The organism is Caulobacter sp. LjRoot300 (assembly GCF_964253875.1).
Taxonomy (GTDB): domain Bacteria; phylum Pseudomonadota; class Alphaproteobacteria; order Caulobacterales; family Caulobacteraceae; genus Caulobacter.
This window is the reverse complement of sequence record NZ_CAXUSA020000002.1, coordinates 950,098-1,004,446: the sequence shown is the minus strand read 5'-3', so window position 1 is coordinate 1,004,446 and position 54,349 is coordinate 950,098. Positions and strand designations below refer to the sequence as shown.

The 54,349-nt window shown below is 69.2% G+C and carries 56 protein-coding genes, 1 tRNA gene and 1 pseudogene (1 of these 58 cut by a window edge); 35 read left to right on the top strand and 23 right to left on the bottom strand.

Going from position 1 to position 54,349, the window contains the following annotated elements:
* Nucleotides 1–199: 199 nt before the first annotated feature.
* Together ACSQ2G_RS09990 and ACSQ2G_RS09985 are read left to right on the top strand one after the other, a co-directional pair.
* On the top strand, nt 200–646 hold the full coding sequence (locus ACSQ2G_RS09990) for a biopolymer transporter ExbD (protein WP_436030424.1): 447 nt from the start codon (nt 200–202) through the stop codon (nt 644–646).
* A gap of 157 nt (nt 647–803) precedes the next feature.
* Nucleotides 804–1,244 carry an ExbD/TolR family protein gene (locus tag ACSQ2G_RS09985; protein ID WP_436030422.1) on the top strand — a complete coding sequence of 147 codons (441 nt, stop codon included), beginning with the start codon at nt 804–806 and terminating at the stop codon, nt 1,242–1,244.
* A 149-nt stretch (nt 1,245–1,393) separates the two neighbouring features.
* Here the strand turns inward: ACSQ2G_RS09985 and ACSQ2G_RS09980 are convergent, their stop codons facing one another.
* The gene (locus ACSQ2G_RS09980) at nt 1,394–2,479 is read right to left on the bottom strand and encodes a CobW family GTP-binding protein (RefSeq protein ID WP_436030420.1); all 1,086 of its coding nucleotides are present in this window, start codon (nt 2,477–2,479) and stop codon (nt 1,394–1,396) included.
* A 52-nt stretch (nt 2,480–2,531) separates the two neighbouring features.
* Nucleotides 2,532–3,158, bottom strand: coding sequence for a hypothetical protein (locus tag ACSQ2G_RS09975; protein ID WP_436030418.1), 627 nt, complete (start codon nt 3,156–3,158; stop codon nt 2,532–2,534).
* A 186-nt stretch (nt 3,159–3,344) separates the two neighbouring features.
* Between ACSQ2G_RS09975 and rplU the strand changes: the two genes are divergently transcribed.
* From rplU to ACSQ2G_RS09960, 3 genes are all read left to right on the top strand, one after another.
* On the top strand, nt 3,345–3,857 hold the full coding sequence (gene rplU / locus ACSQ2G_RS09970; protein WP_436030416.1) for a 50S ribosomal protein L21: 513 nt from the start codon (nt 3,345–3,347) through the stop codon (nt 3,855–3,857).
* 81 nt (nt 3,858–3,938) lie between these two features.
* Complete coding sequence (gene rpmA / locus ACSQ2G_RS09965) at nt 3,939–4,208, top strand: 50S ribosomal protein L27 (RefSeq protein WP_028038841.1); 270 nt, start codon at nt 3,939–3,941, stop codon at nt 4,206–4,208.
* 202 nt (nt 4,209–4,410) lie between these two features.
* The gene (locus ACSQ2G_RS09960) at nt 4,411–4,944 is read left to right on the top strand and encodes a GNAT family N-acetyltransferase (RefSeq protein ID WP_436030413.1); all 534 of its coding nucleotides are present in this window, start codon (nt 4,411–4,413) and stop codon (nt 4,942–4,944) included.
* A gap of 9 nt (nt 4,945–4,953) precedes the next feature.
* Here the strand turns inward: ACSQ2G_RS09960 and ACSQ2G_RS09955 are convergent, their stop codons facing one another.
* Nucleotides 4,954–5,907 carry a hypothetical protein gene (locus ACSQ2G_RS09955; RefSeq protein ID WP_436030411.1) on the bottom strand — a complete coding sequence of 318 codons (954 nt, stop codon included), beginning with the start codon at nt 5,905–5,907 and terminating at the stop codon, nt 4,954–4,956.
* Between the two features lie 211 nt (nt 5,908–6,118).
* Between ACSQ2G_RS09955 and obgE the strand changes: the two genes are divergently transcribed.
* The 4 genes from obgE to ACSQ2G_RS09935 all read left to right on the top strand — a co-directional run bounded on the left by obgE (nt 6,119) and on the right by ACSQ2G_RS09935 (nt 9,796).
* The gene (gene obgE, locus ACSQ2G_RS09950) at nt 6,119–7,183 is read left to right on the top strand and encodes a GTPase ObgE (protein WP_436030409.1); all 1,065 of its coding nucleotides are present in this window, start codon (nt 6,119–6,121) and stop codon (nt 7,181–7,183) included.
* On the top strand, nt 7,184–8,317 hold the full coding sequence (gene proB, locus ACSQ2G_RS09945) for a glutamate 5-kinase (protein ID WP_310085884.1): 1,134 nt from the start codon (nt 7,184–7,186) through the stop codon (nt 8,315–8,317).
* Nucleotides 8,318–8,728 carry a DUF3574 domain-containing protein gene (locus ACSQ2G_RS09940; protein WP_436030407.1) on the top strand — a complete coding sequence of 137 codons (411 nt, stop codon included), beginning with the start codon at nt 8,318–8,320 and terminating at the stop codon, nt 8,726–8,728.
* Nucleotides 8,729–8,821: 93 nt separating this feature from the next.
* A complete protein-coding gene (locus tag ACSQ2G_RS09935; RefSeq protein ID WP_436030405.1) occupies nt 8,822–9,796 on the top strand; it encodes a DUF6624 domain-containing protein in 975 nt (324 codons plus the stop codon).
* Nucleotides 9,797–9,803: 7 nt separating this feature from the next.
* Here ACSQ2G_RS09935 and ACSQ2G_RS09930 read toward each other — a convergent pair whose 3' ends face one another.
* Entirely contained in the window at nt 9,804–12,152 is a 2,349-nt protein-coding gene (locus ACSQ2G_RS09930; RefSeq protein ID WP_436030403.1) for a GH92 family glycosyl hydrolase, read from the bottom strand.
* 1,168 nt (nt 12,153–13,320) lie between these two features.
* On the opposite strand from ACSQ2G_RS09930, the gene ACSQ2G_RS09925 reads away from it, so the two are divergent.
* The 15 genes and pseudogenes from ACSQ2G_RS09925 to mdoH all read left to right on the top strand — a co-directional run.
* Nucleotides 13,321–13,878 carry a hypothetical protein gene (locus ACSQ2G_RS09925; protein ID WP_436030401.1) on the top strand — a complete coding sequence of 186 codons (558 nt, stop codon included), beginning with the start codon at nt 13,321–13,323 and terminating at the stop codon, nt 13,876–13,878.
* Between the two features lie 152 nt (nt 13,879–14,030).
* Entirely contained in the window at nt 14,031–14,789 is a 759-nt protein-coding gene (locus tag ACSQ2G_RS09920) for a hypothetical protein (RefSeq protein ID WP_436030399.1), read from the top strand.
* Between the two features lie 119 nt (nt 14,790–14,908).
* Nucleotides 14,909–16,183 carry a glutamate-5-semialdehyde dehydrogenase gene (locus ACSQ2G_RS09915; RefSeq protein ID WP_436030564.1) on the top strand — a complete coding sequence of 425 codons (1,275 nt, stop codon included), beginning with the start codon at nt 14,909–14,911 and terminating at the stop codon, nt 16,181–16,183.
* A complete protein-coding gene (locus tag ACSQ2G_RS09910; protein WP_436030397.1) occupies nt 16,149–16,802 on the top strand; it encodes a nicotinate-nucleotide adenylyltransferase in 654 nt (217 codons plus the stop codon). Before ACSQ2G_RS09915 ends, ACSQ2G_RS09910 begins: the two co-directional genes overlap by 35 nt.
* Nucleotides 16,803–16,873: 71 nt before the next feature.
* Entirely contained in the window at nt 16,874–17,374 is a 501-nt protein-coding gene (locus ACSQ2G_RS09905) for a Panacea domain-containing protein (protein WP_436030395.1), read from the top strand.
* Complete coding sequence (locus ACSQ2G_RS09900) at nt 17,346–17,795, top strand: hypothetical protein (RefSeq protein ID WP_436030393.1); 450 nt, start codon at nt 17,346–17,348, stop codon at nt 17,793–17,795. Before ACSQ2G_RS09905 ends, ACSQ2G_RS09900 begins: the two co-directional genes overlap by 29 nt.
* 93 nt (nt 17,796–17,888) lie before the next feature.
* On the top strand, nt 17,889–18,317 hold the full coding sequence (rsfS, locus tag ACSQ2G_RS09895; RefSeq protein WP_310086008.1) for a ribosome silencing factor: 429 nt from the start codon (nt 17,889–17,891) through the stop codon (nt 18,315–18,317).
* 158 nt (nt 18,318–18,475) lie between these two features.
* Nucleotides 18,476–18,940 carry a 23S rRNA (pseudouridine(1915)-N(3))-methyltransferase RlmH gene (gene rlmH / locus ACSQ2G_RS09890; RefSeq protein WP_436030391.1) on the top strand — a complete coding sequence of 155 codons (465 nt, stop codon included), beginning with the start codon at nt 18,476–18,478 and terminating at the stop codon, nt 18,938–18,940.
* Between the two features lie 15 nt (nt 18,941–18,955).
* Nucleotides 18,956–20,011 (top strand): murein hydrolase activator EnvC family protein, encoded by a 1,056-nt coding sequence (locus ACSQ2G_RS09885; RefSeq protein ID WP_436030389.1) that lies wholly within the window; start codon nt 18,956–18,958, stop codon nt 20,009–20,011.
* Nucleotides 20,012–20,124: 113 nt separating this feature from the next.
* A complete protein-coding gene (locus ACSQ2G_RS09880; RefSeq protein ID WP_436030387.1) occupies nt 20,125–21,519 on the top strand; it encodes a S41 family peptidase in 1,395 nt (464 codons plus the stop codon).
* A gap of 198 nt (nt 21,520–21,717) precedes the next feature.
* Entirely contained in the window at nt 21,718–22,899 is a 1,182-nt protein-coding gene (locus ACSQ2G_RS09875; protein WP_436030385.1) for a divergent polysaccharide deacetylase family protein, read from the top strand.
* Nucleotides 22,896–23,393: an RNA pyrophosphohydrolase gene (locus ACSQ2G_RS09870; protein WP_436030384.1), complete on the top strand. Its 498-nt coding sequence runs from the start codon at nt 22,896–22,898 to the stop codon at nt 23,391–23,393. The genes ACSQ2G_RS09875 and ACSQ2G_RS09870 overlap by 4 nt, the downstream gene beginning before the upstream one ends.
* A 26-nt stretch (nt 23,394–23,419) precedes the next feature.
* The gene (locus ACSQ2G_RS09865) at nt 23,420–25,006 is read left to right on the top strand and encodes an alpha/beta hydrolase (RefSeq protein ID WP_436030382.1); all 1,587 of its coding nucleotides are present in this window, start codon (nt 23,420–23,422) and stop codon (nt 25,004–25,006) included.
* Between the two features lie 43 nt (nt 25,007–25,049).
* Nucleotides 25,050–25,799, top strand: a complete 750-nt coding sequence (locus ACSQ2G_RS09860; RefSeq protein WP_436030380.1) for an alpha/beta fold hydrolase — start codon at nt 25,050–25,052, stop codon at nt 25,797–25,799.
* Between the two features lie 220 nt (nt 25,800–26,019).
* Nucleotides 26,020–27,825: pseudogene (gene mdoH / locus ACSQ2G_RS09855) on the top strand (glucans biosynthesis glucosyltransferase MdoH); the annotation flags it as partial.
* Nucleotides 27,826–27,857: 32 nt separating this feature from the next.
* Here mdoH and sugE read toward each other — a convergent pair.
* The 14 genes from sugE to ACSQ2G_RS09785 form a co-directional block, all read right to left on the bottom strand.
* Nucleotides 27,858–28,181, bottom strand: a complete 324-nt coding sequence (gene sugE, locus ACSQ2G_RS09850; RefSeq protein WP_436030379.1) for a quaternary ammonium compound efflux SMR transporter SugE — start codon at nt 28,179–28,181, stop codon at nt 27,858–27,860.
* A 123-nt stretch (nt 28,182–28,304) separates the two neighbouring features.
* The gene (locus tag ACSQ2G_RS09845) at nt 28,305–29,009 is read right to left on the bottom strand and encodes a hypothetical protein (protein ID WP_436030377.1); all 705 of its coding nucleotides are present in this window, start codon (nt 29,007–29,009) and stop codon (nt 28,305–28,307) included.
* Between the two features lie 169 nt (nt 29,010–29,178).
* The gene (locus ACSQ2G_RS09840; protein WP_436030376.1) at nt 29,179–29,703 is read right to left on the bottom strand and encodes an NMCC_0638 family (lipo)protein; all 525 of its coding nucleotides are present in this window, start codon (nt 29,701–29,703) and stop codon (nt 29,179–29,181) included.
* Nucleotides 29,704–29,775: 72 nt separating this feature from the next.
* Nucleotides 29,776–30,729: a metallophosphoesterase gene (locus ACSQ2G_RS09835; RefSeq protein ID WP_436030374.1), complete on the bottom strand. Its 954-nt coding sequence runs from the start codon at nt 30,727–30,729 to the stop codon at nt 29,776–29,778.
* An 8-nt stretch (nt 30,730–30,737) separates the two neighbouring features.
* A complete protein-coding gene (locus ACSQ2G_RS09830) occupies nt 30,738–30,998 on the bottom strand; it encodes an ATP synthase F1 subunit epsilon (RefSeq protein WP_028038864.1) in 261 nt (86 codons plus the stop codon).
* Nucleotides 30,998–31,246 (bottom strand): hypothetical protein, encoded by a 249-nt coding sequence (locus ACSQ2G_RS09825; protein ID WP_029910885.1) that lies wholly within the window; start codon nt 31,244–31,246, stop codon nt 30,998–31,000. The genes ACSQ2G_RS09830 and ACSQ2G_RS09825 overlap by 1 nt, the downstream gene beginning before the upstream one ends.
* Entirely contained in the window at nt 31,246–32,883 is a 1,638-nt protein-coding gene (gene atpD, locus ACSQ2G_RS09820; RefSeq protein WP_436030372.1) for a F0F1 ATP synthase subunit beta, read from the bottom strand. Before atpD ends, ACSQ2G_RS09825 begins: the two co-directional genes overlap by 1 nt.
* A 57-nt stretch (nt 32,884–32,940) precedes the next feature.
* Complete coding sequence (locus ACSQ2G_RS09815; protein WP_436030370.1) at nt 32,941–33,816, bottom strand: F0F1 ATP synthase subunit gamma; 876 nt, start codon at nt 33,814–33,816, stop codon at nt 32,941–32,943.
* A 34-nt stretch (nt 33,817–33,850) separates the two neighbouring features.
* Nucleotides 33,851–35,383, bottom strand: a complete 1,533-nt coding sequence (gene atpA / locus ACSQ2G_RS09810) for a F0F1 ATP synthase subunit alpha (RefSeq protein WP_436030368.1) — start codon at nt 35,381–35,383, stop codon at nt 33,851–33,853.
* 50 nt (nt 35,384–35,433) lie between these two features.
* Entirely contained in the window at nt 35,434–35,988 is a 555-nt protein-coding gene (locus tag ACSQ2G_RS09805; RefSeq protein ID WP_310085944.1) for a F0F1 ATP synthase subunit delta, read from the bottom strand.
* Nucleotides 35,989–36,268: 280 nt separating this feature from the next.
* A complete protein-coding gene (locus ACSQ2G_RS09800; RefSeq protein WP_436030366.1) occupies nt 36,269–36,514 on the bottom strand; it encodes a hypothetical protein in 246 nt (81 codons plus the stop codon).
* A gap of 137 nt (nt 36,515–36,651) precedes the next feature.
* Nucleotides 36,652–36,987 carry a CC_3452 family protein gene (locus ACSQ2G_RS09795; RefSeq protein ID WP_310085948.1) on the bottom strand — a complete coding sequence of 112 codons (336 nt, stop codon included), beginning with the start codon at nt 36,985–36,987 and terminating at the stop codon, nt 36,652–36,654.
* A 216-nt stretch (nt 36,988–37,203) separates the two neighbouring features.
* Nucleotides 37,204–38,418 (bottom strand): NAD(P)/FAD-dependent oxidoreductase, encoded by a 1,215-nt coding sequence (locus tag ACSQ2G_RS09790; protein WP_436030365.1) that lies wholly within the window; start codon nt 38,416–38,418, stop codon nt 37,204–37,206.
* Nucleotides 38,419–38,535: 117 nt separating this feature from the next.
* On the bottom strand, nt 38,536–38,961 hold the full coding sequence (locus ACSQ2G_RS09785; RefSeq protein WP_436030364.1) for a hypothetical protein: 426 nt from the start codon (nt 38,959–38,961) through the stop codon (nt 38,536–38,538).
* Nucleotides 38,962–39,242: 281 nt separating this feature from the next.
* Here ACSQ2G_RS09785 and ACSQ2G_RS09780 point away from each other — a divergent pair, with 281 nt between their 5' ends.
* From ACSQ2G_RS09780 to ACSQ2G_RS09765, 4 genes are all read left to right on the top strand, one after another.
* Entirely contained in the window at nt 39,243–39,887 is a 645-nt protein-coding gene (locus tag ACSQ2G_RS09780) for a LemA family protein (protein ID WP_436030362.1), read from the top strand.
* 150 nt (nt 39,888–40,037) lie between these two features.
* Entirely contained in the window at nt 40,038–40,826 is a 789-nt protein-coding gene (locus ACSQ2G_RS09775; protein WP_436030361.1) for a TPM domain-containing protein, read from the top strand.
* 13 nt (nt 40,827–40,839) lie between these two features.
* Nucleotides 40,840–41,535 carry a TPM domain-containing protein gene (locus ACSQ2G_RS09770; protein ID WP_436030359.1) on the top strand — a complete coding sequence of 232 codons (696 nt, stop codon included), beginning with the start codon at nt 40,840–40,842 and terminating at the stop codon, nt 41,533–41,535.
* A 77-nt stretch (nt 41,536–41,612) separates the two neighbouring features.
* Nucleotides 41,613–42,035, top strand: a complete 423-nt coding sequence (locus ACSQ2G_RS09765) for a YybH family protein (RefSeq protein ID WP_436030357.1) — start codon at nt 41,613–41,615, stop codon at nt 42,033–42,035.
* 45 nt (nt 42,036–42,080) lie between these two features.
* Here ACSQ2G_RS09765 and ACSQ2G_RS09760 read toward each other — a convergent pair whose 3' ends face one another.
* Nucleotides 42,081–44,456, bottom strand: a complete 2,376-nt coding sequence (locus ACSQ2G_RS09760) for a TonB-dependent receptor (protein WP_436030355.1) — start codon at nt 44,454–44,456, stop codon at nt 42,081–42,083.
* A 333-nt stretch (nt 44,457–44,789) separates the two neighbouring features.
* Here ACSQ2G_RS09760 and ACSQ2G_RS09755 point away from each other — a divergent pair, with 333 nt between their 5' ends.
* Nucleotides 44,790–45,977, top strand: coding sequence for an acetyl-CoA C-acyltransferase (locus ACSQ2G_RS09755; protein WP_436030354.1), 1,188 nt, complete (start codon nt 44,790–44,792; stop codon nt 45,975–45,977).
* A 129-nt stretch (nt 45,978–46,106) separates the two neighbouring features.
* Nucleotides 46,107–46,247, top strand: a complete 141-nt coding sequence (locus tag ACSQ2G_RS09750; RefSeq protein WP_436030352.1) for a hypothetical protein — start codon at nt 46,107–46,109, stop codon at nt 46,245–46,247.
* A gap of 185 nt (nt 46,248–46,432) precedes the next feature.
* Here ACSQ2G_RS09750 and ACSQ2G_RS09745 read toward each other — a convergent pair whose 3' ends face one another.
* Entirely contained in the window at nt 46,433–46,870 is a 438-nt protein-coding gene (locus tag ACSQ2G_RS09745; RefSeq protein ID WP_436030350.1) for a hypothetical protein, read from the bottom strand.
* A 46-nt stretch (nt 46,871–46,916) separates the two neighbouring features.
* Here ACSQ2G_RS09745 and ACSQ2G_RS09740 point away from each other — a divergent pair, with 46 nt between their 5' ends.
* The 3 genes from ACSQ2G_RS09740 to ACSQ2G_RS09730 all read left to right on the top strand — a co-directional run bounded on the left by ACSQ2G_RS09740 (nt 46,917) and on the right by ACSQ2G_RS09730 (nt 49,627).
* Nucleotides 46,917–48,059, top strand: coding sequence for a DNA cytosine methyltransferase (locus ACSQ2G_RS09740; protein ID WP_436030348.1), 1,143 nt, complete (start codon nt 46,917–46,919; stop codon nt 48,057–48,059).
* 78 nt (nt 48,060–48,137) lie between these two features.
* Nucleotides 48,138–49,124 (top strand): cysteine synthase A, encoded by a 987-nt coding sequence (cysK, locus tag ACSQ2G_RS09735; protein ID WP_436030346.1) that lies wholly within the window; start codon nt 48,138–48,140, stop codon nt 49,122–49,124.
* Between the two features lie 32 nt (nt 49,125–49,156).
* The gene (locus tag ACSQ2G_RS09730; RefSeq protein ID WP_436030344.1) at nt 49,157–49,627 is read left to right on the top strand and encodes a very short patch repair endonuclease; all 471 of its coding nucleotides are present in this window, start codon (nt 49,157–49,159) and stop codon (nt 49,625–49,627) included.
* A gap of 54 nt (nt 49,628–49,681) precedes the next feature.
* Here ACSQ2G_RS09730 and ACSQ2G_RS09725 read toward each other — a convergent pair whose 3' ends face one another.
* From ACSQ2G_RS09725 to ACSQ2G_RS09715, 3 genes are all read right to left on the bottom strand, one after another.
* On the bottom strand, nt 49,682–51,385 hold the full coding sequence (locus ACSQ2G_RS09725; protein ID WP_436030343.1) for an ATP-binding protein: 1,704 nt from the start codon (nt 51,383–51,385) through the stop codon (nt 49,682–49,684).
* A 239-nt stretch (nt 51,386–51,624) separates the two neighbouring features.
* Nucleotides 51,625–51,927 carry a DUF167 family protein gene (locus ACSQ2G_RS09720; protein ID WP_436030341.1) on the bottom strand — a complete coding sequence of 101 codons (303 nt, stop codon included), beginning with the start codon at nt 51,925–51,927 and terminating at the stop codon, nt 51,625–51,627.
* 7 nt (nt 51,928–51,934) lie between these two features.
* Nucleotides 51,935–52,261, bottom strand: coding sequence for a YggT family protein (locus ACSQ2G_RS09715; RefSeq protein ID WP_436030339.1), 327 nt, complete (start codon nt 52,259–52,261; stop codon nt 51,935–51,937).
* A gap of 124 nt (nt 52,262–52,385) precedes the next feature.
* On the opposite strand from ACSQ2G_RS09715, the gene ACSQ2G_RS09710 reads away from it, so the two are divergent.
* Both ACSQ2G_RS09710 and ACSQ2G_RS09705 read left to right on the top strand, forming a co-directional pair.
* A tRNA-Ala gene (locus ACSQ2G_RS09710) sits at nt 52,386–52,461 on the top strand.
* Nucleotides 52,462–52,602: 141 nt separating this feature from the next.
* Nucleotides 52,603–54,349, top strand: the 5' portion of a protein-coding gene (locus ACSQ2G_RS09705) for a penicillin acylase family protein (RefSeq protein WP_436030337.1). The gene runs 464 nt beyond the window's last position; the window shows 1,747 of its 2,211 coding nt (coding positions 1–1,747); it begins with the start codon at nt 52,603–52,605; its stop codon lies beyond the right edge, outside the window.

Genomic DNA, 54,349 nt, shown 5'->3' with positions numbered 1-54,349 from the left:
TCGCGCGTCAATGCGCGTGGGGCGCGAGCAGGGTGCGGAGAACCCGCCATTTGAACGCCGTTCCGCCAAAAAGACTCACAAAAGGGGTTGCCATCGCGCCGCGTCGTCGGGCTTTACTTCCGCGCCCGTCTGCGCCAGACGTGGCGATCTAACATTTTCGGGACCGCGACAGACGCGGCCCTTGGGAGACAGTCAGGCTATGGCGGCTAAACTTGCTGGCGGTGGGGGCGGTCGTTATTCGCTCGGCCAGAACTCCGAAATCAACGTCACGCCCTTCGTCGACATCCTGCTGGTGCTGCTGATCATCTTCATGGTCGCCGTGCCGATGGCGACCGTGGCGATCAAGGTGGACCTGCCGCCGGCGACCCCGCCGCCTCCTGGCTTCAAGCCCAAGGAACCGGTGTTCATCTCGATCCAGAAGTCGGGCGCGCTGTACGTCGCTGAAAAGCAGACCAGCCTGGACAACCTGCAGTTCGACCTGGACGCCAAGTTCAACGCGACCGGCCAGGCCGGCCCGAAGGACGACCAGCGCGTCATGGTCCGCGCCGACGCCGACGTGACCTATGCCGACTTCATGGGCGTGCTGAACGCCCTGCAGACCGCCGGCTGGTACAAGGTCGGCCTGATCAACGAAGACATCCACTAGGTCTTCGCCGGTTGGCGAAAAATCAGGGGCCGGACGCCAAGCGTCCGGCCCCTTTTTCATGCCTGTCGCGCAGGCGCTTTACAAACGTAAGAAAGAAGAGAAACTACACCCGTAACTTCAATCGACCCGCAAACCGGGCAAGGGAAGGAAACAGGTCATGGCGACGAAACTCGCGGGCGGCGGCGGCGGGGCCTATACGATCCGGCAGAACGCGGACATCAACGTCACGCCGTTCGTCGACATCCTGCTGGTGCTGCTGATCATCTTCATGGTCGCCGTGCCGATGGCGACGACCTCGATCAAGCTGGACATGCCGCCGGCCAAGGACGCCGCCGTCCCGCCCAAGCCGCCAGTGCTGATCGCCATCCAGAATTCGGGCGCCCTCTATCTGGCGGGGCGGCCCACCAGCCTGGGGACCCTGTCCCAGGACCTGAGCGCCAGCTTCGCCGCCAATGGCCCGCAGGGTCCGCGCAAGGACCAGCGCCTGATGGTCAGCGCCCAGGCCGACGTGCCCTATGAAGCGCTGATGGGGGTGATCGACCGCGTCCACACCGAAGGCTGGACGCAGATCGGGATCATCAACGAGGATCTGCATTAAGACGTTTTGGATCCTCCCCCTGTGGGGGAGGTGTCGGCGAAGCCGACGGAGGGGGGCGTGATCGGCGGGCAAGATCTTGCGGGATCTCCCTGAAACTCCCCCCACCGATCGCTGCGCGATCGCCTCCCCCACAGGGGGAGGGCTCCTCTTTAAGCCGCCGTCGCCTCGAAACCCGCCTTCAGTTCGGCCTCGTCCAGGTCGCGGCCGATGAACACCATGCGGCTGTAGCGCTTGTCCTTGTCGGTCCACGGGCGCTGGAAGTCGCCTTCCAGGATCATGTGCACGGCCTGGAACACCAGGCGGCGCTCCTCGCCCCGGACGTCGATGATGCCCTTGGCGCGCAGGATGTCCGGGCCGCGGCGGGCCAGCAGCTCGTTGAGCCAGACGGTGATCTTCTGGCCGTCGACGGGCTTGTCCAGCGTCAGGGAGATCCCTTTCACCCCGTCGTCGTGGATGTCGCTCTTGGCGTCGTGGTGATGGTGGTCGTGACCATGATGATGATGGTCATGGTCGTGATGATGATGGTCGTGGCCGCAGTGCTCGTCGTGCACGTGGCCGTCCTCGCCGTGGGCCGGGTTCAGGAACGTCGGCTCCAGCTCGGTGATCCGCCCCAGGTCGAAGCTGTGCTTGCCGATGATGGCCTCCAGCGGCACGTTCGAGCGCTGGGCGCGGTGGATCGGGGCCAGCGGGTTGATCCGCTTGATGCGGGCCTCGACGTGGCGCAGGTCGTCTTCCGAAACCAGGTCGGTCTTGTTGAGCACGATCTGATCGGCGAAGGCGATCTGCTCGACGGCTTCCTTGGAGTCGCCAAGGCGCAGCAGGATATGCTTGGCGTCGACCACGGCGGTGACCGAGTCCAGATAGGTGCGGGCCTTGACGTCGTCGTCGACGAAGAAGGTCTGGGCCACCGGGCCCGGATCGGCCAGGCCCGTGGTCTCGACCACGATGGCGTCGAAGCCGCCTTTCCGCTTCATCAGGCCTTGCAGCACCCGGATCAGGTCGCCGCGCACCGTGCAGCAGACGCAGCCGTTGTTCATCTCGAACACTTCCTCGTCGGCCCCGACCACCAGGTCGTTGTCGATGCCGACCTCGCCGAACTCATTGACGATCACGGCGTAGCGCTTGCCGTGCTCCTCGGTGAGGATGCGGTTGAGCAGGGTGGTCTTGCCGGCGCCGAGATAGCCGGTCAGCACGGTGACGGGGATCTTGCCGGAGGTCGCGGTGTCTTGGGTCATGCGCGCTATTTAGGGGTGATGCGCGGCTTGCGAAAGCACCCCCTGAACGGCGTCAGGTCTTGAGGAACGCCACGGCCGCGCCGATCACGATCAAGGCGACGCCGAGGATGATCTCCTCGTACTGCTCCAGCCGCTCCAAGCCCAGGCGGTTGAAGCCCGCCAGGCTGAGGCCGGTGAACACCAGCATGCCCGCCGCCGTGGCGGCCATTAGCACCGCGCTCAGGATGACGAAGCCGATCACGCCGTGCTCCATCCCCGCCAGATAATAAGGCAGGAAGGCCTCGCACGGCGACAGGGTCAGCAGCACCACCAGGGCGGTGATCGCCGCCTTGTCCGAGGCGAACTTGCGGGCCCCGTCCATCGTCGCGTGCTTGTGGCGGCCCCGCACCAGGTAGAAGACGCCGATCGCCGCCATCAGGCCGCCGACGATCCAGTGGAAATAGCCGCCGACATGCGGCTGGGCCACCAGGCCGGCGGCCACCACCGCCAGGCCCAGCACGATCGTCAGCCCCACATGGCCCAGGCCCGCCAGCAGCGTGACGCCCAGGGTGCGGCCCGTGGTCCACTTCTGGGCGCGGCCCACCAGCACGAACGGCAGCCAATGCGTGGGCAGGGCCGCATGCAGGAAGGCCACGGCGAAACCGGTGGCGGCGACGGAGGCGAAGAAGGTCGTATTCACGCCCCGACCTTTAGTATGTTACATTGTAACATACCAGCCCTGATATGACTCGCGAAGGTTGCCGGAAAGCCGCATCCGGCCGTTGACTCACCGGGCTTGGCCTGTATAAGTCCGCCCCCTCGCCCGCTGGGTTTCCTCGCGGGCGTTCCCTATTTTGCGAACGCACGTTTCTTAAGGCGCTAACCTATGTACGCGGTGATCAAAACCGGCGGCAAGCAGTACCGGGTCCAAGCCGGCGACCTGCTGGTTGTCGAAAAGCTCGACGGTGAACCGGGCGCGGAAGTCGCTTTCGGCGAAGTCCTGATGCTTGGCGAAGGCGAGGCCGTGACGGTCGGCGCCCCTCTCGTGGACGGCGCTGTCGTCTCCGGAACCCTGCTCGAAACCCGCAAGGGCGAGAAGGTGAAGATCTTCAAGAAGATCCGCCGCCAGGGCTATCGCCGCACCCGCGGTCACCGCCAGACCGAGTCGGTCATCCGCGTGACCTCGGTCGCCGGCGGCGGCAAGGAAACCAAGTGGGAAGGCGTCATCGACCTGACCCCGAAGGTGATCCTGAACGCCCGCGCCCGCGGCCTGGGTGACGCCGCCGTCCCGGCGACGATCCCGACCGCTCCGGTGAAGGCCGAAGCCGCCGCTGCTCCGAAGAAGAAGGCCGCGCCGAAGAAGGCCGCCGCCGAGACCGCTCCGGAAGCCGAAGCCTGAGACCCTCGCGGGGCTCATTGAACGATTAGCTTGATCCAGGTCTCTAAAGAGAAACCGGACCAAAGGAACTAGGAGGCCGCTATGGCTCACAAGAAATCTGGTGGTTCGTCCAGCAACGGCCGCGACTCGGCTGGCCGTCGTCTTGGCGTGAAGAAGTTCGGTGGCCAGAAGGTCGCCGCCGGCAACATCATCATCCGTCAACGCGGCACCAAGTTCTATCCGGGCGCCAATGTCGGCATGGGCAAGGACCATACCCTCTTCGCCCTTATCGAGGGCGCGGTGGGCTTTGTCACCAAGCGCAACAACCGTACCTACGTGAACGTAGCTGCTCCGGCCCAGGCCGCCGAATAGCGCGAACCGCGTAGAAACCGGGTCGCGCTTTCCAAAAGAAAGACGATCCGGACAGACGAAACCCAAGCGGGGAGTCCGGACGCCGGGCTCCCCGCTTTTGTTTTGTCCGCGCTTGAAATTTCTTGGCCGCAAAAGGACCTCAGGCCTGAAATCCGAGCGTCACGGTCCCCACCTAGAAGGACCGAGAACGGGAGGCGCGCCTATGTGCGTGATCGACAAGGCTCCGATCATCGAGACGCGGCGGCTGACGCTGCGGGCTCCCCGGATCGACGATGCGTCGCGGATCGCGGCGCTGTGCGGCGACTACGCGATCGCCAAGATGACCACCCGCATGCCCTGGCCCTACAGCCAGAGCGACGCCGACGGCTTCGTGGCCCGCTGCCAAGTCCAAGATCGGCGCAAGGACGCCACCTTCGTGATCGACCTCGAGGACGAGGGCGTGGTCGGGGTGCTGGGCTTCTTCACCCCGCAGGTCGGCCACCTGGAGGTCGGCTACTGGATCGGCCGCCCCTACTGGGGTCGCGGCCTGGCGACCGAAGCGGCCCAGGGCGCCCTGGTCTGGGCGCGCAACGACTGGCGCAGGAAGGTGGTCGTCGCCGGCCACTTCGCCGACAACCCGGCCTCGGGCCAGGTGCTGGTCAAGGCGGGGTTCCTGTATACGGGCGTCGTCGAGCACAAGCCGTCGGCGGCGCGGGGCCAGCCCGTGCCGACCCGGATGATGGTCTGGCTGGCCTAAGCCCGGCGCCTAGGCCGCCCGGTGCGTCGCGACGACCTTCTGCGGGCCTTCGCGGAACCGCTTCTCGGCGACCACGATCCGCTCGCACAGGGCGTCCAGGTCGCTGAGCAGCGAATAGGTGGCGTAGATCGGGATTTCCATCATCGCCACCTGGGCCCGCGGCATGAACTCGCAGTACTTCTTCCAGGCCACGTGGCTGTCGCGGGCGTTCATGGCCCGCTGGCCCAGCGGGTTCCACAGGTTCAGGCCCATCAGCTCGTCCCGGCACTCCTTCATCACCGGCAGGGCGATGTAGAGGAACAGGAAGGTCGGGGTGGCGGCGCGGGCGAACTGCGGCTGCACCTGCATGTGCCAGATGCGGAAGGCCTCGAAGAAGTTGGCCTTGCGGGTCGGGTCCGGCGGCAGCCACTGCAGATCCGGATTGATTAGCTCCTGGGCCGAGCCCGAGCGCTTGACCAGGTCGTCGGCCGTGCGACCGTCGGCCATGGTCTTGTTCAGGGCGTTGATCGGGATCGCCAGGCGCTTGGCGACCTCGGTATAGGCCACCTGGCGGCCGGCCATCGGTGTCCACTGGCCGAAGTTCGGGGCGTTGGGAGCGCCGGCCCGCTTCATCGCCGCGGCCTGGTGCACCAGCTGATGGGCCTCGCGGCTCTTGGCGGCCTGCTGGCGGTCGAACGCCTCCTCGTGGACGGCCTGTTCGTCCGACGTCATCCACCGCGCCCGTCCGGGGCCGTAGGTGCGTTCGTTGCGATTGAGCAGGATGAAGTTGTGCGCGTCGCTCGGGCGACGGCCGACGGCGATCAGGAAGGCGCGGAAATCGCGCCATTCCGGCGCCAGGCCCGTGCCCCGGCTCATCAGCATGTTGCGATGGAGCGAGGCCTCGTGGGTGTACTTGCGACACAGGGTCGGCAGCGTCAGTTCCTGGAGATCATGCGCAAACTCGGCGTCCGAAATCGTCGTCAACGCCAGCCCTCCCCGCGCAATAGTCCTGCCGCCGTGTTCATAGGACCGTTTGTCGCATGATCAGTTTTAACATTTCGTCACGATGGCGAACGCGGTTCGGCGCGGCAAAGCGCCGCTTCCGGACCCGATTCAGCCATCCGAAGGCCTCCCAGGCTTGGCCGTAGGCGGGTTTCGGCTCGACGCGAAAGCCGCCTTGGGACAAAAGACGCTCATGAAATTCTTGGACCAGTGCAAAATCTATGTCCGCTCCGGCAACGGCGGCGGCGGCGCGGTCTCGTTCCGACGCGAGAAGTACATCGAATACGGCGGCCCCGACGGCGGGGACGGCGGGCGAGGCGGCGACGTGTGGATCGAGGCGGTCGAGGGCCTCAACACCCTGATCGACTACCGCTACCAGCAACATTTCAAGGCCGGGACGGGCGTCCATGGCATGGGCCGGGCGCGTCACGGCGCGGCCGGCGAGGACGTGATCCTGAAGGTCCCCGTCGGCACCCAGGTGCTGGAGGAGGACAAGGAGACCCTGATCGCCGACCTCGACACCGCCGGCATGACCCTGCGCCTGGCCAAGGGCGGCAACGGCGGCTGGGGCAACCTGCACTTCAAGGGCCCGGTCAACCAGGCGCCGAAGTACGCCAATCCCGGTCAGGAAGGCGAGGAGCTGTGGGTCTGGCTGCGGCTGAAGCTGATCGCCGACGTCGGCCTGGTCGGCCTGCCCAACGCCGGCAAGTCGACCTTCCTGGCCGCCGCCAGCGCCGCCAAGCCCAAGATCGCCGACTATCCGTTCACCACCCTGACCCCGAACCTGGGCATGGTGGACCTTTCCACCAGCGAACGCTTCGTGATGGCCGACATCCCGGGCCTGATCGAGGGGGCCAGCGAGGGCGCCGGCCTGGGCACCCGGTTCCTGGGCCACGTCGAACGCTCGGCCGTGCTGATCCACCTGGTGGACGCCACCCAGGACGACATCGCCAGCGCCTGGACGACGATCCGCGGCGAGCTGGAGGCCTATGGCGACGAGCTGGCCGACAAGTCCGAGATCCTGGCCCTGAACAAGGTCGACGCCCTGGACGACGAGACCCGCGCGGCCAAGGCCGCCGAGCTCGAGACCGTGGCCGGCGTCAAGCCGATGCTGGTCTCCGGCGTCTCGGGCGAAGGCGTCACCGAGCTGCTGCGCGCCGCCTTCACCCAGGTGCGCATCCGCCGGGGCGACGCGATCGAGGAGATCGAGGACGACGAGGATCACGTCGAGGAGACCCCCGGGGGCTGGCAGCCGTAAATGAGCGCGTCCGGGGGAGCGCTCAGCCGCGCCAAACGCATCGTCTTCAAGGTCGGCTCGGCCCTGCTGGTCGACGCCGCCAGCGGGGCGGCCGACCGCGCCTGGCTGGACGCCTTCTGCGCCGACCTGGCGCGGCTGCGCAAGCGCGGCCAGCAGGTGGTGGTGGTGTCGTCCGGCGCGGTGGCCCTGGGCCGTCGACGCCTGGGCCTGACGGGCCGCAAGTCCCTGACCCTGCCCGAGAAGCAGGCCGCCGCCGCCGCCGGCCAGTCGGTGCTGATGCGGGCCTGGGAGGAGGCGCTGGAGCCGCACGGGATCGGCGCCGCCCAGATCCTGCTGACCCGCGACGACACCGAGACCCGCCGCCGCTGGCTGAACGCCCGCGCCACGGCCGAGACCCTGATCGCCCTGAACGTCGTGCCGGTGGTCAACGAGAACGATACGGTGGTGACCGAGGAGATCCGCTATGGCGACAACGATCGCCTGGCGGCCCGCGTGGCCCAGATGGTCGGGGCCGACCTGCTGGTGCTGCTGTCCGACATCGACGGCCTCTACACCGCCGATCCGCGCCGCGACCCGACCGCCACCCACATCGCCCGGGTCAGCGAGATCACGCCGCAGATCGCCGGCATGGCCGAGGGGGCCAACGCCTCGGCCGGGGTCGGCACCGGCGGCATGGCCACCAAGATCGCCGCCGCCCGCATCGCCCGGGCCGCGGGCTGCGCCACCCTGATCACCCTGGGCTCGCGGCCCGCGCCGCTGCAGGCCATCGAGGACGGGGCCCTGGCCACGGTGATCGAAGCCGGCGCCTCGCCGGCCGCCGCGTACAAGGCCTGGATCGCCGGGTCGCTCGCCCCCCAGGGCTGGCTGACCGTCGACGCCGGTGCCGCCGCCGCCCTGGCCAGCGGCAAGAGCCTGCTCTGCGCCGGCGTCCGCGCCGTCGAGGGCCCGTTCGACAAGGGCGACGCCGTCCGCGTCCGCGACGAGACCGGCCGCGAGGTGGCCCGGGGCCTGGTCCGCTACGACAGCGCCGACGCCCACCGCATCGCCGGCCTGCGCTCGGACGCCATCGAGGCCGAGCTGGGCTTCACCGAAGGCCCGATGATCCACGCCGACGACCTGGCGGTAGGGGGCTAGATGCGGACCGCGCTGGCGCCCCTGCTGGCCGGCGCGGCGCTGCTCTGCGGCTGCGCCGGCCTGGCCCCGGCGGCCTGCCCGGCCGGCCAGAGCCCCGGCCGCACCGCCCAGCTGTTCTTCGGCCGCGACATCGGCGACAAGGTCGGCGTCTCGGACGCCGACTTCGCCCGCTTCGTCGACGAGGAGCTGACCCCGCGCTTCCCCGACGGCCTGACCGTGCTGGACGCCACTGGCCAGTGGCGCGGCGCCGATGGCGTCGTCGGCCGCGAGCCGTCGAAGGTGGTGATCCTGGCCCTGCCCGACCGCGCCGGCGGCGAGGACAGGCTGGACGCCGTGCGGGCGGCGTACAAGGCCCGCTTCTCCCAGGAGGCGGTGATGATCGTCACCCAGCCGGCCTGCCTGGGGTTCTAGGCCTCGCCCCCGCGCCCGCCGAGCGAAGCTTGACCTGGATCGCGCCATGAAGGAGCCTGCCACCGAAAGTTGATCGTGGGTGAGGGCGTGGCCATGACTCCATTTCTTCGTCTGGCCGGCGCGGTCGGCGCTCTGACCCTGGTCGCGGCGACCGCGGCCCCTTCGCCGGTGGCGTCCCTGCTGGACGACCCCGCCGCGGCCCGCGCCTTCGACTACGCCGCCCTGCGCGAGCGGTTGGGCGACGAGCAGATGGTGGCCCTGAGCAAGACCTTGGACGAAGCGTTCGCGGCGCGCCTGGCCGCCGCGCCCGACGCTTGCGAGACCGAGGCCGAGGCCTTCGTGCGCGGGGGCCTGGCCAGCGCCCTCCAGGCCCGTGACGCCGCCGCCTGGCGGGCCGACTGGAAGGCCGCCAACGACCAGCTTGATAAGATCTACGCCCGCGTCACCAAGGCCCTGAACGGCGAGGACGTCGGCCGGGCTTATGACGGCGTGCGCGCCGACGCCAAGGCGGCCGTCGCCGCCAGCGATCCCCGCCATCGCCAGCTCTTCGCCCGCGTCGCCCGGGACCAGGCCTGGCGTCATACCTTCCACGACGTCGAGGCCATGCCCCAGGGACCGCGGCGTCAGATGGTCATGCGCCCCCTGTCGGCCAAGACCTGCGGCGTCGACGCCGAAAACACCGCCTGGTTGAAGGCCGAGTGGCGCACCTCCGGCTGGTTCACCACCGCCCGCGACGGCGAAGTCGCCAACAAGCGCGCCTGGCTGATCCTGCAGCACGCCGACCGCGACCCCGCCTTCCAGCGCGCCGTCCTCCCCCTCCTGGCGGGTGAGACCGGTGTGGGGGCGCGGATCAACTACGCCTATCTCACCGACCGGGTGGCGGTGAACGCCAAGGCGCTGCAGACCTACGGCACCCAGGGCGACTGCGTCGCGCCCGGTCGCTGGGAGCCGCTCCCGGTCAAGGACCCTGACGGCCTGGACGCCCGGCGCGCGGCCGTGGTCCTGCCGCCCATAGCGGAATACCAGGCGCATGGCGCAACCGCCTGCGCCAACTTCAAGGCTCCGTGACCCCGCCCTATTTCCCATAGCCCGTCATCGACATCGGCCGGTCCTTCACCCCTGTCGCCCAGGCCTTGTTGGGCGTGGCGCTCATGGTGAAGACCAGTTCGCCGCCGGCTCGGATCTCGGCGTCGCGCAGGAAGCTCCTGGGCAGCGGCTTGCCATTCAGGGTCACGGCGCCGACATAGGGCGCGGCGTCCGACAGCCCCACGGCCCGCACCGTGAACCGCTTGCCGTTCGGCAGGTTCAGCACCGCCTGCTCCACGAACGGCCGGCCGATGACATATTCGTTCGAGCCCGGCGCCACCGGGTAGAAGCCCAGGCTCGTGAACACCAGCCAGGCCGACATCTGGCCCAGGTCGTCATTGCCCGACAGGCCGTCCGGCGTGGGCTTGTACTGCGACTTCACGATCTGGGTCAGCCGGGCCTGGGCGCGCCACGGGGCGCCGGCGTAGTCGTACAGATAGGCCACGTGGTGGCTGGGCTCGTTGCCGTGGATGTACTGGCCGATCAGGCCGGCGATGTCCTCGGCGTGCGAGTAGTCGAGCTTGGAATTGTCGAAGTCGAACATGGCGTCCAGCTTCCGGACGGTGGCCGCGTCGCCGCCCATCAGCCCCACCAGCCCGCCCAGGTCCTGCGGCGCGAACCAGGAATATTGCCAGGCGTTGCCCTCGGTGTAGTCGGAGCCATAGTTGATCGCCGTCGGGTCGAACGGCGCGCGGAAGGTCCCGTCGCTCTTGCGGGCCCGCAGGAAGCCGGTCTTGACGTCGAAGCTGTTGCGCCAGTTTCCGGCCCGCTTCTGGAACGTCGCGGCGATGTCATCGCGGCCCATGGCCTTGGCCATGCGGGCGATGGTCCAGTCGTCATAGGCGTATTCGACGGTCTTGGAAGCGGCCTCCGGCTCCTTGTCGATCGGCACGTAGCCCAGCGCCATGTAGTCGCCCAGCCCCCCATAGGGAGCGTAGGTGGCGCTCTTGACCATGGCGTCCAGAGCGGCCTTCTCGTCGAAGCCCCGGATCCCCTTCAGGTAGGCGTCGGCGATCACCGGCACGGCGTGGTAGCCGATCATCGTCCAGGTCTCCTGGCCATGGAACTGCCAGACCGGCAGGATCCCGTACGGGCTCTCCTGCTGCGAGGCGATCAGCGAATTGACCACGTCGCTGGTGCGCCGCTCCGGCTGGACCAGGGTCAGCAGCGGGTGCTCGGCGCGGAAGGTGTCCCACAGCGAGAAGGTCGAGTGGAAGGTGAAGCCCTTTCCATCCGAGGTCCGGGCCTCATGCACTTCGTTGTCGGGCCCGCGATAGCGGCCATCGACGTCGCTGAACACGCTGGGGGCCAGCAGGGCGTGGTAGAGGGCGGTGTAGACATTGGTCCGCGTCTGCGCCGGGGCGGCGATCTCGACCGCGCCCAGGGCCTTCTCCCAGTCCGCTCGGGTCCGGGCCCGCAGGCCGTCGAAGTCGAAGCCTTTCTCGTCGCTGGAAAGGTTCAGCACGGCGTTGGCCTCGCTGACCGACGAGATCGCCGCCTTGGCGACCAGCGGCCCGTCGATCGTCCCGAAGTCGAAGACCCCGACCAGGGCCCGGCCCTCCACCTGGGCGCGGTCGAAGGCGGTGCGGCCGGGCTGGGCGAAGCCCTTGTAGGGGACGGCCTCTTCCTTGTTGTACAGCGCCTTGCCGACCAGCGGCTTGCTGAAGCGGATCGCGAAATACAGCTGGCGGCCCGGGGCCCAGCCGCGGGTCTCGCGCATCCCCGTCACCGTGCCGTCCTCGGCGACGCGGATCCGCGACCAGCTGACCTTGCCCGGATAACTGTAAATCGAAGACCGCAGGTCCAGCAGCACCTGGGCCCGCGCGCCCTTCTGGAAGGTGTAGCGGTGCAGGCCGGTGCGCGGGCCGGCCGTCAGCTCGGCCCGCACCTGGCTGTCGGTCAGGGACACGGCGTAGTAGCCGGGCTGGGCGACCTCGCCATCGTGGGTGAAGCGCGAGCGGTAGCCCGAGCCCGGCTTGTCGGCCTCGCCGGGCTCCAGCTTCGCCTCGCCGCTGACCGGGGCCAGAAGGACGTCGCCCAGGTCCGAATGGCCCGAGCCGGAGAAGTGGGTGTGCGAGAAGCCCAGGATCGTCGGGTCGCTGTAGCGATAGCCGGCGGCGCGGGCGTAGCTCTGCTTGAACGGCAGGATGTCGGTGTCGGGGCTGAGCTGGACCATGCCGAACGGGGCGACCGCGCCGGGGAAGGTATGGCCGTCGCCGCCCGTGCCGATGAACGGGTCGACGGCGTCGTAGGGTGTGAGGGCGGCGGATTTGTCCTGGGCGAAGGCCGAAGAGGCGGCGAGGGCGGCGACCACGGCCAGCACCAGTCCAGGACGCATGGGATTCTCCTTCAGGGGCGCGGCGACCCTAGCGGCTGGAGAGGCGGGCCGTCATCCGATTTGGGCGGCGACCCGGCGTATCCAGCCCCTCCCCCCGTGGGGGAGGCGATCGCGCAGCGATCGGTGGGGGGAGTTTTAGGGTCGTCGATCCGGGTTGTGGCCATCGGCCGATTACTCCCCCCACCGTCGGCTGCGCCGACACCTCCCCCACAGGGGGAGGATCTTGGATGCACGGCTTCGCCGCCTCACGCGGAAAGCCGCTGAGCTGACGGAAAGGGACGCGGAGCGCCGGACATCGTCCGGAGTGTTTGAAGTAGTAACCGTTTTCGACGAAGCCCGATCGCTCCGCGCGGTCGTTATCCGGAAGCCCGCGGCGCTGAGCCCTGTTCGGACCTCGCCGCCTTGAAGCCTCCGACGGGCGGGCCAGGTCAACGAACCCCGGTCCCGGACCGCGAGCGCGTCACCGCCCGCCTGTTGCTCCGCCAGCCCTCGCGCCACGCCGTTTTAGTGTTCCATGCCCGGCCGGCCCTGGAGACGCGAGGTTTGATCCCAAGGGACCGCCGACGGAGCTTCCCGCTCGATCGCCCCCCGCCGCCGCATCGGTCGCTGGCCATGCGCCCTTTCCCTGCGACGAGGTGGGTACAGGATAAGGGCGGTCTGGAAGGGTGAGGACAGAAACGGGTCGAGAAAGTTCAGGGCGTTGAAATCGCCGGAGTTTGTTCGCTGAACGCCGAGCACGGCCGGGGACGTGCTCTCACGGCAAGGCTTTGCGGATCGATCCACGGCCTTGGGGTGAGTGCATGTCCCCAACCGCATCCACGGGGTCATGCGACTTCAGCGCCAAACTCAGCGGGTCCGTTGGGGACACGCACTCACCCCAACCGCTCTGCGAACCTGATCCGCGCCGTGCCGTGAGAGCGCGTCCCCGGCCGCGATCGCCAACCGCCCGCCAGCGGCGAGGCCGCGCCTTGAAACCTTGATGGCGAGCCTGCTCTGGCGTCTGGCCGTGTCAAGGACGGCGCGTCGCGCCGCCGCGACGCGGCCGGCCGGAGGCCGGTCCTTGACACGGCCAGACGCCAGAGCTCCGATCCACCAAGGCTTTAAGGCGCGGCCTCATCCGGGGCGGATGGGGTGCAACCGCTCGACAGCCACCGGGGGGACCGACCTAATGCCTACCAAGCACCGCCCATACCGTATCGCCGTCGTGGCCTGCCTTGGCCTGATCGTTACGGGCTGCGGCGCGAGAGATCCTGCGCGGGTGGTCTCAGTGCGCGACCTCGTGGAGGCGCGCTGGGCGACGCCTCCTGTGCTCCTCGGCACGGTCACGGTGAGGGCCATGGTCAGCGCCAAGAACATCGAAGGCGTCTATGTGCGCGACATCGGCTGCCTCGACTTCTGCAGCAACGTACTGGCCTTGAACTTTCCCGACGCCGACATCCACGACAACACGCACACGCCGTCGGAGAAGGAACTCGTCCTTGAGCGGGCGCTGACTCGGGCGGTGGAAAACAATGCCGACTTCGCCTGCATGGTCTTGAAGGTGAAGCCCCGAGCCCATCGCTCCCAAACCTCCAACCCTCTGGGCAGTCGATACAGGATTGGGGCGCTCGATTTCGTCGAGGTCGTCGACGCTAATTCCTGCCCCCGCAGCCCCGAGGACGGACCCTTGCGTCTCGATCAGAAGCCGCAATTTTCCTATAGCGACCGCGCTCCGCGTCGTCCTTGACACGGCCAGACGCCAGAGCTCCGATCCACCAAGGCTTTAAGGCGTGGTCCCATCCGGGGCGGGTGGGGCGAATAGTACGTGGCCCCCAATTGGTGAGTTGCCTGAAGGGCACTCAAGCTTGACCTGGGGTCGATGGTGCCTACGGTCCAAACATGCCGTTTAGTCCCGAGCAAATCGCTGAACTCGAGGTCGGCCGCCGGGAGATCGGCGCCAAGTTTCAACAACTATGCCAACAGCTAGTCACAACACCTTTTCGCACGGCCTTAGCCCGCGAACATGCGGATCACGGACTCGCACGCCGCCTTGGAACGCTTACACGATGCATCAATCGCGTTTCTGAGATTTTACCTCCGGCGCAGATAGTTGTTCCAGATCGACAGGACATCACCGATGCGACGATCCACATTCAAGCTTTCACGTTCAACACGTTCGGTTGTTGTGAAAATCTTGCATGGATTTGGGTCCATGAACGTGAAGTTACCGGCCCTGATAACCAACCTCTACCTGCAAGGTGGATCGGTCTGGGACCAGGCTACCGCCAAGTACGTGCGTCATTTTCAAGTGAATTTCGAACTCATCTCGAAACTTTCGACGCCTGGTTCACCCATCTAAAAGACTTCCGCGATGCACTAGCACATCGCATTCCCCTCTACATCCCACCGTTCAGCGTAGACCCTGGCCGGTCCCAAGACTTCCAAGTATTAGAGGCTCAAGCCAATGCCGCTTTGATGCGCGGTGAATTGGAGGCCTATCAGCGTCTCTGCTCAGAACGCGACAGCTTGCGGCATTTCACTCCGTTCATGGTGCATTCCCTCGTCGATCCCAATCCAGTGATTTTTCACTATCAACTGCAAGCCGACTTCAACACCATCGCCGACTTAACGGAACGCCTTCTGGCTGAACTCGCTTGAACCCCCAGCCCCGCTAACACCCCCGCCACCCTTTCCCCATTCCCCCGCCGCCGCAAAGCGCCTAGGTAAGCCTCACTCTGAGCATATCGGGGGAGCATATCCGGGATCGGAGGATGGCGATGGACGACGCGGGCATGAGCTTGCAGGCGGCGATGACGGCGATGGGACAGGCGGCGCGGCACGGGGCGTCGGCCCTGCGCGTGGCCACGCCAGCCCAGCGCACCGCCGCGCTCGAGGCCATGGCCGCCGCTATCCGCGCCGACGCCCCGGCCATCCTGGCCGCCAACGCCCGCGACCTGGACAAGGCCGGAGCGGGCGGCCTGACCGCGCCGATGGTCGAGCGGCTGATGCTCAACCCCGAGCGCCTGGAAGGCGTCGCCGCCGGGGTCGAGGCCGTGGCCGCCATCCCCGATCCGCTGGGCGTGGAGACCGCCCGCTGGACGCGGCCCAACGGCCTGGACATCGCCCGGGTGCGCACCCCGATCGGCGTGATCGCCATGATCTTCGAGAGCCGGCCCAACGTCACCGCCGACGCCGCCGCCCTGTGCGTGCGCTCGGGCAATGCCGTGATCCTGCGCGGCGGCTCCGAGTGCCTGCAGTCCAACCTCGCGATCCACGCGGCCATCGCCAAGGGGCTGAAGGCGGCGGGGATTTCGACCGACGCGGTGCAGATCGTCCGCACCCCCGACCGCGACGCGGTGGGGGCGATCCTGTCGGGCCTGGACCGGACGATCGACCTGATCATCCCCCGGGGCGGCAAGAGCCTGGTGGCGCGGGTCCAGCAGGAGGCCCGGGTGGCGGTGCTGGGCCATCTGGAGGGCCTGAACCACGTGTTCGTCCACGCCGCCGCCGATCCCCGCAAGGCCGTCGACATCGTGCTGAACGCCAAGATGCGCCGGGTGTCGGTGTGCGGTTCGGCCGAGACGCTTCTGGTCGACCGCGCGGCCGCCTCGCGCCTGCTGCCGCCGATCGCCGACGCCCTGATCAAGGCCGGCTGCGAGCTGCGCGGCGACGGTCCCTCGCGGGCCATCGAACCGACCATGAAGCCGGCCGTCGAGGCCGACTGGTCGACCGAATACCTGGCGCCGACGATCTCGGTGGCCGTGGTCGACGGGGTGGAGGGCGCGGCCGCCCACATCGCCGCCTACGGCTCGGGCCACACCGACGCCATCCTCACCGAGGATGTGGCGGCGGCCGAGCGGTTCGTCGCCCTGGTCGACAGCGCCATCGTGCTGGTCAACGCCTCGACCCAGTTCGCCGACGGCGGCGAGTTCGGCTTCGGGGCCGAGATCGGCATCGCCACCGACAAGCTACACGCCCGCGGCCCGGTCGGGGCCGAGCAACTGACGACATTCAAATATGTGGTTCGCGGGACCGGCCAGACTCGTCCCTGAAGCTGGCAGACCCGCCGCGCAACGCCTGGGCTTCCATCTGGAACCGGGCATGCGCGTGGGCCTGTTCGGCGGCAGCTTCAACCCGGCGCACGAGGGCCACGCCCACGTCGCCGAGACGGCCCTGCGACGCCTGGAGCTAGACAAGGTGATCTGGCTGGTCTCGCCGCAGAACCCGCTGAAATCCGCGCATGAGACGCGGCCGCTGGAAGAGCGCCTGGCCGGGGCCCGGCAGCAGGCGCGCGGGGCCGGCATGATCGTCTCGGACGCCGAGACGCGGCTGGGCTCGCAATACACCATCGACACCCTGCGGGTGCTGCGGGCGCGGTTCCCGGGCGTGAAGTTCGTCTGGATCATGGGCGCCGACAGCCTGGCCTCCTTCCACCGCTGGCGCGGCTGGACCCAGATCATGCGCGAGGTGCCGGTGGCGGTGATCTCGCGCCCCTGGGCGGCGCTGAAGGCCCGCACCTCGCCGGCCGCCCGCCGCTTCGCCTGGGCCCGCAAGCCGTCCAGCGCCGCGGCGATCCTGGCCGACGCTACCGCCCCGGCCTGGGTCTACCTGACCGGCCCGCTGAACTTCGCCTCGTCGACGGCGCTGCGCGGGCGGCAGACCAGGGGCTGAAACAACAGCGCGGTTGCGGGTTTTCCTTCGCGCGTCGCGGGTGTATGGTCGGAACACAAGCGGAACAGCTCATGCCCTACAAGGCCGTTGAAATAGCGAACGAGTTCCTGCGCCTGCCTGGGGCGGCCGAGCGCCTGACCCAGATGCAGTTGCAGAAGCTCACCTATATCGCCCATGGCTGGAACTGGGCGATCAATGACGCGCCGCTCATCATCGACGACATAGAGGCCTGGAGCTTTGGGCCTGTCGTCCGGGATCTCTACGAGCATACCAAGTTCTTTGGCAGCGAGCCGATTGGCCGGCTGATCAGCCCCGATGACAGCAAGATTTCCAGTTTCTTTGGCAAGACGGGAGAGGCCGCGCCCTATCGCGCCGATCTGACCCCTCGTGAGCGCGAAGTGATTGCTCAAGTCTGGTCGCGGTACGGCGACCTCAGCGCCGCTCGGCTCTCCGCATTGACCCACCAGCCGGACACGCCTTGGTTCAAGGCCTTTCAGCGAGGACGCAATACTCGGATCGAAGACGAGGTGATCCGCACCTATTATGACGCGCTGGCTCAACGTGCCGCCTAGATCCAAGGGGCCGAGGCTTGATCCGTCCATTATCGGCGGGGCTCCGACCTTTCCGGATCCCCAGGACTTCGATGCCGCCCAGAGCCAGGTCTATCTGGAAACGATCGCCGAACTGTCGGCCGAAAATGAACGCCTCCGCGCCGAAAACGAAGGCCTCAAGGGCCAGCAAACCTACGACGACGTCCGCACGAGGATGATGGAACCGTATGCCGGCAAGGTGTTCCGTTTCTTGATCGGCTATTGCGCGTTCGTTGGCGTGATCATTCTACTGAGCGGCTTCAAAATTGGTGGATTTGACATATCCGACACGGTGCTGGGGATCATTGCCGGCAGCACCGCCGCGTCCGCGATCGGTCTCGTCGGCTTCGTCGTCAGCGGACTTTTCGGAGCCGCGAAAGCAACGCGCACGGCATCTCGCTGATCCCTGAATCGCCCATCTCCACGTTCCCCCTCATCATTTGGAGTCATCCATGCTATGGGAGCTATTGCGCGAAGCCATCAAGGAGCATTTCCGCTGCGTAGCGACCCCGCGCCCCAGGCGCACGAGGGAACGGTTTCCCCCGATACCTCGACCAAGAACGAGTCCGAGCTGGACCTGAGTATCAAGGCCCTCGAGACCCTGATCCTGTCGCGTCTGGACGACGACAAGGCCCAGGACATCGTCCACATCGACCTGACGGACAAGAGCTCGGTCGCCGACAGCCTGATCGTGGCGTCGGGCCGGTCGCACCGTCACGTCGGCGCCCTGGCCGACCACATCATCCGGGCGCTCAAGGAGAGCGGCTTCGGCAAGGCGCGGGTCGAAGGCCTGCCGCACTGCGACTGGGTGCTGATCGACGCCGGCGACGTGGTGGTCCACCTGTTCCGCCCCGAAGTCCGCTCGTTCTACAACATCGAGAAGATCTGGGCCGTCGACGCGCCGCACCGGATGGCGTCGAACTAGGCTGTCTGCGGGTCCGCCCTCGTCCTTCGACAAGCTCAGGATGAGGGCTGCCTATCGTCCGCGTCATTCTTGAAACCTCATCCTGAGCGTGTCGCCCATTCTTGGCTCGGATCGGCTTAGCCGATCCGCGGGAGACGAGGTTTCAACGCAGGGCCCTGATGAAGATCACCCTCCTCACCGTCGGGAAGCTCGGCCGCATGGTCGAGGCGCAGCTGGCCGTGGACTATGCGTCCCGGGCCACCGCGTCCGGCCGCGCCCTGGCGCTTGGGCCGGTCGAGATCGTCGAGGTCGAGGCGCGCAAGCCCGGCAAGGCCGCCGAGGCCGAGGTGCTGCGCCCGCACCTGGAGGGCGCCTATGTCATCGCCTGCGACGAGCACGGCAAGGTGCGGCCTTCGCGCGCCTTCGCCGAGCACGTGGGCCGGCTGCGCGACGACGGCTGCCGCAAGGTCGTGTTCCTGATCGGCGGGGCCGACGGGCTGGACCCCGCGATCCTCGCCGCGGCCGACGAGACCCTGGCCTTCGGACCCCAGACCTGGCCGCACGCCCTGGCCCGGGCGATGCTGGCCGAACAGGTCTATCGCGCCGTCACCATACTGGCGGGCTCGCCGTATCACCGCGATTGAGGCATTGATCGGCATATGTCGCGCCGCGTCGTCCTGATCACCGCCAGCCTCCTGGCCGCCCTGCTGGGCGCGGGCGGCCTCGTCGCGGCCCAGGTCGGCCAGCGGGGGCCGCTCAGCCAGAAGGCCAAGGACCAGCAGGCCGCCGCCGACACCCGCCGCGAGATCGCCGACCTGCGCGGCGAGCTGGACGCCCTGGGCCGCCAGCGGGTCGACGCCGGCGACGACGTCTCGGCCAAGCGCGCCAGGCTGGAGGCCCTGCACCAGCGCGAGTCGGCCCTGGTCGGCGAGCTGGGCCGCGACCGGGGCCAGCTGGCCCGACTGCTGTCGGCCCTGCAGCTCTTCCGCCGCGATCCGCCGCCGGCCCTGCTGGTCAGCCCGAACGACGCCCGCGACGCGGTGCGGGCCGCGATCCTCATCCGCGCCATGACCCCGGAGCTGCAGGCGAGAGCGGACGGCTACGCCCGCCAGGCCCGCGCCGTCTCGGCCCTGCGCCGCCAGGCCGCCGCCGCCTCCGAGGAGCTGTTCACCGCCGAGAGCCTGGTCGCCGACCGCAAGGGCGATCTGGAGCGGATGATCGTCGAGAAGACGCAGTTGGAACGCGCTTACGCGCAAGAAGCGCTGACTGGAGACGACCAGGGCACACTGGGTGCCTTGACCGACGGCCTGACGCCGCGGCCGGCCACCGGGCCGCTGGTCCTGGTCTTGCCCGCCCCCGGGCCGCTGGCGCGTCGCTTTGGCCAGGTCATGCCGGTCGGCGGCCGCGCCGCCGGCCTGACGATCCGCACGGAAAAGGGTCACGCCGTGGCCAGTCCCGCCGCCGGCGTGGTCGAATATGCCGGACCGCTGAACGGCTGGGGCACGGTCTTGATCCTGCGCGCTCAGGGCGCCTACCATCTGGTGCTGGCCGGCCTGGACCAGGTTTCGGTGGCGCCCGGACAATCTGTCGCACCCGGCGCGACGGTTGGCCGGATGGCGGACCATGGCGCCTCGGAGCCAGAACTCTATTTCGAGGTTCGGGAAGACGGCGTTCCGGCCGATCCGGAGCGCTGGCTGAAACAGGGATCGCGATAGACGGCTTTTTCAGCGATGATGGCCGTCAAATGAACAAGGGTCCGCTCTAGTCAGGCGGAACGACGAGTTTTTAACGCGGCGCGACGGCGTCGTCAGGGAGCCATTTCGGCCACATGCGCAAGTACCTGCTCATCGGTGTTTCGGCCTTCGTCCTCGGCGCGGGGACCATGGCCTATGTCAGCCCTATCGCCCAGGCGACCAGCGCAAGCAAGGGCGAGACCTACAAGATGCTGGAGCTGTTCGGCGACGTCCTGCAGACGGTCGACAACCAGTACGTCTCCGAGGTCGACAACAAGAAGCTGATCGAGGCGGCCCTGGACGGCATGCTGACCAGCCTCGACCCGCATTCCGGCTACCTGTCGCCCGACAGCTTCGAGGACATGCAGGACACCACCCGCGGCGAGTACGGCGGGCTGGGCATCGAGGTCACCAGCGAGGACGGCGTGGTCAAGGTGATCTCGCCGATGGACGGTACGCCCGCCTCGCGGGCCGGCATCCAGGCCGGCGACTACATCACCGCCGTCAACGGCCAGTCGGTGCTGGGCCTGACCGTCAACGAGGCGGTCAAGCAGATGCGCGGCGCGGCCGGCGAGGTGGTCACCCTGACCATCGCCCGCGAGAAGACCGACCCGTTCGACGTCAAGCTGACGCGCGAGGTGATCAAGCCCAAGGCCGCCATCGCCCGCATGGAAGGCGACTACGGCTATGTCCGCCTGCCCGGCTTCAACGAGAAGGCCACCGACGCCCTGACCGCGTCGATCAACGAGCTGAAGACCAAGAATCCTCAGATGAAGGGGCTGATCTTCGACCTGCGCAACAATCCCGGCGGCCTGCTCGACCAGGCCGTGGGCGTCTCCAGCGTGTTCCTGGACGGCGGCGAGGTGGTCAGTCAGCGCGGCCGCGACCCGCGCGACATCCAGCGCTACAACGCCAAGCCGGGCGGCGACATCCTGAAGGGCCTGCCGGTGGTGGTGCTGATCAACCAGGGCTCCGCGTCAGCGGCCGAAATCGTCGCCGGCGCCCTGCAGGACCGCCATCGGGCCGAGCTGGTGGGCATCACCAGCTTCGGCAAGGGCTCGGTCCAGACCGTGATCCCGCTGCGCGGCGGGGCCGACGGCGCCCTGAAACTGACCACGGCCCGCTACTTCACCCCGTCGGGCCGCTCGATCCAGAAGACCGGCATCGCGCCCGACCTGGAAGTGGCCCAGACCAAGGACCAGGCCCAGGACATCGCCAACCGCGTGTGGTTCAGCGAGGCCAGCTTCAAGAACGCGCTGAACGCCGACGAAGGCAAGAGCCGCCAGGGCGTCCATACCCCCGCCGAGGCCCCGCCCACCGGCTTTGACGACAAGAAGGGCGACTTCCAACTGCAGCGCGCCATCGCCGTGCTGAAGGCCGGCTCGGTCGAGGCCGTGCCGAAGCTGCCCAAGCCCGCCGCCAAGATCGCCGAGGTCACAGCCAAGGCCGCCGCCGCGGCCGGCAAAGGCCCGCCGGTGGAGAAGAAGTAGACCGACGAGCCTTTCCCTCCCCCTTGCGGGGAGGGGGGACCAGCGAAGCTGGTGGGTGGGGTCCGCTGACTCATCAACCCCACCCGACCCCTACGGGGCCACCCTCCCCACAAGGGGGAGGGAAAGGGGGTTGGACGCCATTCCGCCGCACCCTTCATTAACCATATATTCGGCGCTTCCCGCCTAGGCTCGGACCCCATGGCCGTGACCTTCTCCCGCAAGCCCGCCTACAGCGCCGACGCGTCCGCGTCCGGTCGCGAGGACGGCGACCTGCGCGCCAGGATCCTGGCGGCGGCGGCCAATCCGTTCATCGGCGCCAGCGCCGCGGCCTTCCTGTTCCTGCTCAGCCTGGCCCTGCTGGTGCTGGTCACCGGCGACCCCAACAAGGGCTCGCCCCTGGTGCGCGTGGCGCTCGACCAGATCGGCACGACCAGGAACGTCCCGCCCGGCTGGCGCGAGGCCCTGGTCGGCGAGGGCGAGCAGGAAGCCCCGCTGCTGCCGGGGGCCCTGGACCTGTCCAACCTGCCGTTCGTCAGCCACGCCGCGGCCGACGACGCCGAGACCGGGACGATCGCCGCCCCGCCGACCGTCGCCTCGGCCGACGGCCCGCTGCCCGCCGCGCCGATCGCCGGCCTCTACGCCCCGGGCCCTGGGGGCGGCTCGCTGCCGGTGATCGCGCCGGACGGCCGGACGGCCGCCGAGGCCTATGCCCGTCCGTTCACAGCCGACGGCCGTCCCAAGGTGGCCCTGGTGATCGGCGGCCTGGGCCTCAACCCCCAGACCACCCGCGCGGCCATCGAGACCCTGCCGCCCGAGATCACCCTGTCGTTCGCCCCCTATGCGGAAGGGCTGCAGGGCTGGATCGACCTGGCCCGCAGCCACGGCCACGAGGTCCTGCTGGAAGCGCCGATGGAGCCGGTCGACTATCCGGCCAACGACCCGGGCCCCTACACCCTGATCACCGCCAACCGCCCCGAGGACACGGTGCGCAAGCTGGAATGGCTGATGTCGCGGGCCACCGGCTATTATGGCCTGACCAACTATCTGGGCTCGCGGTTCGTCACCAGCGACACGGCCATGACCACCTTCACCCTGGCCCTGAAGGCCCGGGGCTTGGCCTTCATCGACGACGGCCAGGCCAGCTTGCGCGGCGGCCCGATCCCCCGCGCCTCGGCCGACCGGATCATCGACGACGAATTGGCGGCCGGCTCGATCGACGGCCAGCTGAAGATGCTGGAGGCCGGCGCCGCCGGTCGCGGCCAGGCCCTGGGCTCGGGCTTCGCCTATCCGGTGACCATCAACCAGGTGCGGCTGTGGGCCGCCGGCCTGTCCGGGAGGGGCTTGCAACTGGCCCCCGCCTCGGCCATGGCCAAGCGATGAGTCCCAGCCAAACGCCCGATCCCTACCCCGACCACCGCCCCAATGTCGGCGTCGTGCTGTTCCACCCGGACGGCCGCGTCTGGCTGGGCAAGCGCCACAACCAGCCGCCGCCCCACAACTGGCAATTCCCGCAGGGCGGGGTCGACGACGGCGAGGACCTGCTGGCCGCGGCGCGCCGCGAACTGGCCGAGGAGACCGGCGTCATCTCGGTCGAATATCTGGGCCGCACCGAGAACTGGCTGATCTACGACTTCCCCGCCGACTTCGCCTCGTCGAAAAAGGCCCGTGGATTCAAGGGCCAGAAGCAGGTGTGGTTCGCCTTCCGCTTCCTGGGCGAGGAGTCCGAGATCGACCTGGAGGCCGACGCCCATGTCGAGTTCGACGCCTGGAAATGGGGCGCTCTCGACGAAACGCCCGAACTGATCGTACCCTTCAAGCGCGCGGTGTACGAACAGGTCGTCGCCGCGTTCGGTGGGTTCGCGCGCGGCGGCTGAAATCTCGCCGCGCTGGGGAGCATGGAATGGCGGACACGATCCTGCTGATCCACGGCTACGGTTGTGCTGGAGACGTCTGGGATCCCGTAGCCGCGCGGCTGCGGGCCGAGGGCTACCGCGTCGTGTCGCCGACCATCCGCTCGGCCGTGCGTACGGTCGACGGCCCCCGGGCGGGCCTGGCCGGCCTGACCCTGGCCGACTATGTCGCCGAGATGAGCGCCTTGACCCAGGCCCTGGCCAAGGAGGACGGCAGGAAGCCGATCGTCTTCGGCCATTCCATGGGCGGGCTGATCGCCCAGAAGATCGCCGAGGCCGGCCAGGCCGATCGCCTGGTGCTGTTCGCCCCCGCCTCGCCGGCCGACGCCCGCGGCAAGCCCAAGCTCTCGTCGGTCTTTACCTTCCTGAACATGGCCCTACAGTCCAAGCCCGAGACTAGGGCGGGCAAGATGTGGAAGACGGGCTTCAAGTTCGGCGTCATGAACGCCGTGCCGGCCGCGCGCCACGACACGCTGTACGCGACCATGGTCCACGACAGCGGACAGGTGCTGGCCGACCTCGCCTGGCCGCACAAGGATCCGAACCGGGCCGCCCATGTCGACGCCGCGAAGGTGACCGTCCCCGTGCTGGTCCTGGCCGGCGCCCTGGATCGCACCACGCCTCTCGAGGACGTACGGCGCGTCGGCCGAAAATATCCGGCCGCCGACCTCAAGATCTACCCCAACAACGCCCATTACCTGATAGACGAGCCAAACACGATGAGCATTCTCGACGACGTGATCGCCTGGCTGACGGGCAAACCGAAAGCCGCTCCGGGCCCGCCTCCGGCTTCCGCCCCGGTGCCTGCGCCCGAACCCGTGAAGGCCGCGGAGCCCTCGCCGACGCCCGCCCCGGCTCCGGTCGAACCCGCGCCGACCCCGGCCGCCAAGGCCCCCGCCGCGCCGACGGCGATCACCCCCGAGCCAAAGCCCCCCAAAACCACGGCGAAGGCCGCTCCGGCGGCCCCGAAGGCCCCGGCCAAGCCGAAGGCCGCCGCCAAGCCCGCTTCGGCCAAGGCGGCCGCTCCCAAGGCGGCGCCGGCCCCCAAGGCCGCCAAGGCCGCGCCGGCCCCGAAGCCGGCGGCTGCGAAAGCCCCGGCCAAGACCACAGCGCCCAAACCGGCCGTCGAGAAACCCGCGGCCGAGGTCGCTCCGACCGCCAAGGTGACGGCAAAGGCCGCTCCGAAAGCCGCCGCGACGCCCAAGGCGACAAAGACCGCGCCAGCCGCGGAGGCCAGCGCCCCGAAAGCCGCGTCCACCCCGAAGGCCGCCAAGGCGCCGCCCGCTGCGAAGCCTACGGCCAAGCCGAAGGCCGAGGCCAGGCCCGCCGCCGCCAAGGCTCCGGCCAAGACCGCCACGCCCAAGCCGGCGGCCGAAAAGCCGGCGGCCAAAACCGCGCCGGCCGCGAAGGCGACCGCCAAGGCCGCTCCCAAAGCCGTTCCCGCAACCAAGCCGGCGGCCAAGCCCGCCGCCGCCGCCGCCGCCAAGGCTCCGGCGCCTGCGCCTGCGAAAACGGCCAAAACTCCCGCAACAAAATCGGCCGCCAAATCTTCGCCATCACCGAAGAAGAGCGTGTAGGCTGAACGCTCGGCGCTCCGGCCGACGAACAGGCGAGGCGTGCATGGCGACTCCGGTGATTATGGTGCATGGCGCCTTCTGCGGCGGCTGGACGTTCGACGCGTTCCGCCGCCCATTCGAGGCCGCTGGCCACGTCGTCCAGACCCCAGACCTGCTGGGGCACGGCGACGGCGCCCTGGTCGCCGGCCGCTCGATGGTCGACTACGCCAAGCAGATCGCCGCCCTGTGCGAGGCCTGCGGCGAGCCGCCGATCCTGATCGGCCACTCGATGGGCGGGCTGGTGGCCCAGATGGCGGCCGCCCGCGCCAGCGTCTCGCGGCTGATCCTGCTGGCCCCATCCCCGCCCTGGGGCGTCACCGGTTCGTCCCTGGAGGAGGCGGCGTCGGCCGTCAGCCTCTACGCCCTGGGACCCTACTGGCTGCAGGCCGTGGCGCCCGACTATGGCGTCGTCGAAAGCTATACCCTGGACCGCCTGCCCCGTGCCGAGCGCAAGCGTCTCTACGCCAAGATGCACGCCGAGAGCGGCCGGGCGCTGTGGGAGACGCTGAACTGGTTCATGGACCCGTTCATGACCACTGGCGCCAGCCCCGTGGGCGTGCCGACCCTGGCGATCGCCGGCGGCAAGGACGTGATCCATCCGCCGGCCACCGTCCGTCAGACCGCCGCGCGGCTGGGCGGATCTTGCGAGGTCTTCCCGTCGATGAGCCACTGGCTGCCGGGCGAACCGGGCTGGGAAGAGGTCGCCGCCGCCTGCCTGGACTTCATCGCCGTCGAGGGCCGGGCGGCCGCCTGATTCCGGTTCCGAGCCCGGTTTTGCGCCAGGACCTGGCTGCCGCCGAATTGCGGCCCTTTCACGGCCCTTCCTTGACTTGCGCGCGGCGAAATGACCGGCGCTTGACAGTATTCGGGGCCGATTTGCTCAGAAATTCGGCGTCAGAACACTAATGTAATAGAGTCGCTAAACTTCAGGAACCTTGACGCGTGCGGCGTGTTTCCGCGCCGAAGAGGTTTTCATGCACGCCTATACCCATCCGCTACAACAACGCGAATCGGAGCGTCGTTCCTTCGCCGGAACCGACGTCCGCGCGGAGCCCACGGCGCCGCCGCTGGCCCCCTTGGCCATGCCGGACCAACCGCTGCATCGCCCCGCCGAGCCGCGCCGCTTCGCGCCGGTTCCGGGCCTGGGACGGCGGCGGGCGGCCCTGGCGGCCTTCTGCGCCCTGGCCACCGGCCTGGCGGTGTCGGCGGTGACGGCGGCCATGGCCGAGGACGGGCTGGACGCTCTGGAGGTCGCGCATGTCGGCCTGATCCTGGTGCTGTTCGGCTGGATGGCCTTCTCGTTCGCCGCCAGCCTTGGCGGGCTGTGGCTGTCGCGCCGGGCCGACACCTGGGAGCGGACCGTGGCCCAGGCGCCCCTGCGGCCCCTGACCACCCGCACCGCCCTGCTGGCCCCGATCTATCACGAAGACGTCGGACCGTTCTTCGCCCGGCTGGCGACGATGCGGGCGGGGCTGCACGCCCTGGGCCTGACGCCGATGTTCGACATCGTCGTGCTCAGCGACAGCCGCCGGCCCGAGGTGGTCGCCGACGAGCAGCGCGGCTTCGCCGCCTTCCGGCGCGGCGGCGTCGGCCCTCGGGCCTATTACCGCCATCGGCCGGAGAACCTCGATCGCAAGGCCGGCAACATCGCCGAATGGGTGCGCCGCCACGGCGGGGCCTATGACCACATGGTGGTGCTGGACGCCGACAGCCTGATGGACGCCCTGACCCTGTGGCGGCTGGCCGCGGCCATGGAGCGCGACCCGTCGCTGGGCCTGATCCAGACCGCCCCGACCATCGTCGGGCGCCGCACGGTGTTCGGCCGGCTGGAGCAGTTCGCCAACACCCTCTACGGCCCGCTGGCGGCCTGGGGCGTGGCCTGGTGGAGCGGCCATGACGGCAACTACTGGGGTCACAACGCCATCCTGCGGGTGAAGGCCTTCGCGCAGTCTGGCGGACTGCCGCACCTGAAAGGCAGAAAGCCGTTCGGCGGCCACATCATGAGCCATGACTTCGTCGAGGCCGCCTTCCTGCGCCGGGCCGGCTGGGGCGTCCGCCTCGCCCCGGCGCTGACCGGCAGCTTCGAGGAGAGCCCGCCGACCCTGATCGACCACCTGATCCGCGACCGGCGCTGGTGCCAGGGCAACCTGCAGCACCTGGGCGTGCTGGGCGCGCGCGGCCTGCATCCGGTCAGCCGACTGCACCTGGCGCGGGGCGTGCTGAGCTACGCCCTGGCGCCGCTGTGGATCGCCCTGGTGGTGACCGGCGCCCTGCTGTCCGCGCCCGACGGCCGGACCGGCGAGGCCGGCGGCTATCCGCTGGCGGGGGCCATCGTGCTGGCCGTCAGCCTGGCCTTCGTCCTGCTGCCCAAGCTGATGTCCTACGCCCTGATGCTGTCCGAGGGCCAGGCCAGCCGGTTCGGCGGCGCCTGGCGCGCCCTGGCCAGCGTCGGGCTGGAGACCCTGGCCTCGACCCTGACCGCGCCGGTGATCATGGCCGCCCACACCCGCGCCCTGCTGTCGGTGGCCCTGGGCCGCGACGCCGGCTGGTCGGCCCAGCAGCGCGACGAGGGCCGGCTGAGCGGCCGCGCGGCCCTGGCCTTTCACTGGCCCGAGATGCTGATCGGCGTCGCCCTGGCGGCCCTGGGCCCGCTGATGGGCGCGGGCCTGTCGCCTTGGCTGGCGGTGGCGGCGACCAGCCTGGTCGCCGCGCCGTTCATCGTCTGGTGGACGGCCAGCATCGCCCGCGGCGTGCGGCTGCGCGACGCCGGCCTGCTGCTGACCCCGGGCGAGCGCGCGGCGGCGCCGCCCGTTCAGTGCGAAGGCGTGAACAGCTTCAGCCCCAGGATGCCCGAGACGATCAGCGCCAGGCAGACCAGCCGCCCGGCCGTGGCTGGCTCCTTGAACAGCAGGATGCCGACGATGGCCGTGCCGACCGCGCCCACGCCCGTCCAGACCGCATAGGCCGTGCCCAGCGGCAGGGACTTCACCGCCCAGCCCAGCAGGCCCATCGAGGCGACCAGGCTGACCGCGGTCAGCAGGGTGGGGACCGGCCGCGTGAAGCCTTGCGTGAACTTCAGGCCCACGGCCCAGCCGATCTCGAACAGACCGGCGACGAAAAGGATGATCCAGGCCATGACGGGCTCCCAGACTTAAGGGCGGGGCCGTCCCCGGAAACGCGAAAGGCGCGGGGTCGTCCCCGCGCCTTCGACTAGATAGGACCACCGGACCGGGGGACAAGCTCCCGATCCGCCGACCGCTTAGCGGCTGGTGGTGCTGTACAGGATCCGGGCCTGCTCGAAGTTCTTGCCGATCGAGCTGTCGTCCAGCTTCTTCAGGCGCATGTAGACCAGGCCCGCGTGGCCGTCGGCCCAGGCGTCGTCCCACGAGACCGTCAGGCGCTTGACGTCGCTGACCGTCAGGTCGTTGCGGATCAGGCGCAGCTGCGGCTTGTTCTCCCAGGTGGCCCAGTCGTGCAGGGCGTTGGCCAGGGCCTGGGCCTGGGCGTCGCCCTGGGCGTACTGGATGGTGACGGTGCAGACGTTCTTGTTGCTGCCGGGATTGTCGACGGCGATCAGATACGGCTTGCCGATATCCATCACCCACTGCTCTTTCTTCTTCTTCATCCCCGCCGCCTTGGCCAGGGACGGCATGTCGCCGCCGACCACGGCCGGCTTGCAGACCTTGTCGAGCACGCCCAGCAGCTGCAGCGAGACCGGGTCGGTGGTGGGCGGACCGCGGGTCGGGGCGACATAGTCCGGCGCCTGGCCGGCGGCCGGAGCGGCCACGGTGGGCGTGGCCGTCATCGGGTCGGCCGGCGCGGCGGGGGTCTGGGCCGCCGGATCGGCGGGCGCCGGAGCAGCGGCCGGAGCCGGAGCGGTCGGAGCAGTCGGAGCGGTTTGCTCCTGGGCGACGGCGGTCGAAACCGCGCCGAGAGCAAAGAGGCTGGCGAGCGCAAGGCGCATGGTCGAGTTATCCCCGTTAGGCAAGAGGTCGGCATTAAAACCGACAGGCGTTCCCTCGCAACCCTTATGGTGGCCGATTAAGGCGGAGAATGGGTCACAGGTGTAATTTTCTCGCCGCGCGCCTGCGGCGTGACGCCTCAGGGGCGAAGGCGAGGCGCCGTCGCCGGCCTCAGGGCTTGGCGGTGCTCAGCACGAAGGTCGCCGCGTCGGGGAAGTTGGCGACGACCACGTACATCTTCAGGCCCGGATAGGCCGGCGAGAGGTACGTCCCCTTCTGGATCAGCTGGTTGTCCTCGGCGGTCTTCACGAAGCCCGAGCCGACGGCGATGCCGGCATGGATCATGATGTTGCGCATCAGGGTGGCGAAGGCGACCGGATCGGTCGGCGGCTGGGCCCCGTCGTAATAGCCGACCTGGCAGAAGCCGTCCTGCGGGGCCTGGGCCAGGTAGAACCGCGCCGTCGTCGGCGACACCCAGACCTTGGTCGCCGGGCCTTGCCACAGCGCCTTGATCGACGCCGGCGCCGGCTTCCAGCCCAGCTTGGCGGCGGCGACCCCGACCGCCGCGGCGTTGGTCCCGGCCGGCAGGCAGACGCTCTTGAAGACGTCGACCACCTCCTGGCGATAGGTGGGCGCGGCTTGGGCCGAGCTGGCGGCCAGAAGGGCCGTGATCAGAACCGTCGTCGCGATCCGCATCGCGCTCTCCCCGACGCCGGCATGGCGCGCGCCAGGCTACCCGATATCGAGGCTGTGCATAACGACGTTCTTCTATTTGGGCGCACGGAGGGTGACGATGACGATCTCGGGCGGCGCGCGAAAGCGGACGGGCAGGATCGAGACGCCGAGGCCGCCGGTGACGAACAGATGCCGTCCCCGATCGACATAGGCGCCGCAGCCCCAGCGCCGCGCAGCGCGGGACGCGTGGATCAGGCGGCCCAGCACCGGCAGGTTGACCTGGCCGCAGTGGGTGTGGCCCGCCACCGTCAGGGCGACACGGTCCGGCGCCTGAGCGAACGGGTCGGGCCAGTGGCTCATGACCACCACCGGCGCGGCCGTCGGAACGCCCGCCAGGGCGCGGGGGTAGGACGGTTCGGCGCGGAAGGAGTCGAGGTCGGCCAGGCCGGCGATCCAGAAGGCGCCTTCCGGCCGCGGCGCGAGCACCGCGCGGTTCTCCAGCACCACGGCGCCGCTGGCCGCCAAGGCCCGCTCGATCGCCGGACCGTCGTACCACCAGTCGTGATTGCCGAGCACGGCGTAGACGCCCAGCCGCGCCCGCAGTCCCTTGAACGCGGCGACCCCGCGCAGGATCTCCGACCGCGCGGGAACGGCCCGGGTCGCGGCCGGTTCATGGCCGCCGGCATAGTCGCCCAGCAGCAGCACGGCGTCGGGATGCCGAGCGTTCATCCGCGCCACCACCCGCGCCACCCGGGCCGGGTCGACATGAGGCGCGGCGACATGGGTGTCGCTGATCAGGCCCAGGCGCACCGGCGGACCGCGCCAGGCCGACGACTCGATCGTCACCTGGCGCACGACCAGCAGGCGCGGCTCGATCAGGAAGGCCCAGACCCCAAGGCCATAGGCGACCAGCGCCAGCCCCGCCAAGGTCCAGGCCAGACGCAAACGGCCCGAGCGCCGCACCAGCGCCCAGGCCGTCAGGATGATCAAAGGACCGGCGAAGGCGCCGATCCAGGCCAGCAGCAGGACACCGCCAGGCCCGGCCATCGAAGGGCTTAAGCCGCCTCGACCGCGTGTTCGGCCAGGATCGTGAAGCCGTCGGGGCCGACGTCGGCGAATCCGCCCTGGATGTCGAACAGGCGCACGGACGAACCGTCGCGGACCGTGACCCGGCCTTCGCGCAGGGTGGTCATGAACGGCGCGTGGTTCGGCAGGACGCCGAAGTCGCCTTCCGTGCCCGGAGCGTCGACCTGGTCGACCTCGGCCGAGAACAGTTCGCGCTCGGGCGCGACGAGGGAGAAGTGCAGCTTAGCCATCAGTCGTGTGTCTCCACGGCGCCCAGGGCCGCTTCGATGTCTTCGTCGGTCTGGATCTCGGTGCCGCAGAACGGGCAGAAGCGGATGGTGGCCAGCACGACGCCGGTTTCACCACCCTCTTCCCGATGACCCAGATTGAGCAGGATCAACCCGCTGTCGTGCTCGATCAGCGCGTCCTCGGGATCCGAAGACACAGCATCCTCGAGCTCTTCGCAGCAGAAGTTGATCAGCTCGTGCTCGTCGGTCATCAGGCTTCGCCGGCCAGCTTTTCAGCCTTGGCCACCGCTTCCTCGATCGGGCCGACCATGTAGAAGGCCGCTTCCGGCAGGTGGTCGTACTCGCCGTCCACGATGCCCTTGAACGAGCGGATGGTGTCCTTCAGCTGGACGAAGGCGCCGGGCGTGTTGGTGAACTGCTCGGCGACGTGGAACGGCTGGGACAGGAAGCGCTGGATCTTGCGGGCGCGGGCGACCGTCAGCTTGTCCTCTTCCGACAGCTCGTCCATGCCCAGGATGGCGATGATGTCCTTCAGGGCCTTGTACTGCTGCAGCACTTCCTGGACCGAGCGGGCCACGTTGTAGTGCTCTTCGCCGATGACCAGCGGGTCCATGATCCGCGAGGTCGAGTCCAGCGGATCGACGGCGGGGAAGATGGCCTGGGCGGCGATGTCGCGCGACAGAACGGTGGTGGCGTCCAAGTGGGCGAACGAGGCGGCGGGCGCCGGGTCGGTCAGGTCGTCGGCGGGCACGTAGATGGCCTGGACCGAGGTGATCGAACCCTTGTTGGTCGAGGTGATGCGCTCCTGCAGGTTGCCCATCTCGGTGGCCAGGGTGGGCTGGTAGCCCACGGCCGAAGGGATGCGGCCCAGCAGAGCCGACACTTCGGCGCCGGCTTGGGTGAAGCGGAAGATGTTGTCGACGAACAGCAGCACGTCCTTGCCTTCTTCATCGCGGAAGTATTCCGCGATCGACAGGCCGGTCAGGGCGACGCGGGCGCGGGCGCCCGGGGGTTCGTTCATCTGGCCGTAGACCAGGGCGCAGCGGCTGCCTTCGGTCGAGCCGTTGTTGGCCTTCGGGTCGACGTTGACGTTCGACTCGATCATCTCGTGATAGAGGTCGTTGCCTTCGCGGGTGCGTTCGCCCACGCCGGCCAGGACCGAGTAACCGCCGTAGGCCTTGGCGATGTTGTTGATCAGTTCCTGCATCGTCACGGTCTTGCCGACGCCGGCGCCGCCGAACAGGCCGATCTTGCCGCCCTTGGTGTAGGGGCACATCAGGTCGATGACCTTGATGCCGGTGACCAGCACTTCGGCGGTATTGGTCTGCTCGGCGAACGACGGGGCGTCGCGGTGGATGGTGCGGAAGATGTCCGACTTGATCGGGCCCTGCTCGTCGATCGGCTCGCCGATGACGTTCATGATCCGGCCCAGGGTGCCGGGACCGACCGGAACGCGGATCGACTCGCCGGTGTCGCGCACGGCCTGGCCGCGGACCAGGCCCTCGGTGGCGTCCATGGCGATGGCGCGGACGGTGTTCTGGCCCAGGTGCTGGGCGACTTCGAACACCAGGCGCTGGCCCGAGGCGGTGTTGACGGTTTCCAGGGCGTTCAGGATGGCCGGCAGCTCACCTTCGAACTCGACGTCGACGACGGCGCCGATCACCTGCACCAGCTTGCCGGTGGCGGCGCCGATGGTGGCGGGCTTCTCGCGGGTGGCGACGGCCTGGGGCGCGGCGGCCTTGGGGGCGGCCGGCTTCTTGGCGACAGGCGCCTTCGGGGTCGCGGCGGCGGCCGTCGCGGGAGCGGCGGCGGCCTTCGAGGCGGCGGGCTTCTTCACGGCCGCCGGCTTGGCGGCGGCGGCGGGAGCCTTAGCGGGAGTCTTGGCCATGGCGTTCAGGGTCTTTCGTGCGTGCTCGTGCGTGCGTTTTTTACGTTAGGCTTTTGATCAGACGGCTTCGGCGCCGGAGATGATCTCGATCAGCTCCTTGGTGATCTGGGCCTGGCGGGAACGGTTGTATTCGAGGGTGTAGCGCTTGATCATGTCGCCGGCGTTGCGCGTGGCGTTGTCCATCGCCGTCATCTGGCTGGCGTAGAAGCCGGCCATGTTGTCGAGCAGGGCCGACAGGATCTGGACCGTCAGGTTGCGCGGCAGCAGGGTCTCGAGGATGGCCTCTTCCGAGGGTTCATACTCGTAGACAGCGGCCGGGCCGGAAACGGCTTCGGCGCCCTCGACCACGGCCGGCACCAGCTGCAGGGCGGTCGGGATCTGCTGCACCACCGACTTGAAGCGGCTGTAGAACAGGGTGACCACGTCGACCTCGCCGGCCTCGTACAGGCGGGTGACGAGGTCGGCGATCGGCTGGGCCACCGACAGGGTGAACTGGCGGTAGGCCGACAGGTCGAAATTCTCGACGATGCGGTCGCCGTACTGGCGCCGCAGTTGGGCGGTCGCCTTCTTGCCGACGCAGACGATCTTCACGTCCTTGCCTTCGCGGACCAGGGTGTCGATCCGCTCGCGGGCGGCGCGGACGATCGACGAGGTGAAGCCGCCGGCCAGGCCGCGGTCGGCGGCGGCGACGACGATCAGGTGGCGATCGTCGCGGCCGGTGCCGGCCAGCAGCGCCGGAGCCCCGTCGCCGGACACGCCGCTCGCCAGGTTGGCGATGACGTTCGACAGCCGGCGCGCATAGGGGCGCGCGGCTTCGGCCGCATCCTGGCTGCGGCGGAGCTTGGCCGCCGCCACCATCTGCATCGCCTTCGTGATCTTCTGCGTCGCCTTGACGCTCGAGATCCGATTGCGCATTTCCTTCAAGCTGGCCATTCGGCGCTACTCTCTCCGAGCGTTCCGAGGGGGCTTAGGCGAAGGTCGCCGAGAAGCTGTCGAGCACACTCTTCAGCGTGTTCTCCAGGTCCTTGTCGAGGGCCTTCTTGGTGCGGATGCCGTCCAGCAGGTCCTTGTGCTGGCTGTGCAGGCGGGCCAGCAGTTCGCTTTCGAACCGGCGGACCGACGAGGTCGGGATCTTGTCCAGATAGCCGCGGGTGCCAGCGTAGATCACGCAGACCTGCTCCTCGACCGCTTGCGGCGCGTATTGCGGCTGCTTGAGCAGCTCGGTCAGGCGCTCGCCACGGGCCAGCAGCTTCTGGGTGGAGGCGTCCAGGTCCGAGCCGAACTTGGCGAAGGCGGCCATCTCGCGATACTGGGCCAGCTCGCCCTTGATCGCGCCGGCCACTTGTTTCATGGCCTTGATCTGGGCCGACGAGCCGACGCGCGACACCGAGATGCCGACGTTCACGGCCGGGCGGATGCCCTGGTAGAACAGGTCGGTTTCCAGGAAGATCTGGCCGTCGGTGATCGAGATCACGTTGGTCGGGATGTAGGCCGAGACGTCGTTGGCCTGGGTTTCGATGATCGGCAGGGCCGTCAGCGAGCCCGAGCCGTTGTCCTCGTTCAGCTTGGCGGCGCGTTCCAGCAGGCGCGAGTGCAGATAGAAGACGTCGCCCGGATAGGCTTCGCGGCCCGGCGGACGGCGCAGCAACAGCGACATCTGGCGGTAGGCGACGGCCTGCTTGGAAAGGTCGTCATAGATGATCAGGCCGTGCAGGCCGTTGTCGCGGAACCACTCGCCCATGGCGCAGCCCGAGAACGGGGCCAGGTATTGCAGCGGGGCCGGTTCGGAGGCCGAGGCCACGACGACGATGGTGTATTCCAGGGCGCCGTGCTCTTCGAGCGTCTTGACGATCTGGGCGACGGTCGAACGCTTCTGGCCGATGGCGACATAGACGCAGTAGAGCTTGGCGCTCTCGTCCTTGCCGGCGTTGGCGGCCTTCTGGTTCAGGATGGTGTCGATGGCGACGGCGGTCTTGCCGGTCTGACGGTCGCCGATGATCAGCTCGCGCTGGCCGCGGCCGACGGGGATCAGGGTGTCGATCGACTTCAGACCGGTCTGCACGGGCTCGTGCACCGACTTGCGCGGGATGATGCCCGGGGCCTTGACGTCGACGCGGCGGCGCTCGGTCGAGACGATCGGGCCCTTGCCGTCGATCGGCTCGCCCAGCGGGTTGACGACGCGGCCCAGCAGGCCGCGGCCGACCGGCACGTCGACGATCTCGCCGAGGCGGCGGACTTCGTCGCCTTCCTTGATGGCCTGGTCCTGGCCGAAGATCACGGCGCCGACATTGTCGCGCTCGAGGTTCAGGGCCATGCCCTTCACGCCGGCCTTGGGGAACTCGACCATCTCGCCGGCCTGGACGTTGTCCAGACCGTAGATGCGGGCGATGCCGTCACCGACGGACAGCACCCGGCCGACGTCCGAAACGGCGGCTTCTTCGCCGAAATTGGCGATCTGCGACTTGAGGATGGCCGAAATCTCGGCGGCGCGGATGTCCATGGCTGTCTTGGGCTCTCTGCGTTTTATCTTTAGGGCGCGCTTATAAAGGCTTAGGCGCGCTTCAGGGCGAATTTCAGGGAATCGAGCTTCGAACGGAGCGAAGCGTCGAACAGGCGGGAGCCGACGCGCACCTTGATGCCGCCCAGGATGGACGGATCGACGCGGGTCGAGATTTCGGGGGTCTTGCCGACGGCCGTGGCGACGGCGGCCGACACGCCCTTCAACTGGGCGGCGGTCAGAGCCTTGGCGGTGGTGACTTCGGCGGTGACGACGCCGCGGTGCTGGGCCGACAGCTCGATAAAGGCGCTGATGGCGCCCAGCAGGTCGCCGGCCCGACCGTTGCTGGCCACCAGGCCCAGGAACTTGGCCGTCAGCAGCTGGAACTTGGCTTTGGCGGCCACGGCGGTCAGGCCCTTGGCCTTGTCCTCGGCCGAGAAGGCCGGGCTGTCGATCAGGCGGCGCAGGTCGGCGCTCTCGGCCGCCATGGTCCGCAGCGACTTCAGGTCGGCTTCGACCTGGGTCAGCTGGTTGCTCTCGATCGTCAGTTCGAACAGGGACTGCGCATAGCGCTGACCCGCATCCGTCGCCTTGGTTTCGTCCGCCACTTGTTCCGCCCGGTGCGTTGCAATCGCCGCGGACAAGAAGATTAACCCTCGTCCCGGCTTAAAGGCTTGAGCGCGCTCTAGAAAAGCACATGGACGGCCGGCGCTGACGCGCTGCCCTGTCCGAAGCCGCGCGCCTGATAACACGCAGCCTTCGCAGTCGCAACCAAGGCCAATGCGTAAGGAGCGGCGCCGTTTCGTAAAACAGGTGTGGGCGCGCGCGATCCGCCGACGCGTGGCTCGGCCCGGCGAGCCGATCGAAGCCAAACGGCCAACCTCGGCCCTAGGCGACCCTGCGGAACACCGCCGAGGCGGCCGCGACCAGGGCGCCGTCGGCGGCGCGGAGCTCGGCCTGGGCGAAGACCAGGCTGCGGGTCGAACGCTCGACCCAGGCCTTGGCGGCCGGCGGCCCCAGCGCGTCCGCATGGGCCAGGGCCCCATAATCGATGGTGATCGAGGTCGGCAGGGTCGCCGGGCCGGCGATCTCGCACAGGGCGGTTTCCAGCAAGGAGGCGGTCGAAGCGGTCATCGGCGATGCCATAGCCCTAACCCGCCCGAAGAAAAAGGCGGCGAGACCGGCTCGCCGCCCTTCAGGCGAATGTTCGAGGAAACAGCCGGACGGGGCGGAGGGCCCCAGGACGTCCGGGTACTAATAGAGTGCGTCGTCTACTTCTCGGCGGTCTGCACGCCGGCCTTGGCCGTGGCGTTGCAGCGGGTCAGGTCGTCGGCGTCCAGCGACTTGGTCTCGCCGCCGAAGGCCGCCACGCGGCCGACTTCCTTGGCCAGGGCCTTGCATGAGACGGCGGTCAGGGCCCGCGACGGGGCGGCGGTCGAGACGCACTCGGCGCCTTCGCAGACGAAGACCGCGCCGCCGGCGACGACCTTGGTCTTGGCGGCCAGCGGGTTTTCCAGGGCGACGGCGATGCGGCCGTCGGCGAAGGCCGAACCGGCGAACAGGCAGGTGGTCAGGGCGGCGACAGCCGCCAGGGATTGGAGCTTCATCAGAGAGCCCTCCAGCGCATACAGGGGAGTTGGATCGAATGATCGGCGAAAAGCTGTACTGGGCGTCCAGAGCCGGGGATGTCGGCGCCGGTATCCCCATCGGCGCGTCGGATCAGAACTAAGCACTGCTTAGATATCAGTGTTCGGAAATAGCGCAAGCGGAATCTATTTCGCATGAGCATTTTTTATTGAAACGCTTGTTTCAAGCCGAGATTGTCAGGCGGCGCTCGACGTCCTGGCGTAGAGTTCCGCGATCGTCGCCACCGCGGCCTCCGCCTCCGCCCGGTCCGGCCGCTCGTCGTCGACGCCATACCCCCACTGATCGCTGTCGCCGACCTGCTGCACCACGATGCCGTCCGGCCGCGGCAGCACCGCGACGTGCTTGTAATAGACGCCGTAGCGGACCTCCGGCTGCGGGGCGAGCCAGGCGATCTGGCCGCGCACCGGGGTGATGGTCTCGTCCTTCCACAGGGCCCGGGCGCCATAGCCGGTGCAGTTGACCACCACGGGCTCCTTCAGCCGCGCCAGGTCGGCGGGGGTGTCGAAGGTCATGGCGACGATCTTGCCGCCCTCGGCCAGGAAGTCGCTGGTCAGCATGTGGGCGAGATCGGTGACGTTGAACTGCATCGAGGTCGCGTGCCGCACGCGCGGCACGGGGAACGGATGCGAGCCGGCCGGCAGCTCCTGGGCGGCGGGCACGATGTCGCGCAGCCGCTCGCCATATTCGGCGAAGTGGACCGCGCCGGCGGGGCGCGGCGCGGGCGGGCCGACGCCCGCGCGGTCGAACAGGGTGTAGCGGTCGCTCCACGACACCGGCTCGCCGGGCAGGCCCAGCAGGGTCTGGTAGGTGGCGTACGACGTGCGGGCCATCTCTTCCCACAGGGCCGGGAAGCCGGGCGCGACCTTGTCGGCCTCGGCGACGCGCGAGTCCGGCGACCAGGTGCCGGTGGCGCGGAACGAACGGGTCTGGGGCGTGCGCTCCTTGGCGTAGATCGTCACCTTGGCGCCGGCCCGCTGCAGCAGCAGGGCCGAGGTCAGGCCCAGGGCGCCGCAGCCGATCACCGCCACCTCCTTGGTCCCGCCCTCCAGCGCCTTGCCGGCGGCGATGGTGCTGGAGCCCCACGACAGCGACCAGCCGCTGCCGCCGTGGCCGTAGTTGTGGACCACGCGTTTGCCGTTGACGTCCTCGACGTCCAGCCTCGGTCCCGCGGCGCGGAACGGCCGCAGACAGACGGTGATCCTGGTGATGCGGTCGGCGCTCATCCGCAGCGGGGCCAGGGGCGGGACGACGAAGGCGGGCCGGGCGGGCGCGATCAGGCCGGGGGTGCGGCGAGCCGGGGCCCCGCCCTGGGTCACGCATCCGGCCAGGCTGGTCGCGCCCAGGCCGCCCAAGCCGGCCAGCACGGCCCGTCGGCTGCTTGTCGTGATCATCCGCGGCGCATCCCCTCGAAAGCTTTACGGGGGGACCCTAGCCCTGGCGCCGCGAGCGCGCCAAGGCTCCACGTCTCCGCGCCCGATCTGCGCGGAGACGTGCGGATAAAAAGAGCTCTAGGGGCCGAGGATCGAGTCGAAACGGCTCTTGGCGGCGGTCTGGACGGATCGCTCCTGGACCATGCCGTCCAGTCGGGCGTAGCGGCCGTCCTTGCCGGCCTTGCGACGGATGTCGTCGGCGTTGATCACCACGGTGCGGCTTTCGCGCTCCAGGACCTTACCCATGATCGCCGCGAAGACCGCGCCGGCCACGGCCGCGGCCATTGGCCCGACGATATCGAGCCAGCCCTCGCCGAACAGCGCCCGCAGATGCTCGATCAGCCGCTCGCGATTGGGCTGGTCGTCGATCAGGGCGATGAACAGCCGCTCGACGCCAAAGACGCCGGCGACCAGCACCAAGGCGATGAGCACGCCCAGCCAGGCCGGCCTGGCGTAGAGGCCCAGCACGGCTCCCAGTACGGCGCAGGCGGCCATCATGATCATGGCGACGATCCTGGCCCGTCCAGATGAGCTTGCGATTAAGACAAGGCCGTAAGGCCGCGCCGCGCCCGGCGACCAATCGTCGCAAGGCCGTGTTCGCCGAGCTTCCCGCGTCCGGCGGCCGGCCCGACGATTCCCGGGACGATAAGGACGCATGGCGGCGGAATGCGCGCCCAGGTCGTCATCGCGTTTGCATCGGCGCGAAGCTGGCCCTTAGTGTGCGTCCGACCGGAAACGACATACGGCGTTACGTCCGGATCCAATCAGGCCCGAAGGGACTTCCCATGCGGATGCTCAGAACCCTCACCCGTCTCGTTCCCGTCTTCGCCGCCGCGGTCCTGCTGGCCGGCTGCGGGATCAACACCATCCCCACCCAGGACGAGGCGACCAAGACCGCCTGGGCCGAGGTGCAGAACCAGTACCAGCGGCGCGCCGACCTGATCCCCAACCTGGTCAATACGGTCAAGGGCTACGCGGCGCAGGAGAAGAGCGTGCTGGTCGAGGTCACCCAGGCCCGGGCCAGCGCCACCCAGGTCAAGGTCGACGCCTCGACCATCACCGACCCGGCCCAGTTCCAGCAGTACGCCGCCGCCCAGGACAAGCTGTCGGGCGTGCTGGGCCGGCTGATGATGATCCAGGAAAGCTATCCGGAGCTGAAGTCGAACCAGAACTTCCTGGCCCTGCAGAGCCAGCTGGAGGGCACCGAAAACCGCATCGCCATCGCCCGGCGCGACTACAACCAGACGGCCCAGGTCTACAACACCACCCTGCGGACCTTTCCGAGCGTGATCTGGGCCAAGACCCTGTACGGCTCGCAGAAGCCGGCCCAACTGTTCCAGGCCACGGCCAGCGCCCAGTCGGCCCCCACGGTGGATTTCGGCGCCCCGCCGGCCCCGACGGCCAATACTCAGCCCGCTCCGGCGCAGTAGGTGAGGGTCGCGCTCTCTCTTCTCCTCCCCCGCAAGGCGGGGGAGGTGGCGCGGCGCCCTCGGCGCCGTGACGGAGGGGGCGTCAGCGGTGGGGAACGCCCCCTCCGTCAAGATGCGTATCCGCATCGCGCCACCTCCCCCGTTTCACGGATGAGGAGCTGGGTGCTCGCCTTCCTGGCGCTCTGGATCTTCGCCCTCCCCGCCCTGGCGGCCGGCCCCGCTTTCCCGCCCCTGACCGGACGCGTCGTCGACGGCGCCAACATTCTCTCGCCGGCGGCCGAGGCCGCCCTGACCAGCAAGCTGGAAAACCTGGAGAAGACCACCGGCCGCCAGCTGGTGGTGGCCACCGTGCCCGGCCTGCAGGGCTACGAGATCGAGGACTATGGCTACCAGCTGGGCCGGACCTGGGGGATCGGCCAGAAGGGGACCAACAGCGGCGCCCTGCTGATTGTCGCCCCGACCGAGCGCAAGGTGCGCATCGAGGCCGGCTACGGCCTGGAGCCGATCCTCACCGACGCCCTGTCCAGCGTGATCATCCAGACCGCCATCCTGCCGAGGTTCAAGGCCGGCGACCTGGAGGGCGGGGTCACGGCGGGGACCGACGCGGTCATCGCCCAGCTGGCCCTGCCGGACGAGGCCGCCAAGGCCAAGGCGGCCCAGGCCTTCCAAGTCTCCGACCAGGCCGAGCGCGGCTCGGGCGCCCCGCCGATCCTGGCCCTGCTGGTGCTGTTCATCGTCATCGTGGTGCTGAGCCAGATGTTCGGCCGTCGCGGAGGACGGGGCGGCGGCCTGGGCGCGGCCCTGCCCTGGATCATCCTGAACGGCCTGCTCAGCGGCGGTCGCGGCGGCGGCGGCGGATGGAGCGACGGCGGCGGAGGCGGCGGCTTTTCCGGCGGCGGCGGCTCGTTCGGCGGCGGCGGCTCCTCGGGCAGCTGGTAGAGGGAAGCGGGTGATGAAGACATTGTCCCAGGCCGACCAGGATCGCATCGCCCAGGCGGTGGCCCAGGCCGAGAAGACCACCGCCGGCGAGATCTATTGCGTGCTGGCCCCGGAGGTCGGCGACGATCGGGCGGTCCCGCTGATCTGGGCGGCCGGCGCGGCCCTGCTGCTGCCGGCCCTGGCCCTGCTGGCCGGCTTCCGGCCCGAGATGCTGAGCCGGCTGTTCGGCGACTGGAGCATCGGCCACGCCGCGGCCCAGGACGTGGCCATCCTCTCGGCCCTGCTGACCTATGTCGGCCTGCAGGCGGCGATCTTCGCGGTCGTCGCGGCCCTGGTCTCGATCCCCGCCGTGCGCCGGGCCCTGATCCCCGCCGCCGTCAAGAAGGCCCGGGTCCGCCAGGCGGCGCTGGACTATTTCCTGGCCAAGGACCTGCACCTGACCCGCGAGCGCACCGGGGTGCTGATCTTCGCCGCCCTGGCCGAGCACCGGGTCGAGGTGATCGCCGACGACGGCGTCCACGCCGCCGCCCCCAGTGGCGTCTGGGACGAGGTGGTGGCCGACCTGGTCGCCGGCCTCAAGCGCGGGGCCGTGGCCGACGGCTTCGTGGCCGCCATCGCCCGGACCGGCGCCATCCTCGCCGCCCACGCCCCGCCCCGCCCCGACGACCGAAACGAACTGCCGGACGGGCTGACGGTGCTGCCAAAATAGAGAACCTTCTCCGATAGGGAGGGAGGGTGCGTTTAGCGCCCCCGCGCGTTCTGGGCGTGACGCTTCAGGAGGCTCTCATGACCGACCAGGACGACTTCACCGCCTTCCTCGACCAGCGCCGGCGCGTCGCCCAGGCCTATGTCAACGGCGAGGCCGGACCGCTGGGCGAGATCGCCGCCCAAGCCAATCCGGCCACCTTCTTTCCGCCCAATGGCGGGCGCGAGGAGGGGGCGGGCCACGTGACCGCCGTCAACGCCCGCGGGGCCCGCGGCTTCGCGGCCGGCGGCGAGACCCAGCTGGAGATCCTGCACGGCCAGGCCAGCGGCGAGCTGGCCTACTGGACCGGCCTGCAGCACGCCACGGTGCGGTTCGCCGGCCAGGACCAGCCGGTCGAGATGCACCTGCGGATCACCGAGATCTTCCGCCGCGAGGACGGCGCCTGGAAGCTGATCCATCGCCACGCCGACCCGCTGGCCGAAGCCAGGCCGCCGGGCCAATAGATAGAAAGAGGCGACCGGTCTCCCGGCCGCCTCTCCCATCGAAGCCTAGAACGACTTGCGGATCGTCAGGCCCGCCGTGCGCGGCTGGCCGATCGAATAGCCCAGCCGGGCCCGGCCGCCGCGCTCGCGGTCGAACGACAGCAGGGCGTTCTCGTCGGCCACGTTGTTGACGTAGGCGATGATGTCCAGGCCGTCGTCCATCTGCACGCCGGCGCTCAGGTTGATGATGTCGTAGCTGGGCAGCTGCAGGTTCAGCACCGTGGCGTCATTGCCCGAGGCCCCGCCGAACGGCAGGCCCGAGACGAACGAGCGCGGGTTGTTCTCCTGGTCGCTGGCCTGGGTGTAGCGGTTGCCCACGTGCTGGAACGAGGCGGTGACGTAGCCGTCCATGGTCGCGGTCAGGGTCCGCGTATAGGTGGCGCTGATCGAGATCTGGAACTTGGGCACCGACGGCAGGCGGTTGCCCTCGCGGATGCCGCCGATCACCGCCCCCGTCCCGTCGCGCACCGTGGAGTCGAACTCGGCCTCCAGCAGGCTGCCCGAGACCTTGAGGTCGAAGCCCGGCGCCAGGCGGGCCGACAGCTCGCCCTCGACGCCCTTGGTGTGGGCCTTGGGCACGTTGAACACCACCCGAGACGAACACGAGCCCGCGTCCAGCGTGGTCTGCAGGTTTTTGATGTCGGTATAGAACGCCGCGCCGTTGAAGGTGACGCCGCCCAGCCGGGCCTTCACCCCGCCCTCGTAGTTCCACAGCGTCTCGTCGTCATAGGACTGGAAGCCGCCGAAGATCGCCGCGTCCTGCGGGGTGCACAGCGGCAGGTTCAGCGGGTCGTTGACCCCGCCCAGCCGGAAGCCCTTGGAGGCCTGGGCGTTGAACGTCAGGCCAGGGTTGGCCTTGTAGCTGAGCAGCACGCGGGGAGTGAAGCCGTCGGACGAGGTCTTGTCGACCTGGTCGTCGCCGTTGGCGAACAGGCCGCCGGAGGTGAAGCGGCGGTTCTCGCTGAAGTCGTAGTAGCGGCCGCCGGCGGTGATCGTCAGCTTCTGGATCTCGTAGCTGGCCTCGCCGAACACCGCCTTCTGCTTGATCTTGTAGGGCAGCGCGGCGTTGTAGGGCGAGTCGGCCGGGAAGCCGTTGGCCACGGCGGCCGAGGTCCCCGCCCCCAGGGTGGCGTCGGTGTAGGCGTCGTAGCCCGGGGTCGGCAGGCGCTGGTCGTAGACCCGGTCGACCTTGGAGTAGAACGCCCCGATCAGCCACTGGAACGGGCTGTCGTTGTCGGAGCTGAGGCGCGCCTCCTGGGTGAACTGCTCCAGGTCGGTGGTGTCCACCAGCTTGGACGGCAGGGTGACCGCCGCCGCCGGGAAGCCCAGGTCCACCGACACGCTGCCGGTCAAGGCGCTGGCGTCGCGATTCACGGCGATCTTGCGGTCGATATAGCTGGTTACCGAGGTCAGCTCGACGCCGTCGAAGCCGAACGAGGCGGTCAGGTCGGCCAGGAAAGTCTTGTCGTCGAAGCTCTCGTCCAGCAGCAGGTACTGCTCGCGCTCGCCCAGGGTGATGGCCGGACGGGTGGCGGTGAACGGGTTGGCGAACAGGTTGAACGCCTCCTGGCGGTTGAAGCCGCCGGCGTGGATCTTCTGGTAGACGACGCGCGGGGTGATGCTGATGTCTTCGGTCGGCCGGAACAGCAGTGAAGCCCGGCCGCCGCGGCGATAGCCGTCGTTGACGTTGTTCTTGCGCGCGCCGCCCTCGCCCAGGGCGTCGACGAAGCCGCCGTATTCGGTGTCGTAGCCCACCACCCGCAGGGCGGCCTTGTCCGACAGCGGCAGGTTGACGGCGCCCTTCACATAGCCGCCGACATCGCCGCCCTTGAGCGTATTGAAGTTGGCCTCGACCGTGCCCTCGTAGGCGCCCAGCTTGGGCTGGTTGGTGATGTAGCGGATGGTGCCGCCGACCGAGCCAGAGCCGAATAGGGTGCCCTGCGGCCCGCGCAGGGTCTCGACCCGGTTCAGGTCGAACAGGTCGATGTCCGGGGTGAACAGCGACAGCGAGATCACCGACTCGTCGAGATAGACCCCGACCTGTTCCTTGACGCCGGGCTGGTCGCGGACCACCTGGCCGGCCGAGACGCCGCGCACCGATACCTGGCTCTGGCCCGGCCCGAGGTTCTGGATCGTCAGGCCGGCGACGTTGCGCGACAGGTCCTCCAGGGTCACCGCCCCGGACTTCTGGATGTCGGCTTCGGTCTGGGCGTTGATCGAGAACGGCACGTCCAGGATCGTGGCGTCGCGCTTGGTGGCGGTGACGATCAGCTCCTCGACGGTGTCGACCTGCTGGGCGAAGGCCGCCACCGGCAGGGCGATCGACGCCGCCAGGGCGGTCGCGGCCAGCAGCGCGTGCCGGCGTTGGGTAACAGGGCGCATGAATTCCTCCCGCTCAAGTTTTCCAGCGGCCTTGGATTATAATTATCGGCCACAACCTGAGCGTTCTTGAGGGAATCATTGAAAGTCAACGCCAAACCAGATCGGGGCGTCGACACGGTGATCTTTCCCTGGGCGAGTGGACTACGGGCAACAAAAACCCGTGTTTTCTTTCATCTGGCGCGTTCGTAATGGTCAAGCTCTAGAGCTGTTCCTGACGACTGTTAGCGCTAACAGGGGTTCGCCTGCTTTACGTTCGCGTGACCTTTCGCCGACGGAAATCCCGGTCTAGGGTGGCCGCCAATTCAAACTAACGTTTAAAGGGGAGTGCGCCCAATGCGCGAAGCGGTCATCGTCTCTTACGCCCGGACCGGCCTGGCCAAGTCCAACCGCGGCGGGTTCAACAACACCCACGGCGCGGCCATGGCCGGCCACGCCATCCAGCACGCGGTGTCCCGCGCCAAGCTGGACGGCCCGGAAGTCGAGGACGTGGTCCTCGGCTGCGGCGGCCCCGAAGGCGCCACCGGCATGAACGTCGCCCGCAACGCCGCCATCTGGGCCGGCCTGCCGGTCACCACCTCGGGCCAGACCGTCAACCGCTTCTGCTCCTCGGGCCTGCAGGCCATCGCCACCGCCGCCAACTACGTCCGCAACGACGGCGCGCCGGTCGCCATCGGCGGCGGGGTGGAGTCGATCTCGCTGGTGCAGGGGGGCGGGCACATGAACCGCTTCCACATCACCGAGGAAAAGCTGATGCGCGAGAAGCCGGCCCTGTGGATGGCGATGATCGACACCGCCGACATCGTCGCCAAGCGCTACAACATCGCCCGCGAATACCAGGACGAATATTCGCTGCGCAGCCAGCAGCGGATCGCCGCCGCCCAGGCCGCCGGGCTGTTCGACAACGAGATCGTGCCGATGGCCACCCAGATGAAGGTGGTCAACAAGGAGACCAAGGAGGAGAGCCTGGTCGACTACGTGGTCACCAGGGACGAGTGCAATCGCCCGGAGACCACCCTGGAAGGCCTGGCCAAGCTGGAGCCGGTCAAGGGCCCCGGCAACTTCGTCACCGCCGGTAACGCCAGCCAGCTGTCGGACGGCGCGGCCGCCGTGGTGGTGATGGAGGCCAAGGAAGCGCAGCGTCGCGGCCTGGAGCCCCTGGGCCTGTTCAAGGGCTTCGCCATCGCCGGCTGCGAGCCCGACGAGATGGGCATCGGCCCGGTCTTCGCCGTGCCGCGCCTGCTGGAACGCCACGGGCTGAAGGTCGACGACATCGACCTGTGGGAGCTGAACGAGGCCTTCGCCAGCCAGTGCCTCTACAGCCGCGACCGCCTGGGCATCGACCCGGAGAAGTACAACGTCAACGGCGGCTCGATCGCCATCGGCCACCCGTTCGGCATGACCGGCGCCCGCTGCGCCGGCCACCTGCTGCTGGAAGGCAAGCGCCGCAAGGCCAAGCTGGGCGTGGTGACCATGTGCATCGGCGGCGGCATGGGCGCGGCGGGACTGTTCGAGATTTTCTAGATCGTGCGACATCCGGGGACAGGCGCATGCGCCTGTCCCCGACCGATCTTGAAACGCCGACGAACCGCAACCATCTTTGTTGCCGATCGCGCGCCGCCGGCGCGGATCGTTCAACCAGGATCCGCCGCCATGGCCTCCGCCACCAAGGCCCTCTTCGCCGCCGTCGCCGCCGTCGCCGCCGTCTCGATCGGCCTGCTGCTGCCCGTCCCGGGCGGCCGCCAGAGCCCGGACGCGCGCGGCCATTACGAGCTGATGGACGTGGGGAACTAGACTCCAGCGCGCTGTAAGACGGTGAAGTAATCGCCAGACGTCAGAGCCCCCAACGGTTGTCATCCCGGAAGCCTCGCAGAGGCTGTCCGGGACCCAGGGGACTGGGCTGATGCGGTGCGGTTCACCTGGGTCCCGGACAAGCGCTGCGCGCTTTCCGGGATGACAACTGCAAGGGCGACTGGCCCCTACGGCCTCGGCTGGGCCCGCAGATCCTCCGGCCTCGCCGCGCAACCCTTCAGGACCTGGCCGTTGATCGTCGCCTCGGCGCGGTAGCCGTACCGCCGGTCCGACATGCCGTCGGAACACGGTTCGGGCCGCAGCTTGAACACCAGCCCGCCCACGCCCCAGACGCCGACGTCGCCCTCGACACGCACGCCGGTGTTGGCGGCCGTGACGTCCGGCTGGCCGGCCCGCGACAGGGTCAAGCCGTCGGCCTGGATTCGTCCGCCCCAGAACGGCTCGGTCCCGACCAGCTGGAAGTCGCCGGAGAAGTCCGGTCCCGGCGGGGCCGAGGCCGGCGCGTCGGCCGGCGCGCTCGACGCCCCTTCCGAGGCCCCCATCGGCGCCTCCCCACACGCGGCGAGGCTGAAGATCAGGCAAAGGGCGGCGGCGGAACGAAGCATGGCGGCGCTATCCTCGGATGGGCGGCTCACGCTAGACTCCCCGCCCATGAATCGGAACGCCTCCCCGTCCTTCTACGAATTCTTCGCCGGCGGCGGGATGGCGCGCCTGGGCCTGGGCGAGGCCTGGACCTGCGCCTTCGCCAATGACTTCGACCCGGTCAAGGCCGCGACCTACCGCGCCAACTTCGCCGACGCGGGCGCCACGAACGGTGAAGGACACTTCCACCAGGGCGACGTCTGGAAGATCGCGCCGGCCGACCTCCCCGGACGCGCCGACCTGGCCTGGGCCTCCAGCCCCTGCCAGGACTTCAGCCTGGCCGGGGCCCGAGCCGGCCTTCAGGGCGGGCGGTCCTCGGCCTTCTTCGGCTTCTGGAAGCTGATGGAGGCCCTGGCCGCCGAAGGCCGCGCGCCCGATACGGTGGTGGTCGAGAACGTCGTGGGGCTGCTGACCTCGCACGGCGGCGCTGACTTCACCGCCCTGTGCCGCGCCCTGGCCGGCCAGGGTTATCGCTTCGGCGCCCTGGAGATCGACGCCGCCCGCTTCGTACCGCAGTCGCGGCCCCGGGTGTTCGTGGTCGCCACCCGCCTGCCGGTCGAGGGCCTGTCCGGTCCCAGCCCGTTCCACACCCGCGCCGTGCGCGAGGCCCAGGCCCGCCTGCCCGCCGACCTGCAAGACCTGTGGACCTGGTGGGGCCTGCCCCCCCCGCCGGCCCGCAACACCGACCTGGCCGCCTTGCTCGAACCCGACGACCAGGTGAGCTGGCGGACCGACGAGGCCACCCAGGCCCTGCTCGACCTGATGGCCCCCGCCCACCGCACCGCGGTCAACGCCCGCCTGGCCTCGGGCGAGCGGGCGGTCGGGGCGGTGTTCCGGCGGATGCGCGGCGGCGAGCAGCGGGCCGAGGTGCGGTTCGACGGCTTGGCCGGCTGTCTGCGCACGCCGCGCGGCGGCTCCTCGCGCCAGACCCTGCTGGTCATCGACCAGGGCCGGGTTCGCTCGCGCCTGCTCGGCCCGCGCGAGGGCGCCCGGCTGATGGGCCTGCCGGACGCCTACCGCCTGCCCCGCAGCGCCACCGCCGGCCTGCACGTGATCGGCGACGGCGTGGCCGCCCCAGTGGTGCGCTGGCTGGCCGAAGGCCTGCTGGCTCCGCTCGCCCTCAGGAAAACTGCGCCGCTCGCCGCCGAATGAGCCGCTGACACGTCAAAACCCACGGCCTAAGGTGCCTCAGGCCCTCGGCTGCAAACGCCACACCAAGCGAGACTTCCCATGGACGACGCCTCCTCGATCTACGACGCCGCGCGGTACAAGCGCGCCGGGCGCGGCAAGATCTACGACTCCATCCTCGACACGGTCGGCGACACGCCGCTGGTCCGCCTGCCCAACCTGACCGCCGAGCTGAAGCCCAAGGGCACGGTCGTGGCCAAGCTGGAGTTCTTCAACCCGCTGGCCTCGGTCAAGGACCGCATCGGCGTGGCCATGGTCGAATATCTGGAGGCCAAGGGCCTGCTGAAGCCGGGCGGCGTGATCGTCGAGCCGACCAGCGGCAACACCGGCATCGCCCTGGCCTTCGTGGCCGCCGCCAAGGGCTACAAGCTGACCCTGGTCATGCCCGAAAGCATGTCGATCGAGCGCCGCAAGATGCTGCTGCTGCTGGGCGCCAAGCTGGAGCTGACCCCGGCCGAGAAGGGTATGCGCGGCGCCGTGGCCCGGGCCCAGGAGATCATCGAGGCCACCCCCGGCGCGGTGATGCCCCAGCAGTTCGAGAACACCGCCAACCCGCTGATCCACCGCGTCTCGACGGCCGAGGAGATCTGGAACGACACCGCCGGCGCCGTGGACGCCGTGGTCTCGGGCGTCGGCACCGGCGGCACCATCTCGGGCGTCGGCCAGGTGCTGAAGGCCCGCAAGCCGTCGGTGAAGATGGTCGCCGTCGAGCCGGAGGCCTCGGCCGTCCTGTCGGGCGGCGCGCCCGGCCCGCACAAGATCCAGGGCATCGGCGCTGGCTTCGTGCCGGGCATCCTCGACCGTGGGGTGATCGACGAGATCATCCAGGTTTCGAACGACGACAGCTTCGCCATGGCCCGCAAGGCGGCCTCGACCGAAGGCCTGCCGGTGGGCATCAGTTCGGGCGCGGCCCTGACCGCCGCCTTCGACCTGGCCATGCGCGACGAGTACGCCGGCAAGCTGATCGTGGCGATCATCCCCAGCTTCGCCGAGCGCTACCTGTCGACGGCCCTGTTCGAGGGACTTTGATCCACCGCAGCGGCGGGGGCGTTTAGGACGCCATGAGCGACGTCTTCGACCCCGCCAAGCGCTCGGCCGTGATGGCCCGGGTCAAGAGCAAGGACACCAGGCCCGAGCTGCTGCTGCGCCGCGTGCTGACCGGCCTGGGCGCGCGCTATCGCCTGCACCGCAAGGACCTGCCCGGCTCGCCCGACGTGGCGATGCCGGGCCGGTGGCTGGCGATCTTCGTCCACGGCTGCTTCTGGCACGGCCACGACTGCCCCAGGGGCGCGCGCGTGCCCAAGGCCAACCGCGACTACTGGCTGGCCAAGGTGGCGCGCAACGTCGCCCGCGACGCTCGCAACCGCACCGACCTGGCCGCCGCCGGCTGGCGGGTGGAGACGGTGTGGGAGTGCGAGATGAAGGACCAGGAAGCGTTGAAGGAGCGGCTGGGCGGATTGCTTCATGAGACCGCGCCTCGGCGAACCCCCTCAGTCGCTTCGCGACAGCTCCCCCAAAGGGGGAGCATCTAGCGCGAACCAGATCCTCCCCCTCTGGGGGAGGTGGCCCGGAGGGCCGGAGGGGGTTTAGGCCGCCGCCCTCGACGCCCCGACAGACAGCACCTCGCCCAAGGCCGCGTGCAGCTGGCTGGGGTCGATCGGTTTGGCGACGTGGGCGTCCATGCCGGCCAAGCGGCAGGCGTCCCAGTCCTTGGCGGTGGCCGAGGCGGTGACGGCGATCACCGGGATGTGGCGGTTGGGCCCGTCGGTCGCGCGCAGCTGGCGCGTGGCGTCGCGGCCGTCCATGCCGGGCATGTAGACGTCCATCAGCATGACGTCGAACACCTCGGACGACAGCAGCTCCAGGGCCCGCTCGCCGGACTCGGCCAGGGTCGGCTGGATGCCGAACGACTGCAGCACCAGCTCCAGGGCCCGGCGGTTGACCATGTGGTCGTCGACCACCAGCACCCGCGCGCCGTCGATCATGGCGCCGCCGGCCCTGGCGTCCGGCGCCTGGGCGGCCTCGAGCCGGACCTCGAGCCGGAAGCGTGAGCCCTTGCCGGGCTTGCTGGTCGCCGTCAGGTCGCCGCCCATCAGCCGGGCCAGCTCGCGGCTGATCACCAGGCCCAGGCCCGAGCCGCCATGCTCGCGCGCCACGTTGGACGCCAGCTGGTCGAACGGGGTGAACAGCCGCGCCACCTGTTCGTCGGTCAGGCCCCGGCCGGTGTCGGCGACGACGGCCTCGAACACCAGGTGGCCGCCGGCCTCGCGCGCGGCCAGCCGCACGGTGACCGCGCCCCGGCCCGTGAACTTGATGGCGTTGGACAGCAGGTTGTTGAGCACCTGGCGCAGCCGCAGCGAGTCGCCGGCCACCCAGCGCGGCAGGCGGGCCGCGCCCTCGACCCGCAGGCGCAGGCCCTTCTTGTGGGCGTCGGGCCGCCACAGGCGCAGGGTGTCGGCCATGGCCTGGCGTAGGTCGAACGGGGCCTGCTCGACCGCCATCCGCCCGGCGTCCAGGCGCGACAGGTCCAGCAGGTCGTTGAGCAGGGTGCGCATCATCGCGCCGGCGTCGCCGATCAGTTGGGCGTGGGTCCGGGAGGCGGCGTCGAGCGCGTCGCCGTGCAGGCGGGCGGCCCCAGCCAGGATCGCGCTGATCGGCGTGCGCAGCTCGTGGCTGATCATGGCCACGAAGGCCGACTTGGCGGCGACGGCCTCCTCGGCCTCGTGGCGGCGGCGCTCGGCCTCCTCCTTGGCGGCGGCCTCGGCGCGCAGGGCCCGCTCCAGGGTGCGGGCGGCCACGAACACCGAGACGATCAGCAGCAGCACCCCGAACCACAGGGCGTTGGCCAGCGGCGCCTGCGGATTGGCCGCCCGGGCCACGAACGGCGCGGCCAGCAGATAGACCACGTGCGGCGTCGCGGCCGAAATCGTCGCCGACCTCAGGCTGGCGTTGACGACGATGACGTTCAGCAGGGCCCCGGCCAGCAGCAGCCCGCCCAGGGTCGGGGCGAAGCGCACGCTCGAGGCGAACAGCGGCAGCGACAGGAAGCCGAAGATGATCGAGGTGATCGCCGGCATGGCCGCCACGGCGAACCGCAGGACGCGGCCGGGATGGGGCTGGCGCAGCAGCCGGCGGATCAGGACCAGCTCGACCAGCTGGGCCGCCGCATAGGTCCCCACCCACAGCCAGGCCCAGCCGGCGTTCATGAAGACGTGCAGAATGAACGCGATCGTCACCGTGGCGACGACGCGCAGATAGAGGTTGCCGCGCCGCGCGCGCGCCGCGCTCATCTCTCCCGACCAATGCCGTTCGTCGCTCACACAGCCCCCCGTGCCCCGCGGCCCCCGCCACGCGTTGCAGAGCCCATAGCATGAAACATCGTCGCTAAGAGGGAGTGAAAAACCGGGGTTCGCTGACGCCTTTTCGGTCCGAAAAGCCGCAATTCGCGCTGATTTCGCGTCGCATCCGGGGATTTTTGCGCCCTGGCCAAGGCCAGGCTGGGATTTCTGGTCGCCCTTGCCTGGGCGTGTCAGGACGCGCGGTCGGGCGGGCGTCCCAGGGCGCGCTCCAGCGACAACAGGTCGCAACCGGCGACGTCGATCAGTTTCAGCCGCGCCCCGGCCCCCGCGGCGAGCGTCACCGACGACTTGGGAACGCCCAGCGTCTTGGCCAGGAAGGCGATCAGCGCCGTATTGGCCGCGCCCTCGACCGGCGGAGCGGCGACCCGCACCTTCAGATAGGGCCGCCCCTCGCCGTCGACCGCCCAGCCGTCGATCGCCTCGCGTCCGCCGCGCGGGGTGAGACGGACAGCCAGGCGGGTCGTCGAGGACATTTGAGCGCTAGTAGTAGCCGCCGCCGACCAGGCCGATCAGGGTCCGATGCAGGGCCGGCAACAGGATGGCCCGCACGCCGGTGATGATCAGCAGCACGATGATCGGGCTGATGTCGACACCGCCCAGCGGCGGGATGATCCGCTGGAACGGCCGCAGGATCGGCCCGGTCACCCGGTCGAGGAACGTGCTGATCTGGTAGATCGCCCGGTTGCGCAGGTTGATGATGTCGAAGGCCACCAACCAGCTCAGCACGGCCGAGATGATGATCGCCCACCACAGCAGGCTCAGCAGCGCGCCGGCGATGAAGAAGACGAAGTTGAGGATGGCGACCATGAGCTTCCCGTCCAGTGACATCGCTTCTTGCCGCGCCGCGACAGCCCTGGCAAGCGACCGCCGTCACGAGAGCCAACCGAGCGCTTGACGAGGCCGCCGCCCCAACGTATCTCCGCGCTTCCTTGGGGCCGTAGCTCAGATGGTAGAGCGCCTCGTTCGCAATGAGGAGGTCAGGGGTTCGATTCCCCTCGGCTCCACCAAGGACCCTTCCGACATCCGCTGACCGCCGCCTTGCCCGCTTTTTCGCGCGGCGCGGCTGATCGCGTCCGCGACCGCGGGCGGGTCTGGACAAGGCGAGGACGGCGCCCGACGGTCCGGTCCGTGAATCGGGAGGGCGCGTCTTGCGGATCGGAAAGCTGTTGCTGCTGTCGGCCGCCTGCGCGGCGCTGTCGGCGCCCGCCCTGGCCGCCGCGCCCGCCGGTGACCTGGCCCGGCAGCGCGCCGTCGCCGCCCGGGTGCAGATCGTCCGCGACGACTGGGGGATCGCCCACGTGCACGGCAAGAGCGACGCCGACGCGGTGTTCGGCATGGTCTACGCCCAGGCCGAGGACGACTTCAATCGCGTCGAGGCCAACTACCTGACCGCCCTGGGGCGCACGGCCGAGGCCGAGGGCGAGAAGGCGATCTGGCAGGACCTGCGGATGAGGCTGTTCGTCGATCCCGCCGACCTGCAAGCCCGCTACGCCAGGAGCCCAGCCTGGCTGAAGGCGCTGATGGACGCCTGGGCCGACGGGCTGAACTTCTACCTGGCGACCCATCCGGACGTGAAGCCGAAGGTCATCACGCACTTCGAGCCGTGGATGGCGCTGAGCTTCACCGAGGGCAGCATCGGCGGCGACGTCGAGCGGATCTCGCTGGGCGAGTTGGAGGCCTTCTACGGCCAGCCGCGGCTGCAGGCCTCGGCCCAGGTCAAGGCTCGCGAGCTGGCCCAGGCCGTGGAATTCCGCGAGCCCACCGGTTCGAACGGCTTCGCCATCGCCCCGTCCAACACGAAGGACGGCCACGCCCTGCTGCTGATCAACCCGCACACCTCGTTCTTCTTCCGCTCCGAACTGCAGATGACCAGCGACGCCGGGCTGAACGCCTATGGCGCGGCGACCTGGGGCCAGTTCTTCGTCTACCAGGGCTTCAACGCCCATGCCGGCTGGATGCACACCTCCAGCACCGTCGACGTGGTGGACGAGTTCGCCGAGACGATCGAGCGCGAGGACGGCAGGCTGGTCTACCGGTACGGCGCCGAGGAACGGCCGGTGACGACCTCGACCGTCGAGGTCGCCTACAGGATCGCCGATGGCGCGCTGGGACATCGAACCTTCACCGTCTATCGCACCCACCACGGTCCAATCGTCCGGGCGGCGGACGGCAAATGGATCGCCTTCGCCATGATGTACAAGCCGGTCGAGGCCCTGGAGCAGTCGTTCCTGCGCACCAAGGCGAACGATTACAAGAGCTTCCTGAAGGTCGCCGAGCTGAAGGCCAATTCGTCGAACAACACCCTGTTCGCCGACGACAAGGGCGAGGTCGCCTATCTGCACCCGCAGTTCATCCCCCGCCGCGACGACCGCTTCGACTACACCAGGCCGGTCGACGGTTCGGACCCGGCCACCGACTGGAAGGGCCTGCACGCCCTGTCCGAGGCGCCGCACCTGAAGAACCCACCCAACGGCTGGCTGATGAACACCAACAACTGGCCCTATTCGGCGGCCGGCCCCTACAGCCCCAAGCCCGCCGACTTCCCGCGCTACATGGACAGCGTCGGCGAGACGCCGCGCGGGGTTCACGCCACGCGGGTGCTGAGCGCGCGGAAGGACTTCACCCTGCCGACCCTGATCCAGGCGGCCTACGATCCCTACCTGACCGCCTTCGCCGACCTGGTCCCGACCCTGTCCAAGGCCTACGACCAGACGCCCGACGGCGATCCGGTCAAGGCGCGGCTGGGACCGCAGGTGGCGGCCTTGAAGGCCTGGGACCTGAAATGGTCGCAGGCCTCGACCGAGACCTCGCTGGCGGTGTTCTGGGGCGAGGCCCTGTGGGCGAAGTCGGCGGCCCAGGCCAAGGCGGAGGGCGTGTCGGTCTACGCCTACATGG

Coding starts and splice junctions, on each gene's coding strand:
- cysK (WP_436030346.1), top strand. CDS start 48,138: ATGGACGACGCCTCCTCGATCTACGACGCCGCGCGGTACAAGCGCGCC.
- ACSQ2G_RS09935 (WP_436030405.1), top strand. CDS start 8,822: ATGACTCCATTTCTTCGTCTGGCCGGCGCGGTCGGCGCTCTGACCCTG.
- ACSQ2G_RS09940 (WP_436030407.1), top strand. CDS start 8,318: ATGCGGACCGCGCTGGCGCCCCTGCTGGCCGGCGCGGCGCTGCTCTGC.
- ACSQ2G_RS09910 (WP_436030397.1), top strand. CDS start 16,149: ATGTGGTTCGCGGGACCGGCCAGACTCGTCCCTGAAGCTGGCAGACCC.
- ACSQ2G_RS09875 (WP_436030385.1), top strand. CDS start 21,718: ATGGCCGTGACCTTCTCCCGCAAGCCCGCCTACAGCGCCGACGCGTCC.
- ACSQ2G_RS09960 (WP_436030413.1), top strand. CDS start 4,411: ATGTGCGTGATCGACAAGGCTCCGATCATCGAGACGCGGCGGCTGACG.
- ACSQ2G_RS09790 (WP_436030365.1), bottom strand. CDS start 38,418: ATGATCACGACAAGCAGCCGACGGGCCGTGCTGGCCGGCTTGGGCGGC.
- ACSQ2G_RS09725 (WP_436030343.1), bottom strand. CDS start 51,385: ATGAGCGCGGCGCGCGCGCGGCGCGGCAACCTCTATCTGCGCGTCGTC.
- rpmA (WP_028038841.1), top strand. CDS start 3,939: ATGGCTCACAAGAAATCTGGTGGTTCGTCCAGCAACGGCCGCGACTCG.
- ACSQ2G_RS09750 (WP_436030352.1), top strand. CDS start 46,107: ATGGCCTCCGCCACCAAGGCCCTCTTCGCCGCCGTCGCCGCCGTCGCC.
- ACSQ2G_RS09920 (WP_436030399.1), top strand. CDS start 14,031: ATGCCGTTTAGTCCCGAGCAAATCGCTGAACTCGAGGTCGGCCGCCGG.
- ACSQ2G_RS09865 (WP_436030382.1), top strand. CDS start 23,420: ATGGCGGACACGATCCTGCTGATCCACGGCTACGGTTGTGCTGGAGAC.
- ACSQ2G_RS09880 (WP_436030387.1), top strand. CDS start 20,125: ATGCGCAAGTACCTGCTCATCGGTGTTTCGGCCTTCGTCCTCGGCGCG.
- ACSQ2G_RS09915 (WP_436030564.1), top strand. CDS start 14,909: ATGGACGACGCGGGCATGAGCTTGCAGGCGGCGATGACGGCGATGGGA.
- ACSQ2G_RS09990 (WP_436030424.1), top strand. CDS start 200: ATGGCGGCTAAACTTGCTGGCGGTGGGGGCGGTCGTTATTCGCTCGGC.
- ACSQ2G_RS09885 (WP_436030389.1), top strand. CDS start 18,956: ATGTCGCGCCGCGTCGTCCTGATCACCGCCAGCCTCCTGGCCGCCCTG.
- ACSQ2G_RS09930 (WP_436030403.1), bottom strand. CDS start 12,152: ATGCGTCCTGGACTGGTGCTGGCCGTGGTCGCCGCCCTCGCCGCCTCT.
- ACSQ2G_RS09770 (WP_436030359.1), top strand. CDS start 40,840: ATGAAGACATTGTCCCAGGCCGACCAGGATCGCATCGCCCAGGCGGTG.
- rplU (WP_436030416.1), top strand. CDS start 3,345: ATGTACGCGGTGATCAAAACCGGCGGCAAGCAGTACCGGGTCCAAGCC.
- ACSQ2G_RS09715 (WP_436030339.1), bottom strand. CDS start 52,261: ATGGTCGCCATCCTCAACTTCGTCTTCTTCATCGCCGGCGCGCTGCTG.
- ACSQ2G_RS09755 (WP_436030354.1), top strand. CDS start 44,790: ATGCGCGAAGCGGTCATCGTCTCTTACGCCCGGACCGGCCTGGCCAAG.
- ACSQ2G_RS09980 (WP_436030420.1), bottom strand. CDS start 2,479: ATGACCCAAGACACCGCGACCTCCGGCAAGATCCCCGTCACCGTGCTG.
- ACSQ2G_RS09815 (WP_436030370.1), bottom strand. CDS start 33,816: ATGGCCAGCTTGAAGGAAATGCGCAATCGGATCTCGAGCGTCAAGGCG.
- ACSQ2G_RS09760 (WP_436030355.1), bottom strand. CDS start 44,456: ATGCGCCCTGTTACCCAACGCCGGCACGCGCTGCTGGCCGCGACCGCC.
- ACSQ2G_RS09795 (WP_310085948.1), bottom strand. CDS start 36,987: ATGAAGCTCCAATCCCTGGCGGCTGTCGCCGCCCTGACCACCTGCCTG.
- proB (WP_310085884.1), top strand. CDS start 7,184: ATGAGCGCGTCCGGGGGAGCGCTCAGCCGCGCCAAACGCATCGTCTTC.
- ACSQ2G_RS09740 (WP_436030348.1), top strand. CDS start 46,917: ATGAATCGGAACGCCTCCCCGTCCTTCTACGAATTCTTCGCCGGCGGC.
- ACSQ2G_RS09775 (WP_436030361.1), top strand. CDS start 40,038: ATGAGGAGCTGGGTGCTCGCCTTCCTGGCGCTCTGGATCTTCGCCCTC.
- atpD (WP_436030372.1), bottom strand. CDS start 32,883: ATGGCCAAGACTCCCGCTAAGGCTCCCGCCGCCGCCGCCAAGCCGGCG.
- ACSQ2G_RS09720 (WP_436030341.1), bottom strand. CDS start 51,927: ATGTCCTCGACGACCCGCCTGGCTGTCCGTCTCACCCCGCGCGGCGGA.
- sugE (WP_436030379.1), bottom strand. CDS start 28,181: ATGGCCTGGATCATCCTTTTCGTCGCCGGTCTGTTCGAGATCGGCTGG.
- ACSQ2G_RS09845 (WP_436030377.1), bottom strand. CDS start 29,009: ATGCGCCTTGCGCTCGCCAGCCTCTTTGCTCTCGGCGCGGTTTCGACC.
- ACSQ2G_RS09830 (WP_028038864.1), bottom strand. CDS start 30,998: ATGGCTAAGCTGCACTTCTCCCTCGTCGCGCCCGAGCGCGAACTGTTC.
- atpA (WP_436030368.1), bottom strand. CDS start 35,383: ATGGACATCCGCGCCGCCGAGATTTCGGCCATCCTCAAGTCGCAGATC.
- ACSQ2G_RS09780 (WP_436030362.1), top strand. CDS start 39,243: ATGCGGATGCTCAGAACCCTCACCCGTCTCGTTCCCGTCTTCGCCGCC.
- ACSQ2G_RS09800 (WP_436030366.1), bottom strand. CDS start 36,514: ATGACCGCTTCGACCGCCTCCTTGCTGGAAACCGCCCTGTGCGAGATC.
- ACSQ2G_RS09730 (WP_436030344.1), top strand. CDS start 49,157: ATGAGCGACGTCTTCGACCCCGCCAAGCGCTCGGCCGTGATGGCCCGG.
- ACSQ2G_RS09745 (WP_436030350.1), bottom strand. CDS start 46,870: ATGCTTCGTTCCGCCGCCGCCCTTTGCCTGATCTTCAGCCTCGCCGCG.
- obgE (WP_436030409.1), top strand. CDS start 6,119: ATGAAATTCTTGGACCAGTGCAAAATCTATGTCCGCTCCGGCAACGGC.
- ACSQ2G_RS09925 (WP_436030401.1), top strand. CDS start 13,321: ATGCCTACCAAGCACCGCCCATACCGTATCGCCGTCGTGGCCTGCCTT.
- ACSQ2G_RS09900 (WP_436030393.1), top strand. CDS start 17,346: ATGACGCGCTGGCTCAACGTGCCGCCTAGATCCAAGGGGCCGAGGCTT.
- ACSQ2G_RS09785 (WP_436030364.1), bottom strand. CDS start 38,961: ATGATCATGATGGCCGCCTGCGCCGTACTGGGAGCCGTGCTGGGCCTC.
- ACSQ2G_RS09825 (WP_029910885.1), bottom strand. CDS start 31,246: ATGACCGACGAGCACGAGCTGATCAACTTCTGCTGCGAAGAGCTCGAG.
- ACSQ2G_RS09870 (WP_436030384.1), top strand. CDS start 22,896: ATGAGTCCCAGCCAAACGCCCGATCCCTACCCCGACCACCGCCCCAAT.
- ACSQ2G_RS09840 (WP_436030376.1), bottom strand. CDS start 29,703: ATGCGGATCGCGACGACGGTTCTGATCACGGCCCTTCTGGCCGCCAGC.
- ACSQ2G_RS09835 (WP_436030374.1), bottom strand. CDS start 30,729: ATGGCCGGGCCTGGCGGTGTCCTGCTGCTGGCCTGGATCGGCGCCTTC.
- ACSQ2G_RS09765 (WP_436030357.1), top strand. CDS start 41,613: ATGACCGACCAGGACGACTTCACCGCCTTCCTCGACCAGCGCCGGCGC.
- ACSQ2G_RS09860 (WP_436030380.1), top strand. CDS start 25,050: ATGGCGACTCCGGTGATTATGGTGCATGGCGCCTTCTGCGGCGGCTGG.
- ACSQ2G_RS09905 (WP_436030395.1), top strand. CDS start 16,874: ATGCCCTACAAGGCCGTTGAAATAGCGAACGAGTTCCTGCGCCTGCCT.
- rlmH (WP_436030391.1), top strand. CDS start 18,476: ATGAAGATCACCCTCCTCACCGTCGGGAAGCTCGGCCGCATGGTCGAG.
- ACSQ2G_RS09985 (WP_436030422.1), top strand. CDS start 804: ATGGCGACGAAACTCGCGGGCGGCGGCGGCGGGGCCTATACGATCCGG.